This window comes from Chryseobacterium sp. FR048 (genome assembly GCF_056844665.1).
In genome coordinates, this window is record NZ_JBXDSE010000006.1 from 1 (window position 1) to 57,671 (window position 57,671).

The window sequence follows — 57,671 nt, forward strand, 5'->3', positions numbered from 1 at the left end:
ACTTTTATTGATTAAAAATTTAAAGTTTTTTTTCGTTCGTCTCTTCTTTAGAGTATATCGTTTCTGCTTATCTAAAAGCTCTTCTGCGCTTACTGATCCTCTTTCGTTTTTCAGTGGGGCAAAGATAACAACATTATACTAAGCAAAACAAGTTTATTTAACATAAAGTTTATATTCGGGTAATATTTTAGCGTAAACGTCTGAGAAGGAGTGGGAAAAATTTTAAACAAATGTTTGAGGGTTTGGGATAAGATATTGAAGAATCTGGAAATTGGAGGGAAATGAGAGTTTGAAAGGGATTTTTGGAGTGCATATATAGTGTATGCAGTGGATACATAATAAAAATTACACCTATTATATAGTATGTTTTTTGAATTTTCTATTCATATAGTAACCTGGAAAGCTTTGTTGAGATGCCTACGGCATGATAAAGACTGTGGAAATGGGTGCCTGGGGTAATGAATATTTCTAAGTTTTGGCTAAAGCCAATGGAAGATGATATTTTATGTGAACGGGCTAAACCCCGTTCCTAGTGAATGGATATTATAATACATTATAGTAATGGTTACCAACTGAGCTCCGGTGAAATTGCTTTTATTTGTGTTATGACGGCGGTTTTAGCATGGTTTTCATATCGCGTTATTAAAAACTATTTCAGAAAGAAAAGTACTCCTTTATTTTTCCGTTATATTGTTTCTGGATCTGCAGTATTGGCTGTTCTTACCCTGTTCCTTCCCAAAGTTACTGAAATAAATAAAATTCCAGAAGTATGTACTTCTAGACATTTGGTTTAAATTCTCATAATCAGAATAGAATTGAAGTTTTTGGAGATAAAAAAGCTGTAGATGGAAAAATACTGCTTATAGGGGACAGTCACGCCCTTTCTATTAAACCATTTTTAAATTACATTGGTCAAAAAAATCATTTTTCATTCCCCCCGTAACTACGGATGGTATTATCTCATTAAAAGGAATAAAAAGAAGCGAGATTGACTCTTACGGAATGAAGTTCTATGATGCTTCCCAGCTGCACGCAGATTTTACGGAACAGCATATCAAAGAAAATAAGATCATCATGATCAACTGTTCTTCTTTCATCAGTCCTAAATCGGTCTATCAATCTGTGGAAAGGATAGCCCATAGTTTGCAGCCGGATCAAAAACTAATTGTATTCGAAACTTATCCTACTATTGACCATGACCCTATAAAAATTAACAGAGATTATATCAAGAGACTTCAAGAAAATTCACCGCTCATTTTTAAGAAGAGAATACAGAAGCTTTGAAAAAACTGGAAGCTGACAATAAAAATGTATACTTCTATGATCTTTCTCAAAGTAAAGTTTTTAAAAATGTTCCTTTTTACAAAGATACCCTGATGTATTATAACAGTTCTCAACTTAATGTATAGGGTTCGGTGGCTTTAGCCAAAGACCTTGAGAAGAATTTCATGTCTTTCTTCCAGCCTTTAATCAGTAATAAAAACTGTAAAAAACCTCTCTAAAATGGGTATTTTTTTCTGATTTTCAATCACTATAATAGATGGAATAGTTATAAAAATAAGAAAAGATTTTTATGATTCCTTACATTTGTATCACATTCCGGATTTTTAAGGAATGAAATGAGTTTTATATATGACAGACACAAAATATAAAGAAACGGTTCACACTGATTCTAACGATTACGAATATACCACCATTACCCACGATGAAAATAAAGTCAGAACTTATACATTGAAAAACGGGCTTAAAGTTTTTCTTGCCCAAAATTTTGATGCACCAAGAATTCAGACCTTCATCCCGGTAAGAACAGGAAGCAATAATGATCCGGCAGATAACACCGGGCTGGCTCACTATCTTGAGCATATGATGTTCAAAGGAACTTCTAAAATCGGTACTCAAAACTGGGAAAAAGAAAAGGAACTTCTGGATCAGATCTCAGCATTATATGAAGAGCATAAAGCTGAACAGGATGTTGAAAAGAAAAAAGAGATTTACAAAAAAATCGACGAGATTTCTCAGGAAGCCAGCCAGTACGCTATTGCCAATGAATACGACAAAGCAATCTCTTCTCTGGGAGCTACCGGAACAAATGCCCATACCTGGTTTGACGAAACGGTTTACAAAAACAATATTCCGAACAATGAGCTTGAAAAATGGCTGAAAATAGAGAAAGAAAGGTTCTCTGAAATGGTACTCCGCCTTTTCCATACTGAGCTGGAATCTGTATATGAGGAATTCAACAGAGCGCAGGATAATGATACCAGACTGGTAAGCTATGAACTGATGGCTGCCCTTTTCCCAACACACCCTAATGGTCAGCAGACGACACTGGGAAATCCGGAGCACCTGAAGAATCCTTCTATGAAAGCGATCCATAAGTATTTTGATGAATACTATGTTCCTAATAATTATGCGATGGTTTTGGTAGGCGATCTTGATTTCGAAGAAACCATTCAATTGATCGATCAATATTTTGGAGCTTTACCTTATAAAGAGCTTCCTAAAAAGACCCCTATTATCGAAAAACCGATCACAGAAATCGTAGAGAGAACGGTAAAAAGCCCTACTACTCCACGGGTTCAGTTGGCCTGGAGAACAGACAGCTACGGAACAAGAGAGGCTATGCTGGCTGATGTGGTTGCCAATATTCTAAGCAACAGGGGTGAAGCCGGTCTATTGGACCTGCATATCAATCAAACTCAGAAGATGCTTTGGGCGCAGGCATTCTCTGTAGGTCTGAAACAATACGGTTATTTTTCTATTGTGGCTGTTCCTAAAGAAACCCAAACACTGGAGGAAGCCAAAAATATGGTACTGGAGGAAATTGAAATGATCAAGAAAGGTGATTTCCCGGACTGGATGCTTCCTGCGATCATCAACGACTTCAAACTTCAGAGAATGAAGGGGCTTGAAACGGCAGAAGGTCTTGCTACTACTCTTTATGATTCTTATATAAAAGGAATAACCTGGGAGCAGGAGCTGAATGAGATGGAGATCTACGCAGGATTTACCAAAGAAGATATTGTCAATTTTGCCAATACTTTTTTCAAAGACAATTATGTTATTGTCAATAAAGAGAAAGGAATTAATGATAGACTGTTAAGAGTTGAAAATCCTGGTATCACTCCGGTAAAGATCAACCGTGATACTCAGTCAGAGTTTTTAAAAGAGATTTTAGCTGATAAAACGGAAGATATAAAGCCTGAGTTTATCGATTATCAAAAAGAAATTACTACGGATGCTGTTAAAGGAAAGAAATTAAGCTTCGTTAAGAATAAATACAACGATATTGCTCAGCTGCATTTTATTTTTCCTTTCGGGAGTGATCATGACAGGGATTTGGGAATTTCAACCCAACTGCTTCAATATCTGGGAACAGATCAGCTTTCTCCTGAAGATTTAAAGCAGGAATTCTTTAAAATTGGAATCAGTAATGATTTTAAAACATCCAATGACCAGTTACTGATCTCTCTAAGCGGTCTGGAAGAAAATATTGAAAAAGGAATTGCCCTTCTTCAGCATTGGATGCATGATGTACAGCCGGATCAGAATGTATATAATCAGTTTGTAGGTACTGTATTGGAAAACCGCCAGGCCATCAAAAGAGATAAAAACCGGATCATGACTGCCTTAACCAATTATACCAAACTAGGCAGCACTTCCCGTTTTACGGATGTCATTTCAAAAGAAGAACTGGAAAGCAGCAAGCCAGAGGTATTTACCAACCGTATGAAAGAGCTTTTCAAATATCCGTATCAGCTGTTTTTCTACGGAAAGGATTTTGAAAATTTCAAAGGCTATATTGGAAAATATACGGAAACCGCAAGTCTTCAGATCCCGGAACCTAAGCAGTATCCGGAGCCGGCTACGGGTGGAAATGTATACTTTATCGATTATGATATGGTGCAGATGGAAATGAGCAAAATCGGAAAGGGTAATCCGGTGAATCCTCATTATTTTGGAAAGATCAACGTATTCAATGAATATTTTGGAAGAGGCTTGTCCTCTATTGTTTTTCAGGAAATCCGTGAAAGTAAAAGTCTTGCTTATTCTGCTTACGTTTCTTATGCTGCTAATTCGGAGCTGAAACACCCCGATTATGTCACCACTTATATCGGAACACAGCCGGATAAGCTAATGATTGCTGTAGATACTCTGAATGAACTGATGAATGAACTTCCTGAGGTAACGATCCAGTTTGAAAACGCCAGAAATGCAGCACTGAAGCAGATCGCCTCTACAAGAATCACCCGTAATAATATATTTTTCAATACACTAAGGTTGAAAAAACTGAATATTGAGCATGATTTCAGAAAAGATATTTATGAGCAGATCAAGAATCTAAGGTTTGAAGACATCCGACAGTTTTATCAGACGGAGATCAAATCTGTACATTTTAATACCGCCATTATCGGGAAAAAAGAAAATCTGGATATGGAAGCTGTTCATAAAATGGGAACTTTTACAGAAGTAGAGCTGAAAGATATTTTCGGACACTAAAAAAACGAACCGCCTGATATGTGTATCGGGCGGTTTATTTTTATCAATGATTATTGATGATCAGTTTACGTCATCATACAGTCTCCGTCTCCGTCCTGATAGTAGGGATCAAAGTTCGCAGGAAGCTCTTTCAGCAGTTGTTGATGAAAAAGGTACTCCCTTTTGAAATCACGTTCGTAGATTTTGGAGAAGGTCTTTGACCGTTGAATAGCTTCATTAAGCTTTGTTTGATAACTGGTAAAACCTTTCACTTTATTTTTGACAATGAAATAGTTTAAAAAGCCAACCACCTCATCCAGTTCGGTATCTGAAAAAAGGTAAGGTATTTTAAGGTATCCATCCCTAAGCTGCAACAGAAAACACGCCTTTAGCTTCTTGTTCCGATCATAAATTTTCACCCAAAAGAACCGAAAGACCTTTGCAAAGCTTGAAAACAGATATTTTTCTTCTTTTTTACCTTCCAATACCCAAGGGTTTTCTATCAATGTATTGATTTCTTCTGCATGACGCACACCGGAAAATTCGGCTACAAAATCGGTACTTCCCTTATCAATATGGTCAGTAATTTCGTAATGAAAGTCCGGTTTTCCTGTTTTTATATTTTTTATGGAAATTAAAGAATTGGCCATAGTATCCAAAGCATGGAAAATAGGCTTCAATGATTTTGTTCCCGGTTTTTTCTCAGGAATCATTTTTGCAGCATCTGTTCTGAAATAGTAGCGTTTTCCTTCTTTTGGAAAGACATATTCAAAAACACCCATAATGGTATAAAGTGCTTCTGCCTCCTTGGTAAATTCTGTAATGGCAATTCTTCCACCATATTCTTCAAATACTTTCTTCAGTAGTTTTTTTGCAGGTCTTTCTTTCCTGAATTCCGGATTTACATATAAGGTACTGAGCCAGGCGTAACGAATTTCTTTTCCATCAATATCAAATTTATCCGGGAAACATCCTACATATCCCACGAGTTTTTCTTCATAAAAAGCCAGAATAAGAAGCGTATCTTCATCTCTTGCTTTAGGATTCCTGATATGAGACAACGCGCGGTGTCTGGTAATGGGAAGAAAATCATATTGCTGAAAACTTCCGGACGATATAAAATCTTCCAGTTCTTTTCTGTTGAATGTTTTCAGTTGTATCATTTTCTCAGAATGGTGTTTTTATTCATCAGTTTTTTCAATCTGAAGTAGGCCGTTTCTTTTTTCAGGATCCTTTCTCCACTCTCCCCCATTTCCATGGGAATTCTCTGAAAGTTCCTTGCTACACTGTCAAGTTTTACTCCGGCACATCCAAAACTGCAATAGATCTCCTCATTTTTAAACAATTCATCGAAAAAATCCTTCTTTACCTGAAAGTCGGTGAATGGAAATGCAAAAGTTTCGTACAGAAAACCATTTTCTTTCATATAAGTAAAAGTCTGATCTGTAGTTTTCATCTGCTCTTTTAAGGAAAGGTCTCCGTATTTTGGATGATCCCAGCTATGTGAGGAGATTCCAAATCCTTTACTGGTAAGCGTTTTTAATTCTCCGGTACTTAAATAAGGATGAAATTCTTTTGAATACGCTTTGAAATCAAATTCAAGGCTCTCTGCAAGAAGCTCCAGTACATTCTTTTCCTGGTAACTGATCGCCAGCATCCGTTGTTGCAGAGCCTCTACTCCATTAGTATTCTGAAGGTTGAGTATCTTATATACCTCCGGGTCTATCTTCTTCATTTTCCCAACAACATCGATAAGCAGGCTGGCCTTGCATCTGAACATCATATCTTTATTATCAATAAAGGCCGGATTGACAAAATTACAGGCATAAATCCCTTTTCGTTCCAAAACAGGAGCTACGGTATCATAAAATTCTCTGAATCCGTCATCGAAAGTAAGCAAGGCTATTTTTTTCCCGGGTTTGAAGTTTCCGGACATGAAATCTTTAAACTCCTGCCAGTTCACAAACTGAAAATACCGGGACATATAATCCAGATCGTCCTCAAACTGTCTGGTATTTTTATAGCGGATCACATTCCTGATATGGGGAAGATCCTTATCAGAAACGGAATGATAAAGAGGCAGACAGTAATCCAGCGGAAAAGATTTTCCGATGTTATCTGTTTCAAGAGCAGCGAGCACATTGATGATCCTTTCTTTCATCCTGTTAAAAATAAAAAAGAATCTATTCAAAACTCAGTTCAAATAGATTCTTAAAGGTATAACTTTTAAAAATTATTTTATAATCTTCATTTCATCAACAAGCCACTTTGAATCAGCAAACTTCTCAACGATGAAAAGGATATATTTTGTATCTACCATGATGTTTCTGCTGAAACGCGGGTCATAGTTAATGTCACTCATAGTTCCTTCCCACTGTCTGTCGAAGTTAAGTCCTACCAGGTTTCCGTTGGCATCCAGTGCCGGGCTTCCTGAGTTTCCTCCTGTTGTATGGTTGGTTGCTGTGAATCCTACAGGAACATCCCCTGTTTTGTCTTTATAGATTCCGAAATCTTTTTTGTTGTAAAGGTCAATCAGCTTTTTAGGAACATCAAATTCATAATCACCAGGTACATATTTCTCCATCACTCCAGCCAGGTGCGTCTGGTACCCGTAAGAAACGGCATCTCTAGGAGTTGAGCCTTTCACTTTTCCATAGGTTACACGAAGGGTTGAGTTGGCATCCGGGAAGAATTTTCTTTCTTTATCAGTTTCCATCTGCTGTGCCATAAACTTCTTCTGTAAAGCGTCAATCTTCGCCTGAAGTGAAGTATATTGCGGATCAGCCGTTTTCATATATGTTTCTTTCATCGTAACATACAGCTGATAGATAGGGTCTTTTTTCAAAGTTTTAATCAGCTTGTCCTGATTAGAAAATGCTTTTTCAATATCTGTATTCAAAGCAGCCCCGTTTACCGCGGTTCTACCTGTAATAATAGAGTTTTTAGACATATCTTCTATAACAGGCATGTTTGGAGCTTCATCTTTATATTTACTGAAACCAGCCGGTAAAAATTGTGGAGCTGTTTTATTAACGTATAAAGCCAATAGTTTCGCCGTCACTTTTGCATCCAGTTCTGCACTGTAATCCTTATAGAAAGACGTTAGCTTGGTTTTTAATTTGGTAAGCTCTTTATCATCCATTCTTCCTGCTTCCACAGAAGCGATGAAATCATAATAGTCTCCCGCAAGTTTCAATGTCTCAGCATTTTTTACTACTTCTGTATAGTAAGCATTGTTTAATGCATAAGGCGCCTGGTCATTGTAAAATTTATTCAGCTGATCCAAAGTAGTCTTGATCTCAGGGTTCTTAGCCACCAAAGATCCTTCATACATTACTTTTTTCTCTACTGCATTTGATTTTTTCAACCCTTCTACCTCACCGATCCATTTTTTCCAATAGTTGGCTACTGAAGCATACTTAGAAGCATATTTGATACGTGTTTCATTATCTACACGCATTCTTTCATCTAATGTTTTCAATGCAACATCACGTACGGCAATTCTTGCAGGATCAATTTCTTTCATGATCTTCTCTACTGCAACTGCCGGAAGGTATTCTGTGGTTCTTCCCGGGAATCCGAATACAAAAGTAAAGTCGTTTTCGTTCTTATCTTTGATAGAAACCGGAAGGTAGTGCTTCGGAACGTAAGGAACATTGTCTTTTGAATATTCTGCAGGCTTATTGTTCTTGTCCGCATAGATTCTGAACATTGAGAAATCTCCGGTATGTCTTGGCCAAACCCAGTTGTCTGTATCGCTACCGAATTTCCCTATGCTTTGAGGCGGAGCTCCTACCAGACGAATATCTTTATAAGTCTCAATGGTGTAAGCATAGTACTTGTTTCCATAGTACATAGGCTTTACCATGATCGACTGATATGATTCAATTTTCTGAGAGTTTTTGTAAACCTCAATATTATTGTTGATCTTCTTAGTCAGTTCAGGTTCTGTAAGATTGTCTGTACTTTCTAAGATCTGATCTGTAACTTCTTTTATATCTACGATAAAATCTACTTTTACCCCTGGATTAGGAAGTTCTCCCTGTGTATTTTTAGCCCAGAAACCATTTGAAAGAAGGTCGTTCTGAACGGTAGAATGCGCCTGAATCTGACCATATCCACAGTGGTGATTGGTCAATAGCAATCCTTTAGGTGAGATGATCTCTGCAGTACAACCGCCATTAAACTGTACCACTGCATCTTTTATGCTTGGTTTCTGAGGGTTGAAAATATCTTTAGCAGAAATCTTCATTCCCAAATCCTTCATTTCCTTTTCATTCAGCTCTGTAGGAATCCACATTCCTCCATATTGTTGTGCAAATGCCATTGCAGCTGGCAAAAGAAATACAGATAAAAGTATCTTTTTTGTCATAATCAAAATTTTGCCCCAATTTACGAAGAAAAATAGGAATGGGCTCAATAAAAGGGGTGGAATGTTGCTGGAAGAGGCTTTTTTGTGGAATTGAGATGCTGATAATAGACATCAGACATCAGACATCAGACATCAGATATTAGATATTAGATATTAGATAATAGACGAAGAGATGAGAGACTTGAGATATTGTCTGTGTAATCCGCTACTCTTTACTCTTTACTCTTTACTCTACAACACTCCTACTCTCTAACTCTCTAACCCTACAACTCTAAAAATCCCTCCTCTGGCTCAGTTTTTGTTTACTACCAGGTACTTAATAAAACATTACTTAAATTAATTATTATGATGAAAAACAAAATGCTTATCCTGGGAATTGGAGCGGCTTTATTCCTTGCTTCGTGTGCAAAAGATAAAAAGGTAGGTGAACCTGCCGATGTTGTGGCTGATTCTACTGCTGTTGCAAAACCAACTGCTACAGACAGTACTTCTCATGTCGTAACGAGTGCACAGGAAGATACTTCTGAAAATGCACTGGACTGGAACGGTACTTATGAAGCTACAGTTCCTTGCGCTGACTGCCCCGGAATCAAGACTTCACTAACTCTGAATAACGATAAAACATTCAGCATTACTGAAGAGTATATCGACAGAAAGTCAAAGAATGAGGATAAGGGATCTTTTACATGGGATACTACAGGAAGTATCATCACTTTGAAAGGTAAAACTGCCAATTATAAATACAAGGTAGGTGAAGGCATGCTGATCCAGCTGGATATGGATGGTAAAGAAATTGACGGTCCGAACAAAGATCTGTATGTATTCAAGAAAAAATAGAAAATAAAGGCTTCGGCCTTTATTTTTTTGCTTTATAGCTAAGCTCAACAGGTTTTTGAGTCATCTCCCTTTTGAGAGTCAAGCTATATTAAAACTGATAAGCTGTAATTTTCGGATCATTCACCATACGTCTGATCATTTCTTCATGATGGGTATTGTTTCCTACAAGTCTCCAGACCACAGTTAGGCTTCCCTGCGAATAAAGTTGTTTAAGCATAAGATATTTTAAATGATGTTTTTTGAACAGATCTTCACAATATTTTATATCATCTGCAGTCGTAATGGTGATTCTGTATTCTCTTACTTTATTATAGTTATCAATAAAATTCTGAAGGTACGTTAAAGCGCTCAAAACAATAAGCACCAAAGCGGTTCCCAGAAGTGAAAAGTAAACGTATCCCGAACCTACTGCCATTCCTATTGAAGCAGTTGCCCAAATGGTGGTAGCTGTAGTAATTCCTTCAATTTTATTATCTCCTTTGAAAATCACACCTGCCCCCAAAAAGCCGATTCCGGTAATGATATTGGCCGCAAGACGGTCCGGATTGGCCACTCCTATTTTAATGGAAAGAATTGTAAACAGGCAGGCACCAAAACAAACAAGAATAAAAGTTCTTAAACCGGCAGATTTATTTCGGTACTCACGCTCAGCACCAATAAATAATCCCAGAATGACGGAAATAAGAATGAGCAGCAATTCGTTTTTGACAGCATAATGATCCTGAAGAAAATCCATTTTTTACAATTTAAACAGAGAATAAAATTACAATAAAAAATTTATCCGTAAATTGAATCATCCAACTTTGTTTGGGGATAACAAGATTTTATTTGACTGAAAAACTTTCGTAATATTACAGTCTCAATAGACATTGGTGCCTGGCATCAACAAATAAAAATTTAAACTTTTCAATATATTTTCCAATGGATAAAGAAATTTCACACTTCTGGTTAGGGTATTTTACAAATGAAGACGACTTTTATAGTTTTGTAGAAGAGGATGAAAATTATTATATAGACGAAGAAACAGAGGACCAATATGTTTCAAAATTCGCAGAATCACAAGGCATCAAGTGGTTTGATGATGATTTTATAGAATATGGTTTTGAAGATGAAAATCTGGGGCTTTATGAAAAATTTTCCGAGTACTCTTATGCCGACGAATGGCTTCCGATTCTTGAAAGCAGACTGAATGAGATGAATCTGGACACCCCGGTGAACGCTATTATTTTTGCAAGCAGATTTGCCATTCCTAATCCTGTTTCTGTAGACGGCGAAGAAAACAAGCTTTATTATATGGGTGAGATTGAATTCACCACTTAAAATATAACGGAAACTTTAGCTTCATTTCTCAACATGAATAAGAGGTTAGTTTATATCAATAGTATCTGTATTCTGCTGACAACAGCCGTTTATATCTTTGGATACTATATGATGAACTATCCTATGAGGTTTGATCTCCTTTATATCATTCAGGAATGTAGTTTAGAATACCTGGCTGTAATATTTGCGATTACGGCTTTGGTTTCTTATCTGATCAGCAGCTTAAATTTTAAAGAATCAGATTTCAAATCTAAATTTCTAAGGGTCTTTCCTATTATTAATATTCTTGTTACATTATTTCTCACTTATCAATCTACAGAGATCTTTCTGAACACACAAAAGGAAATTGCTAAAAGAGAAAATCATTACCTTCAACAGGCAGAAAAGGACATTAATAATGATAAGGTAACCATACAATATTCAGGCGGACTTTCATTACCTGTTTTTAATACTGAAACCATCCAGCTTATAGATCGTATTCGGGGAAAATATGGGGTAACTTATAAAAATACAGGTTGCATCATCGATCCTATTGACCAAAAAGCTCAAGAGAAGTATACCGAAGCAGTAAATCCTTATCTTGAAAAAAGAAATGGGAAAGGCTGGAAACTCAGAATGCAGAAAGAGATCGATCAGTTTATTTCGGATCAATAACACACACCATCAGTTTTTTCTAAAAATTTATGAAAATATATTCCTCATTACAAATCGGTGAGTATCATACTCTTCATTGTGAAGACGATCTGCTCATCAAAAAAATAAGTGCTGATAAAATCGTTTGTACTGTGATGGACGGCTGTTCTACTGCTATGGACAGTCATTTTGCCTCAACACTCGTTGGAAAGCTTTTACGTAAAATCATTGTTGAAGCCGGTTATAGAGAATTGTATGAAAAAGAGATTCAGCGTAATCCGGAAGAAGAGCTTAGAGATATTGTAAAAAGTTTATTTGAAGAGCTTTTATCCATTAAGAATCATCTGATGCTGGATGAAAAAGAATTACTAACAACTGTAATCATTTTAGTTTACGATTCCAAAACTGATAAAGGGGTTATCATAGCTATTGGCGACGGGGTGGTCTGTATCAATGGAAAAATCACAGAATTTGACCGTGATAATAAACCTGATTATCTTGCCTATCATCTGCATAAAAATTTTGATCACTGGTATGAATCTCTACAGCAGAAAATTTCTTTTGATCGTATGAGTGACGTCTCTATAGCAACTGACGGAATCCTTACTTTTTCAAAAATCAAAAAAGTTTCTTATGATGGTAATATAAATTTTGCAGAATATTTAATGCTTGATTCATCAAATGACGAGACTGAAGAAATGCTCAACAAAAAAATGAAAACCCTGGAACATCAATATGGAGTAAAACCTACGGATGATCTTGCGATGATACGGCTAATAAAATCATAAAGTGTTCAATATTTTATTGCCACTCATGCACGAATCCTTTTATTCGTGTATTAGTGGCTAAAGAAATCAGGCTGCCTCGTACGAGGCAGCCTGATTTTATTTTTGATAGCATGTTTATCATTAATGTGCTTCCAGCCAGTTATCCCCTACTCCTATTTCTACTAATAGAGGAACCTGTGTCTTTAGAGCACCTTCCATTTCGGTTTTAATCAGTTTTGAAGCGGCTTCCACCTCATCGGCAGGAGCCTCAAATACCAATTCGTCATGAACCTGAAGTAACATTTTAGTTTTTAGCTGCTGTTCTTCCAGTTCTCTGTCGATTTTGATCATTGCTATTTTTACAATATCCGCTGCACTTCCCTGAACCGGAGCATTTACAGCATTCCTTTCGGCGTGACCTCTTACAACAAAGTTGTTGGAATTAATATCTTTCAAATGACGCTTTCTTCCTAAAATAGTTTCTACATAGCCAACCTGACGTGCTTTGTTCACCTGTTCTGCCATATATTCTTTCAGCTTCGGATAGGTTTCAAAGTAGGCTTCGATCATTTGCTTGGCTTCGGTTCTGGATAAGCCGGTCTGCTCTGCCAAAGCAAAAGCACCTTGTCCGTAGATGATTCCGAAGTTTACGGTTTTGGCCTGGCTTCTCTGGGTTTTGGAAACTTCTTCCAAAGGAATTTTAAAGAGTTTTGCGGCTGTAGAAGCGTGAATATCTTCTCCATCCTGAAAGGCTTTGATCATATTTTCTTCTCCTGAGATCTCAGCAATAAGGCGAAGCTCAATCTGTGAGTAATCGGCGGAGATAATCTTCTTCCCTTCTCCTGAAACAAAGGCTCCACGGATCTGCTGTCCTCTTAATGTCCGGATCGGAATATTCTGCAGGTTCGGGTTTACACTCGCCAGACGCCCTGTAGCCGCCGTAGTCTGTGAGAAATTGGTATGTACCCTGTCATCTTTTTTCTCAATCTGTGAAGGCAATGCATCCACATAGGTTGATTTTAATTTCTGATAGGTTCTGTATTCCAGGATATATTTGATGATCTCGTGTTTTGAAACCAACTTTTGAAGTACATCTTCTGAGGTTGCGTATTGTCCGGTTTTGGTCTTTTTCGCTTTTGGATCAAGCTGCATTTTTTCAAACAGGATCTCACCCAACTGTTTAGGGGAATTCATGTTGAATTCTTCTCCTGAAAGTTCAAAAATGGTAGTTTCCAATTGCTTCAGATCATTTTCAAGATCTACACTTTCCTGTGCCAGCCATTTTTCATCCAGAGAAATTCCGGCCAGCTCCATTTTCGCCAAAACTTCCATCAGCGGCATTTCTATATTGAAGAAAAGTTCTTCCAGGTTTTCCTTTTTCAATTGTGGAGCAAACAATTCATACAGCTGGAAAGTTACATCTGCATCTTCTGCAGCATAATCTGTCTGTGTTCTAAGGTCTGCATCTCTGAAGGTACCCTGTTTTTTTCCTTTTTTCCCGATGATGGTTTCAATAGATACCGGTTTGTAGTTCAGGTATACCTCCGAAAGATAATCCATTCCGTGTCTTCCATCAGGATTCAACAGATAATGGGCAATCATCGTATCGAACATAGCCCCTTTTACAGTGATGTCGTACTGTCTTAATATTTTATAATCGAATTTCAGATTGTGAGCTATTTTCAGTAAATCCTCTTTTTCAAAAAAGGGTCTGAAAATCTCAAGGGTCTGCAAAACTTCATTTCTATCTTCAGACAAAGGGATATAATAAGCCAGTCCTTTTTTATAGGAGAAACTCATTCCTACAAGTTCTGCTTCCAGCTCGTTCAATGAGGTGGTTTCTGTATCAAAACAAACAGCTCTTTGTTGCATCAGGTTATCTACCAGTTTTTTCTGAGCTTTTGGATTGTCAATAAACTGATAAAGGTGATCGTTGTGCTCAATGGTTGATTTTGTAGAAGTAGCCTGATCCAGTTCTTCGAAATTGGCAAAAAGATCAAGCTGCATCACCTGCCCTTTTGTTTCTGTTCCTGCAGGAGCCTGTTTTACCTCAGCTTCATTAGCTACAACTGTTTCTGTAGCAGCCGGAGCAAATGCTCTGTAAAGGTTTTCATAAAGTCTTCTGAACTCTATTTCATCAAAGACCTCTTTTACTTTTTCAAAATCAGGGGTTTCAAGATCATATTGTTCCTGGTGGAATTCTACCGGAGCATCACAGATAATGGTCGCCAGTTTTTTGGACAAAATACCACGTTCTGCTGAAGCTTCCACTTTTTCTTTAAGCTTTCCTTTCAGTTTGTCTGTATTGGCAAGAAGTGTTTCAATGTTTCCGAATTCTTTAAGGAATTTCATTGCCGTTTTTTCTCCAACGCCTTCCAGTCCCGGAATATTATCTACCGCATCGCCCATCATCGCAAGGAAATCAATGACCTGTTTAGGATCTTCGATCTCATATTTTGCTTTTACTTCTTCTACGCCAAGGATTTCTATATCCCCTCCTTTTAAACCTGGTTTATAAATTTTGATTTTGTCTGTCACCAACTGTGCAAAGTCTTTATCCGGAGTCACCATGAAAGTGGTATATCCTTCTTTTTCTGCTTTACAGGCAATGGTTCCTATGACATCATCGGCTTCATATCCTTCTACACCAAGAATTGGAATATGCATAGCTTCCAGGATCTTGTGGATGTATGGCACCGCAATTTTGATCGCTTCAGGAGTTTCGCTTCTGTTGGCTTTATAATCTGAAAAATCATCAGTTCTTACACTGGCCTGTCCCACATCAAAAACTACTGCCAGATGGGTAGGTCTTTCTCTTCTGATCAATTCAATCAAAGAATTGGTAAAACCAAAGATGGCAGAAGTATCCAGTCCTTTGCTGGTTACTCTCGGATTCCTGATCAATGCGTAATATCCTCTGAAAATCATCGCATAAGCATCGATGAGAAACAGCCTTTTATCTTGTGTTGCGTCCATATTATCTATAATGAACAAATATAAGAAAATAGGAGGAAAAGTTGAAAGTTTTGGAGAATGGGGACGGAAGAAAAGTCTGTGGCAAATCGTCAATTTGATTTGTCGGTCTATTTTTGAAGATAGTGGGAATGTGGTATTGAGCTTTAGTGTAGGAAAGAGGTAGGAATTTTTATTTTAGTGGATGGTGGGAATGGTGTGGGTATTTAAACCACCCCGTCAAATCACAGATTTGACACCCCTCCGGAGGAGGGGAATGGAGTACGTCTTTCATCAATGATTGCCAATAAATTGCGCGCAACTTCTAACTTCTAACTTCTAACTTCTAACTTCTAACTTCTAACTTCTAACTTCTAACTTCTAACTAGCAATCATGGTTTTCATAGTTCAGCTTTTCCATCTTATCCTGGTAGCTTTCCATTTCTTTCTTGCTTACTGTTACTTTTTTCAGCTGTACAGGAATCTGCTTTTTACCATCCGGGCTTATCCAGGTTCCATTCATCATATCTCCTTCTTTTTTTAGAATCATCAGACCGGTAAAGCCTTCTTCTACCATGGCAAACTGTTGTTTCGCCCCTTCAGTTACACTAAGTTCGAGCCAATTGCTTACTTTATCATAACGGTACATAGCATTATAGAAAGGATCTCCGCCACAGCCATTTTCTACAGATTGTATAAACAGGGTTACAGGCATTTTCCCATTCACTGTTCCTTTATACAGGGTTGAAGTGTTTTGTGCGTGTAGGGAGATAAAAGACATTGCAAAAGCAATGATAAATAGAATTCTTCTGAACATTTTTTGTTAAATTGATGTATAAATAATGATAAAAACGAAACAGTATACTCTGTGAGCATACTGTTCCATTAGTTTTTTTAAGTGTGTAAACAGCTTATTTACCTGCTGAAGGCCATAAACCATCGAAACGAGAAGTTCCGTAGTCAATTCCTTCTGCACTGATAACGAAGCTGATCAGCATACTGTTGCTGTCGATAGCGTCGAAATCTACTTCGTGCTGGATCACATATCCGTTTTCCCACTTCAAAGTGATCAATGTTCCTTCTTCGTGAGATTTGTTGAAAACGATTTCTCCTACTGTTGGTTTATATTTTCCGTTTAGTAAGCTTTCAAGGATGTCTGATTTTTCAGTAGCTTCTACTGTAACTTTGATAAGTGCGTTAGAAGGATCTGATGCTACACGTCCTGAAACGTCTGTAGATCTTGATACGCTGTAGTTCAGCTTTAATAATTTTTGTCCTTCACCGTTGTTGAATTTTAAGATTCCTCTTGAGTTTCTTTCTGCCATGATTGTAAATTTTAATCGTTAATAATATTTTGTTGTTTCAATAATTATATGACAAATATAAAGCGGTTGTTTTTGAAAAAAAAGCTTTTAATCCTAAATCTGAAAAATTGTAGTAGTTCTACGATTTCTTGTCGTAATTCTACGACATTAGAGTTAAAACGAATTATAAACAACTCAAAATAAATACTTTAATTAAAATTAAAAAGCATGCAAAAAGCCTATATTATTACACCATAAGGAGAAATAAACACTTAAAAAACGGTCTTTTTTGTTAATGATTTTCTCACAGTTTGCTGCACAGGTTGGAACAAAAACTCAGCATTTAAAGTTGATCTTTAGAATACCAATAAATATTCTGATAATTATTCTTCTTTTCTTTTTTTGAAAACTGCAGTTCATTCTGGGCTTCTTTTAAAAACTTTTCCAATTCTGCCCCTTTCCCTTCATCATATTGGTTTTTATATTCCACATCATACAAATGGATACTTTTATTGTTTTTCAGACTAAATGTAAAATATATTTTTGAGCTCTGTAACTGCGGGGTTACTGTTTCATAATCATGAGCATAAAAGCCAACAATATCGGTCTTTGCATATTGTTCGGGATTTCGTTTTCCTTTTTTAATATAGAAATTATGGTCATCAAACCATAGGGTAACCTCTACAGAAACCGCTTTCAGCAGTACATAGCAGGTTCCAAAATAAAGCAATACAAAGAGAATCAGAAAGGAGAAATTGAAGGTACCCTGCAATAAGAAATAATACAAAGTGCCAAAAAGTGCCATGGACGGAATGATAATCAATATCGTCCAGATCATGTGGAAAGGTAAAACGTTTTTGAAGATGAACTCTTTTCTTTTTTTCATTTTATAATAAATATCCCCAAAAGTAAAGCTAATATTGCTTAGCTCCCAAAGTATATCCTATAATAAATGGTAAAACCATTCAATTTTCCCATCGGCTTTAGTGATAGACCTAAAGCCCATCGTTTCGTAATTTTCATTATTTTTCAGACATTACTTTAATAGAATTGGTAGCATCCTGATCATAAATCTGAGCTCCCAAACGTAAAGCTTCATTACCAAAATAGGAAGATATGAACTCATGATTTTACTTTTTTAAATAAGTTAATTTAACTGTTCCTAACGGAGATTGTTTTACAGTTCCATCTTTTTTCAAGCAATTTTTTTAAAAATATGGATCAATAATCCCCATGCAAATCCTAAAAACATGGCACAAAAGAAAATATAAAAAGGTATATGGGTTATACTTTCCAAATGATTAAAAGTGTAATAAAAGTAAATGGACACTGCCCATATAAAGATGAAACATATTCCGAATAAAAAACTGATTTTCCATTCAGTTTTCAAAGTAACCCCGGTTATTTCAAATTTCTTTTTGGTCATTTACCATGTATAATTATGAAGTCTTTTAAGGTGAAATTATTCTTGTATTCCTGAATATCTTTATCCGTAATTTTCCCTTCTCTCTTTATTTCCTGATACCCCGGAATAATAATTCTGAAAATTATTAGTAAAACAATGCTGATTGCGAATAAAATACGAAGTTTATTAAGCATAGTTATAAAGACCTGTCTTTATCTTTGATTACAGTAGATTCAGCAGCCTGCTTTTCAGCCCTTTCTTTTCGTATAGATAGTCCTGTGGTAATTGAAAAGCCAGCGATTGTTACAAATGTCCAAATCATTGTCAAATAATAAATAAAATCTTTTGAAGGAGGTGTATAGTTTCTATAAGTGAGATATTCTCTAACACTGTAATCATATTTCTCTTGTGGAACAAAATTATTTTCATCAGGATCTAACCCATATCTTAAAGCTATAATTGGTTCATTTAAAGTTCCCTGTTTACTTTTTAACTCTTCATTATTCACTTTCAACCAAAAATCTTTATGATTAGGATTAATTGTTATAATACTTTGCGAATGATATAATTCAATTTTAAAAATTTTACCTGTAGACAAATCTTTGATTAGTGCGATTCTCTTTCTTCCATTTTTTTTCACAAAAGGAGTTCCATCAAAATAAACTTCAGACCTTTTATCTTGCGGGAGTCTTTCATAATTAGGAATCTTTACAATTTTTGAATTATTCTTGTATTCCTGAACATCTTTATCTGTGATTTTCCCTTCTCTCTTTATTTCCTGATACCCTGGAATGATAATTTTGAAAATTATAAGTAATACGATGCTGATCGCAAATAAAATACGAAGTTTATTAAGCATAGTTATAAAGACCTATCTTTATCTTTGATTACTGTAGGTTCAGTAGCCTGCTTTTCAGCCCTTTCTTTTCGTACAGATAATCCTGTAGTAATTGAAAAGCCAGCAATGGTTATAAATACCCAAGCCATTATCAAATAATAGGTAAAATCTTTTGAAGGAGGTGTATAGTTTTTATAAGTAAGATATTCTTTAACATTATAATCATACTCTGCCTGAGGTACATAATTATTTTCATCAGTACCTAAACCATATCGCAATGCAATAATAGGCTCATTTAAAGTTCCTTTTTTACTTTTTAACTCTTCATTATTCACTTTAAGCCAAAGATTATCCCGATTAGGTCTAATTGTCATAAGACTTTGTGGATGATACAACTCAATTTTAAAAAATTTCCCTGTTGACACATCCTTAATTATTGTGAATTCTTTTCTTCCATTTTTTTTCACAAAAGGAGTTCCATCAAAATAAACTTCAGTCCTTTCATTCTGTGGGAGCCTTTCATATTTAAGAATTTTCACAATCGTTGAATTATTCTTGTATTCCTGAATATCTTTATCTGTAATTTTCCCTTCTCTCTTTATTTCCTGATACCCCGGAATAATAATTCTGAAAATTATTAGTAAAACAATGCTGATCGCAAATAAAATACGAAGTTTATTAAGTGTAATCATCTATATTAATTAATAATTTTGTGCTATAATTTTTTTTCCTGATTCACCTGTATCAGAATCAGAAATTCCTTTTACTATGGCAGCATTTTTACTTTCTAATGCACTTTCTAATTGATTTACAAAATAGTCAGCAACAGCACAAACTACTGTAACTCCAAATCCAGCAATAAATCCAGATTTTCCATAAAAAAAATCTTTGGCAAAAGCCGCCCCTACCAAATTTTTATTACTTGAAGCAATCAGTCCTATATATTTATCAGGACCATATAGTTTTAACCCACCAAGTGTCCATCCAAAAGGTGTATTCTTTTCTCCTACAGCATAAATTCCTGAGCCAGCTACAGCATTATAAATAGCTACCGGAGCATTTGCAGAAGTATATCCTGTTGCAAATCCATATACAGCCTGTGATAATAATTGTACAGCTAATTCTTGCCTTGCATTATATTTCATAGAATCAGAAACCTTTTGGGCAGCCCTCTCAGTTTCAGATGCAATTAATAATCCACCTTCTTTGCAGGTTAGAACTGAAAAATTATATAATAACGGTTTATTTTTTTTAATCCTAACTGAATCGTGAAGAGGTTTCCAAGTTCCGCCTTTCTGTTTATCTGAGCAATCATGGGTAATGACAGCAACAGTTGTTCCAATTGCTACCGCAGCAATAGCCCCCAGTGCAATCCAGCCCACCGGGCCGCTCAATACAAGAGCCGCTCCCACTGCTAGGCCACCAATAAAAGCCAGCATACCACCCCAAAATTTTGCAGGAGACTTACATTTGAAGCATTCTTTTGTATTTTTATCTAATTCTGTGAGCAAACGTTTTCCCACAGAATATTGTACTTTATTGTCTTCTTTATCTAAATGCCTTTGTAACTGCTGCGGAGTTCCGGCTAAATCGAAAGTACAGGATAGCCATGCTCCTTCCTCAACGTACCCTTTCATAACTCTACTTTTTTAAGTTCATACAATACCTGAGATTCCATATTATTCTTGATCCTCTCGCTTAAATTTACAGAAGCTTCATTAATTAAACCATCCACTTTAGATACAGAAAAATCTATTTCTATATTATAAATATAATCTGTAAACTTAAACTCTATCTGAGGCCTGTAAAATTTCTCATACAGTAATATCATCTTATCTATATCCACAAACCGGGGTTTTCCCTTTTTTGTGTAATTTATAACAGAATCGTCTTCACTTTTCTTTATCGTTTCAAAATCTACTTTAAATGAAATTTGCGGAAAAAAATGAGATTCGGTTTCGAAATGCTCCTGCTCAAAGTTTTCAAAAGACCTTGTTAAATACTGACTGAATATAATTTTATTAAAAAGGTTAGAATTGCTGTTTCTCAACAAAAGGCTTTTTGAATTATATTCGATATTCCCGGCATTGATAATCTGTTCCAATACTTCAGATGGAGTTTTCTGAAAAAATTTATTCATCGGAAGCTGTTTTTTAAACCGATGCCAATTCTGCTGAAGGCTTTCTTCATTCAGCAGGTCTCTAGTTACTCCTTGATCATCTAAAGCATACACCAATGTATTTTTTACGGTATCTGATGCTCTTATAAAGTCAGCCAATTCTTCTGATCCCTGTGTATAAAAATTATAGACACTATCATCCAGTTTTACCGTAGCTACTCTTCCTTCATTCGCTTTATTTTCTAATGAAAGGTAATAATCACATTGGATTGCAGAATGGGCATTAATAACATCATTCAGCTTAATAACATTAATTTGCTTGGTTCTGTATCGGGCTTCTCTGTTTGTAATTTTATCCAATACATGCTCTGTAAAATCGCGCCCACCATTAGTCTCAAAACTTATTTTTTTCTTTAAAAGAATAAATTTCAGATGTATAGGTAGTGTATTGGCAATAATAACGTTTGTAATACCACAATTTTCATTATGGAAATCAACCAATTCCTTTACACTGATTTCTTGCTCTTTAGCAATTGATTGTAACGTATCTCCACGTTGTATTTTATATTCTATAAACCCCATTATTAATTAATATCAACCTGTCCCCCTTTTATAGTCACATTTCCATCAACCACCATCCCTGTTGTACCTTTTGGTTTGCCCACTTCAGTAAGCGTATTTCCTATAATCTTGGTGGTGGTACCTTCTATTGTTACATTCACCCCTTTTATTGTAATATCTCCCGTGGAAGTCATTGTAATTGAGCTGCTCCCGGTTTCCAGAGTGATATTGGTATCACAGGTAACTTTTACATTTCCTCCGCTATCCATCGAAAATACTGCATTAGAGCCTCCTCCTTCTTTGCTTCCAACATTGACGGTATGGGTACTTCCTGTATTAATTGTGTGATCTACCCCTACTTTTTCTGTACTATTATTGCTAACGGTTGTCGTAATATCTCCTGATCCGCTCAGTACAACTGAATTTTTATTTTTATCCTTAATGGTTATTCCGCCTCCATCATTCAATTCTATAATATGTCCGCTTTTACTGCTCAGGCTCTTAATATTATTGCCGGCTCCGCCGCCGCCGCCAATACCACCATGGAACATGCCTCCCATTACAAACGGACGGTCAGGATGCTGGTGTACGAAGTTAACAATTACCTGATCACCTACTTCAGGAATGGACATGAAACCACGGTTTTTATTTACTTTATCACTGCTTCCTGCATCAGGTGACATCACACGGATAAATTCTGTAATATCCGGACCATTCTGCCAGTCGAATTGTACTTGAACTCTTCCCTGATTCTGTGGATCTGTATTGGCAATGACCTTTGCAAACTGGGCTTCTGCTCTTGGTGTTTCAAATTCAGGACGTGGGATAAACCCTGTATCTGCAGCAATCGCTTCAAATTTACCATCATAATAGCCTCTTGCATCTACTTCATGAGTAGCTTCGATAATCATCAGTTTGGTAAAATAAGCGGTATCATTACTGTCTGCTTTACGCATTTCAATATCAGCTGTACATCCAGGATACAGAAAAGGTACGGTTGTCGTTCCTGACGTGATAAAAACTTCTGATGCCTTACTTCCGGCAGTCCCTTTTTGTGAAGCATCTATATCCATAAAAGATGAAGCTTTGATGGGAGCTACTCTTAAAGAAGGTGTGGTAAAGGTTTTTTCTGAAATTTCATAAGCACGTCTGGCAATATCTGACGTATGATTGATCTTAGAACTTCCACCAGTCAGTTTTTCATTTTTACTGCTGTTGTAGCCATAGAAGCTTGGACTTACGTGCTGTGCTTTCATTCTGACTGCAATATCACTCACACTGCTTCCATAGGTAAGATTTACCGGTTTCTCCTGAGGGGGAAGCTTTCCAAAATGTAAAACTTCTCCATCATAATAAAACTGTTCACCATAGGCTTCAGCCATTCTGGCGAGATAGTTATAATGGGTTTCTTCGTATTGAGAACTGTAGGAAACATTTCCATGCTGGGCATCTACTCTGAAGTCAAATTTATTCTGCCCAAGGCCTTCCCGGATCACATGGTCTGCAATACTGTTCAGGCTCACCGGCTGGCTTCCTCCAAAACTCTGAATATGGGGAGCCGCATCCAAAAGTACGGTTGGACTGTAGCCTTTGAGAACGACATTTCCAAGGCTTCCTTTCTCCTGGCTGAACCCTACTTCGGTTACCACTCCCACAAAATTTCGCTCAGCCCCTTTCTCAATATCTTTATATTTGAAAACTACTGTAATTCTTTTTCCTAAAAAGTTCTGGGCACTTTCCAAATTGTGATTTTCTGCGCTTCCCAATGTATCATGGGCCAGTGTCAGGCAAAACTCATGATGTTTAGCGGCACTCTGTACCAGTTTAAAATGCATGAAGTGCTTTATCATCTGTCCTTCAATTACTATATCCAGCTTTACCACACGGTTGATACCGGCAATAATACTTTGAGGAATAGCTTCGGCATTATGTATTTTTGAGGTAGGCTGCTTGGCCCACACTTTATTTTCAACGATAGAAGGGTTGTTGGGTACAAAAGTCTGGTTCATAAACATGTCTGTTCCCTGTACAGCACTTATACCCTGTTGCCCTGTTTTCACAGCTTTGTTGACCTTATCACCCGCTTTATTTAATTTTGTTTCGGCTTTCTCGGTAATATTTTGCTTAGCAGCCTTCTTCAACTGTTCCTTGCCACCTTTTATATCATTCTTCGGGCTTTCTACTTTAATTGTTTTGTCATCCTGAAACATAATGTTTTGTGTTTAAGTTATCCAATAAATAAACGGCTGGTAATACAGCGCATATAGAATCAAAAAATATAAGGTTGAGATTTTCAACATTTCCATGGACTATTAGAAAAAATCCATGAAATTCAACACGTCTTACAATGGAAAAACAGAACAGCCTACTTTTTCAAGTCGCTGCTCTGTACCAATTTTATTTTTACTAAGATGATGAATAGGCTTATTTACCTGCCGAAGGCCATAAACCATCGAAACGAGAAGTTCCGTAGTCAATTCCTTCTGCACTGATGACGAAGCTGATCAGCATACTGTTGCTGTCAATTGCGTCGAAATCTACTTCGTGCTGGATTACATATCCGTTTTCCCACTTCAAAGTAATCAATGTTCCTTCTTCGTGAGATTTGTTGAAAGTGATTTCTCCTACTGTAGGCTTATATTTTCCGTTCAATAAGCTTTCAAGGATGTCTGATTTTTCAGTAGCTTCTACTGTAACTTTGATAAGTGCGTTAGAAGGATCTGATGCTACACGTCCTGAAACGTCTGTAGATCTTGATACGCTATAGTTAAGTTTTAATAGCTTCTGTCCTTCTCCGTTGTTGAATTTTAAGATTCCTCTTGAATTTCTTTCTGCCATGATTTGTAAATTTTAATCGTTAATAATATTTTGTGATTCGGTGATTGTGTAGCAAATATAGAGGCTCTTTTTTTCTAAAAAAAACTTTTCAGTACAAATCTGAGAAATTGTAGTAATTCTACGACTTTTTGTAGTAATTCTACGACTTTTGACTTAACAACAATCCACAAACAATTAATAACCAACAATATAAATACATAAACAAACCTTATTTAAAAATCATATTTTACACATAAAAGAGAAATATTAATATTTTTTAATAAATTTTAGTATGTCTTTAACGGTTCATTTATTCAAACAAACGGATGGAATAATCGAATAAAAAATTTAATATTCAGATATTGATCTTCATGTTCTGAATTTTTAAGTATAAATAAAGTCAGAAACGGAAAGTCAATTCAGGTTGAAATTTACCCACCAAAATAGTAAGCTATAAATTCTCTGAAAACGGAATAAAAATCTCTCATTTCAAAATATCGAGGGCTTGAGCTTTCAACAGAGTAAAACTGATGTTCTTTGAATAGTTTTTTAATTCTCGTCTGGTGATAGTACTGAGAAACGGAAATCACTTTTTTAAAATGTAGGCTATCACAAATCCGAATGGTATTTTTAACAGTCATTCCGGTAGTATTGCCATAATTATCTACGAGAATATCTTCCTGAAGAATATGGTGCTCTTTGAGATAGTCTTTCATCTTCGTTCCTTCCCAATATCCTTCTTTCCCCAGCCCTCCGCTTACCAGAATTTTCTTTACACGTCCCGAAGTATAGAGTTTAATACTTTGATTCAGTCTTGCTGCCAGCCTATCTGATACTGTTCCGTCTTCATTGATCTTATTTCCCAAAACCACAGCTATATCAGCCTTTCCTCCTTTGTCATTCATCCCGTCAGCCATCATGTAGGTACAATGAATAAAGAACCAGAGAAGTGGTATCAAGACAATATATTTCAGTTTATTTTTCATTTATTTGAATTGACCTGTGAGGGGAAAAAATTAAAATCTCCTTTTAAATAAAAGAAGATTTCAATTGTACAGTGGGGCTGATGTTGTTTTATTGTTGAACGGACGCTCCTTCTTTTATGGAACGCATCAGTATTTTGTTTTTTCTTAACAGGAAATCCGGCATCAGATCGGTAGGAAGATAAAAAGTACTTTCTCCTTTCTTCTGCAGTTCGTCTTCTATTCCCGGATTCCATGCAAGAATCTGGTCCACATCGATGTTCAGTTCGGCGGCCACAACTTTCAGACTGAATCCGGCGTTGATGTCTGTTTCAGAAAGGGTTTCATTCGATACTTTTCTGTTTCCGCCTTCAAAGAAAACTTTATTGAGTCTTGAAGAATTGTAATTACTCAATACGCTTTGAAGTTCTCCTGTAGCATAGCATGCATTCAGGTATTTCTTAACGTGATTGATGGTTTCTCCGGGAAGATATTTATAAAACTCATGGTATTGAGAAGAACCTGCCGCCTGCATTGCTTTGGCGATATTCCCTTCACCACAGTTATAAGCAGCCACTACCGTTACCCAGTTATTGTATTTCTTATAAAGATTACTTAAAGAAATAGCAGCCGTCTTGGTACTTTTATAAATATCCGTACGTCCCTGTTCCGTAAGCCCGTATTGGTTGGCATGTGAGGTCATAAACTGCCAGATTCCTACCGCTCCGGCTCCTGAGGTAATATTTTTGTCAAAATGGGATTCTATAAGCGCAAGATTCCTCAGATGCTTGGGCAGCCCCTTCTGAAGAAGCAGCTGCTCAATAAATTCCACAAGATCTTTGTTGTTATTAATGATCCCTTTATACTTTTTCACACTGCTTTCTGAGATATCTGAAGCAGTAAGAAACTGTCCGTTTACCATGATAACAGTTCCCAACAGCATTATCCCTGTAAAGATATTCCTGACAATCGTTTTCATCTTAAATGTATTAATAGTAAAAAAGTAAAAAGGCTAAAGTGCAAATTTGCGGATCAGCCTTATTACCCTATAATTTAATCTACTTTCCAGCTTAGTTTTTCTTCTTCTTTATTCCAGTCTACATGAATGGTCTGGCCGGATTTTACTTCTTCTCTCACAATCATTTTAGAGATTGGTCTGGCAAGCTGTGCACGGATTACTCCTGAGATCTGTCTCGCTCCATATTTGCTGCTGAATCCTCCCAATGCAAGGTTTCTTACGGCATCATCACTGATCTTCATGGCAATTCCTAATCTCGTCAGCGAAGTATGAAGTGATTTCAGCTGGATATTGAAAATTCTTTCTGCAATAGATTCGGTGATCGGTGCAAAAGGAATGATCTCTGTAATCCTTGCCAGGAATTCCGGTCTGAATCTGCCTGAATTTGACATAATCTGCATCAGGGATGATGACTCCGGAATTTTTCCTTCTTCAAACTGTTTTACAATTTCTTCACTTCCGATATTGGAGGTAAACAGGATCAGTGCATTACTGAAATCTCCTTCTTTTCCTAGTTTGTCGTGTACTTTTCCTTCGTCCATGATCTGAAGAAATACATCAAAAACGGAATGGTGGGCTTTTTCAATTTCGTCAAATAAAACAACGGTATAAGGCTGCTGTCTGATTTTGTTCACCAGCATCCCTCCTTCTTCGTATCCTACGTATCCCGGAGGCGCTCCGTATAATAATGCGGCTGAATGCTCTTCTTTAAATTCTGACATATCAAAGCGTACCATTGCCTTTTCATCATTGAAAAGCAATTCTGCCATTGATTTTGCCAGCTCTGTTTTACCTGTTCCTGTAGGCCCTAAAAGGAAGAATGATCCGATAGGCTGTCCAGGTTTATTCAATCCGCTTCGGTTTTCAACAATAGCATCGGAAAGGATTTTTAAAGCATGATCCTGCCCTACTACCCTGTTTAAAAGAAGGGATTCCATATTCAGGAGTTTTTCTTTTTCCTGAGCCTGAATTTTCCCGATCGGGATATTGGTTTTGGCAGCCATCACAGCAGCCAGTTCCAGTCGGTCTACTTTTTCTCTTTTCTTTGCAGCATGCTGCAAAAGTTCGGCATAAGTATCTTCAATAATCTTCTGAATCTGATCAACAGGCATCGAATTGTCTAATGCCGGCTGCTCGCTCAGAGATCCCCAAAGTATAGGGCTTATTTTGTCTCTTAATAAGTTGTAAGTCCAGATCAGTTCGTCTGCTTTGTCTTTGTTGTCTGCATATTCTTCTTTTAAAATAGCATCGTAGCTTTCTTTCCAGCTATCCAGCTCTTTTTCTGAAAGTTCATCAAGCATTTTGATCGCAGCCATTGTTCGGTCTAATAAATCGATCGCTGCATCCGGTAATTTTTTACCTTTCGCATATCTTTTTGCCAGACGTACACATTCCGGAAGGGCTGTTTTCTCCACTTCAATCCCGTGGTGTTTTTTGTAGCCTTCAAGAAGTACATCGATCATTTTCACACAGGTCTTTTCATCCGGTTCATTAACGGTTAAAACTTCAAAACGACGGTTGAAAGCCTGTTCCGGCTCTATAATTTTTCTGTATTCCTCCTGGGTAGTTGCCCCGATTACGGTAATTTCACCTCTGGCTAGTTCCGGTTTCAGAAGGTTAGCAACGTTTCCAATACTTCCTTTCGGATCCAGAAGGGTATGAATTTCATCAATGAAAAGGATTGCTTTTTCAATCTTTTTACATTCATTGATTACTTTTTTCAAGCGGTCTTCAATTTCTCCTTTATAGGAAGTCCCGGCTAATAATGCTCCGGTATCCAGTTCAAGCAAAGTTCCGTTTTTAAGCATTTCCGGAACGTTTCCTTTTGTAATTTCAATGGCAAAACCTTCTACTAAAGCTGTTTTTCCTACTCCCGGTTCTCCGATGATAATTACATTAGGTTTACTTCTTCGGCAAAGAATCTCAACGAGCATTCTCAGCTCTTTGTCTCTACCGATGATGTTTTCCAGATCTCCTTTTCTTGCCTGCGCTGTGCGGTCTACACAATAGCTTTTAATGGAAGGAAATGATGAATCTGTATAATCTGCACCGTTTGAAAAAAGAGATGAAAAATCGCCATCTTCTGAAACGGTGAACGGGGTATCTTTTCTATATAAGTTGAAAATGTCATGTTCTCTCAGCGGAAGAGATTTCAGCTGCTGAAGTGAAAATACGACCTGTGGTTTTACAATGGCAGTAAGGATACAGATTGGGGTGATCTCGTCTAATCCTAATTTTAAACGAATATCATCCGCCTCTTCTATCAGGGTATCTACTGCATCATCCTGCCCTACTTCATCAGGAAGGTGTGCTGTTTTGGGATATTCTTCAATACGGACGTCTGCCCATTCATAGAAATACCCGGGATCTTTATCTATACTTTTCAGGAATTCATTAAGTCCTATATCTTTATGCATTAAAGCCTGCAGAATATGCGGACCGCCATAAGTTCCATTATAATTTTCCTTCGCTATCGACTGAGCAATATGAAATAGTTGCTTTACTGTTTCGTTGGTTACTAGTACTCCCATTTATAATTTTTCTTATATTAATATATTTGCGTTCTGTTTTTGATCTTATCTCCGGGGCATTTGGTCCTGACCCGGATTTTTTTAGTGTCTTTAAAATTAAATATTTTATTCTAAATGAGATAAAGATAATTAATTCTTCTATGAGAGAAGTAACAATCGGCTTTTTTGTTCTTTAAAGTGATATTGATCTCCCTCAGGATTTCCCGATTTTCTGCTCCATATTCTTTTTTTATGTGAATCTTAAATATTCAAAAAGTACATCAGAGCCAAACTGATCCACTGAAGGCCTATGTAAATATAGAACAGCATTGCCGAAGGCTCTGCCAATTCATGTAATTTTTCGATCAGAGTGGTTTTAATAATGTCATAAAAATTCACATTCTCATCGCCCAGATTCAGTTCATCAAATTTTATTTTGTTTAAAGCATAACTCAGAATACGTTTGAGAATTTTATTTTCTGAACTGTTTCTGAATTCATTCAGAAGTTTCACTTTGGCCAGGGCATAGTCTGCACTGGTACGAACGACTGTGGGCTGATTGGTTTTGAATTTATCCAGAACTTTATCAATAAAAGGAACCAGAATTGTTTTCGCATGATCTTTGAGCAGCCTGCTGATGATTCTTGCCATAGCGTATTTGGTGGCGAAAATGGCAATTACAAACGGCGCTATGATGATCAATAAATAGAAAAGTCCTGCTGATACAGGTTTAGCCATAACTGTAGCTACTATAAACGCCAAACCACCGCTATGTCCCAGTGATGCCCCTAAACTGTCTGCCAGAATATAAATTCCCAGCACAAGGGTAGCAATGGTGGAGACAATTCCTATAGCATAAATTTTAAACAGGCTGAAAATGAATACAGCGGATAGCTTCGAGAAATATTTCAGGTGATCGGTGATTCTGTTCATTACGGTTATTGAAGTTTAATCAGGTTATGTTTTTTTAATATTTTTTTCAAGATAAGAAAAATAAAAGAAAGTCTGTTTTAAAAGTAAAAAGGTGATCATTATAATACTCTCAACAATGCTTGTAAAAAAGATTTTATTTATTCCACAGCCATCTTATCTGATAAAAGGGTATAAAATTGATACAAAATAAAAAAACAAAACTATTTTTATATAATCAAGTTAGAATCCTTTCTCATAATATCCCACTGGAACTTCCATAAAGAGATTTTATTTGTGATTAAATTTACATTATTAGAAGGATCTTTATCATTCATATTCTTACAATTCAGCGTCATGGTTTCCGGTGATGTAATATTGATATTGCTTCCTGTTGTATCCAAATGAATTTCACTAACGCTTTTATCCGTCATAATGATGCTTTCATCTTCTGTAAAGACGACTCTATGGCCGCTTCTGGTCTGGATAGACTTCACACAGTTGTCCATTCCACCTCCTAAGCCTACTCCATCGTGGCACATTCGCTCATGACGAAAGGTCGGTCGGGGTGGCTATGGACGATATTCACCATCATCTGATGCCCTACTTCCGGAATCATTAAATACTTGATTCTGGGTAATCGGCCAATTTGAATTTATTTAGAAAAAGCCACAATAAAATAGCACTGATTATTGTATATAAGTACGATGATGAAATGACACCCATTATTTCGCTTTCAAAAGAAAAAGAGCTCCATGCTGAAACTCTGTCAACGAAAATATTATAGTTATTGACAAGAACAGCTATCAAAAAAATAATCGCGACTACAATGGAAGTAAATAACTTTCTTTTTATCAGCTTTTTAAACAAAAAAAATAGTAGTATAAGTATTGTTGAAGAAAAAAAAGAAAAAATTGAAACATCTCTTAAATATGAACAATCTAGACATGATGCAGATACATCATTTGAATAATCTTTCATTGAAAAATATGTTGTAAGAAAAAACAAAACATAAACAACAATAAAAAACATTATATTTTTAATTTTAATATATCTCATTATTTTTATTTATCTTTTCGTTGCTTTTTTATCTTTTTCAAATACAAACATTCCACCTTACAATAATCCTGCAGGAGAATGATTGACTAACTGAATGAGCAATATGCTTTAAAGTTGTTCAATTGGATTATAACGATCAGATTAAGTATTGATTAATTCAAATTAATCAAGATATTCCAGTTCTTTTTAATAAAAATAATTCACTGTTTCTACAGGTTTCTTGTTTTTATTATAAACTTCTTTTTGGATTATTCTTCCCATATTGTCTAGCTTGTATTTAATAATTTCAGAATCTAAAAGTTCTTTATTTCCTTCTATCTTGCCATTATTCATTTTGTTTGAAAAACTGAATTTATTAATTGTTACTTCTATCTGGTCAGATTGATAAGTGTATTTTTTCTCAATTACAGAAAAAGGTATTTCAGATTTACTTCTAAACTGTTGCCAGCTTAATTTCTTTTGTTCTTCAATAGTTATAGGCTTCCATTTTTTATCGATAAGAACTGAAGAGTTTACAATATCATATTCAAATTGCATTTCTTCAATGATCTTGTCATTATTATATATATAATTTTTTTTGATAAAATGATTAATTATTTTTTGTGAATCATTTTTGTCAGGCATTCCTGAATATTCTATAATCTCAATAAGTCTTCCAGAAGAATCATACTTATATTCTGTAATTAAATTCTGATCACCACTAAACTTTTTGTCTAGATTGTTTTTAGAATTATAAGTATAATGAAGAATATATTTTTTATCTTTTTTATTCCCTTCTTCCCTTATAACCTGATTGTCTTTATCATAAAAGTATTTTATACTTTTTTCAGCTGTTTCAGACTCTAACAAATTAGCACCCTCATCGTATTTATATTCAGCAATTATCTTTCCTCCATCATCAACCTTTAAAAGCTCTGCAAATCTATTATAATGATAAACTACATTGCTCATTTTTAACTCTCCTGACTGATCCGGAATGTTCATTTTTGAAGTACCGATCAACCCTAATTCATTTACTGTATTTTCAGTAGAAAAAATACCTGAAGAAGTTTCTGAATCTCCAGTTGAAAATTTATAATTCTGTTGTACTTTTTTAGGGAGGAAATATAAAAATTCATTTACTTTGAGTAAATAATTTACATAATTTAAATCTGGTTTATATACTGTATACATGGATCTTTTTAAATCTATATATAAAAGTTTTTCACCTAAAGGATTATATATTATAACCTGATCATTTATTTTCTCAAAAGCTGTTTTGTGATTGGGAAACTGGTCTTTCATTTTTAGTTGATTAGCAGTAGTATTAGTTTCTTTACTATATTTAGATTGACAGGAAATCATGGCTGATCCTGTCAAAAATAGTAAGCAAGATATTTGAAAATAAGCTCTCATAGTTTTATTTTTTTACTAATTCTATCAAGTTAGGATCCTTTCTCATAATATCCCACTGGAACTTCCATAAAGAGATTTTATTTGTGATTAAATTTACATCATTAGAAGGATCTTTATCATTATTCTTAAAATTATAATCATAATCCATAATATTATCTGTTGTTCCTTGTTCTAATGTAATACCTTCAGTGAACCAACTACCTCCTCTTTTTAAAAAAGTATGAGGAAGATTAAATGTATGACCTGCTTCATGAATAAATGTGGAAGCATCAGCCTGAGGAGTTAGCATCGCACTATCAGCCTTGTATGACACATCTTCTGCTTTTCCTAATAAAATAGTATTGTTTTCACTTTTAATTCCAAAAGGTAATAAAAATATTATAAGCTCTTTTTTATCTTTTGTTTCATTTGATTTAAATGCGTCATTGATTTTATCTCTAATCCTTCCTGAATTGAACTCTTTATCATTATCATTTACTATATAATGACTACTTCGCCCTTTTTTCAACTTAAGATCATGAAAAAAGGAATCTATGTTTTCAACATCAATTTCAAGTTGTTCATAATTAGTACTGTTCTTTTCCTTATATCTTATCAATGGTTGAGACATCATATCAATAAGTGATTGCTTATTGTTACTTATAAAACTTGTATACCGATTGATGGCTTGCATTTGTTCATTATATAAATCAGTAGAAATTTTTTGTCTTTTGACGACCAAAGCTTTTACATCTTGAAGTTCTTTTTCCTGTTTCAGAATAATATCTTCAATTTCTTTCACTCGTGTTGAATTTCCAACGTTCTGTAATGAACTTTGTAAACTTCTTAAATTAGCAATTCCTCTAGTCAAATTCTTTTCTCTTTCTGCTAACTTTCGATTTTCCTGGTAACCAACTGAAGCTCCTGATAAATATACTTTATCTTCAAAATTTTCAATATATATCCAACCTTTAAAAAATACTTTAACATACCTGAAAACTACCTCATATTCCACTGAATTGTTATAAACATTCAATATTCCCAATAGCTCTCCTGCACTTACATATACTGTTTGAGGCCCTGTAGGAGTTTTTCCACTTGCAATTTCGTCTTGTCTTTTCTTTTCCTCTGCTTTTTCTTCTTCACTTTTTTTATGAAATGTTAGAATGATTGAGCTGTGATCTGAAATATAGTCTAAAAAAGAGATTCTTATTGTTTTAGAAAATAATTTAGGATGGCTCTCATTTATATTAAAAAAAGTATCTCCACTATCAATAAAAGCAACTTCAATTTCATCACTTTTACTGCTGATTTTGATATGTCCTTCCACCGGCTCCTCAATATTGAAAAAAACATCCAGTTCATAGCTTTTAGAATTTCCAGAGTCATCTTTTGCAAATGCAGAGAACCATGGAACAAAATAAATTTTGCCATTGAGATTTATTATTGAGCCACCAGAATTTTTACCAGCCTCCATATACCCTAACTCCCTAATCGGGATATATTTTATAATAGAAGTGTATTCTTTCTGTAACTTGTTTCGCCCACTCAATAACGTTTTGTTGTCTTCAAAATCATAAGGTTCATTATATGTAGTTCCGTATTTATTTCCGGCATACCAATCAAATCCAAAATCCGGTTTATTACTATAATCTGATTTTCTTCGAAAAATAGCCACCCCTTTTATAGAGTTCTTTAATTCTTTTTTATTAGCAGGAGGAATATTATATGTAACTCCTTTTTGATCTCCTTTTTGTCTAACAAAATTTGAAGCCAAATTACTTATGAAACTTCCTGCATTATTTTCAATATCCTGACTTGATCTTTCAGAAATTTTTCCACCAGCTATTTCTGTAATATTTCCCATGATAACAATTTAAAAGTTACTACCTTTTTCCCCACTATTGTTTTTCACTTCTTTCTGCGCATTATGGTGAATGGTTCCTTCTGATGAAATCACTTCAATATCCTTACTGGCATTTCTTTTCACATTTGTTGACTCTGAAGAAATATCTCCTTTTGCAACTTTCATAATATTAGCAGCCATTAAAGAATAATCCAATATGGCATTCTGCCAGATATTTGCACCTGCAGTTTCTGTAATATTCATTCCCACAGAATTACTCTTATTCATCCCCACTGTTGTAGTCATATTCTCCCCCACATTGATATTCATATTCTTACAATTCAGCGTCATGGTTTCCGGTGCTGTAATATTGATATTGCTTCCTGTTGTGTCCAAATGAATTTCATTACCGCTTTTATCGGTGATAATGATGCTTTCATCTTCTGTAAAGACGACTCTATGGCCGCTTCTGGTCTGGATAGACTTCACTCTGTTATCCATTCCTCCGCCGAGGCCAATTCCCCCATGGAACATTCCACCCATTACGAAGGGGCGGTCAGGATGATTATGTACGAAATTGACCATTACCTGATCCCCTACTTCAGGAATAGCCACATACCCACGGTTCTGGGTAATTCTGTCTGTTCCTCCTGCATCAGGGCTCATGACTCTTACAAAGTGCGTTGTATCATTCAGCTGCCAGTCAAATTTCACCTGAACTCTCCCTTGTCCTTCGGGGTCTGCATTAGCAACAACAGTTGCGATCTGAGGCTGGGCTATAGGAACTGTAAATTCTGGTTTGGGTAAAAATCCGGTATCGGCTGCAATCGATTCAAAACTCCCGGTATAATGTCCAATGACATCTATTTCATGAACGGTTTCTGTAATCATCACTTTTGTAAAGTAAGAAGTTTCGTTGCTGTCCGGTTTTCTCATATAAACATCTGCAACGCAACCGGGATGCAGGAACGGAACTGTTGTAGAACCGGATATTGAAAATACGCTTACGGCCTCACTTCCTGAAGTACTTCTCTGAGAGTGCTCTACATCCAGATGGGTAGATGCCTTGATAGGTGCTACCTGAAGTGCCGGGGTTTTATATATTTTATCATTATGGCCATATGCTGTCTTAGCAAGATCCCCTAAATGCTTTACCGGGGTTTCTCCTGAAGTCAGTTTTTCGTTTTTACTGCTGTTATAGCCATAATACTGTGGTTTTGTATGAACAGCTTTCAATTCTACTTTGATATCATTGGCATTACTTCCATACACCAATTTGATAGGTTTATTCTGAGGCGGGAGCTTTCCGAAGTGTAATACTTCACCGTCATAATAAAACTGTTCACCATAAGCTTCTGCCATCCTTGCAAGGTAATTGTAATGTGTTTCATTATATTGGCAGCTGTAGATGATCTGAGAATAGTCATTTGTATCGACTCTTATATCAAAACGTTCTTTATCAATTCCCTGCTTGATCACTTCTTCTGCTATAATCCCCATATTGACAGGCTGTACACCACCAAAACTCTGTATATGTGGAGCGCCATCCAGCAATATGGTGGGGCTGTATCCGGAAAGTACAATATTTCCCAGACTCATTTTCTCCTGGTTAAAGCCCACTTTGGTAATGATTCCTACAAAATTTCTTTCAGGGCTGTTTTCAATATCTTTATAGGCAATAACTGCTGTGAGCCGTTTTCCAAGAAATTTATTAGCTTCTTCAAGCGTATGACTTTGCTTGTCTCCCAATGCATCGTGAGCCAGGGTAAGACTGAATTCATGATGATGATTTGTTTTTTGCTTAAGCGTAAAATGCTTATAGTATTTAATAATTTTTCCTTCTACAACCAATGACAGTTTTACCAGCCGATTGATTCCTTTATGGTGATTTTCAGATATACCATCGGCGTTCTGTGAAGGCCGGAAAGACGGACCTTTTGTTTGTAATTCGGTTTTCATATGCTTTGTGTTTGGGTGAGTACTAAAGATAATAATATTTTACGAAACTGCCATCGGATAAGTTTCAGTATAAAAACTTTCTCTAAGGCAAAAAAAGACTGCCTTTAGTGAGGACAGTCTTCTTTTATGAATGTTGATAATGTGTATTAATTTTAAGTCGCTTAGGTTTATTTACCTACTGAAGGCCATAAACCATCGAAACGAGAAGTTCCGTAGTCAATTCCTTCTGCACTGATGACGAAGCTGATCAGCATACTGTTGCTGTCGATAGCGTCGAAATCTACTTCGTGCTGGATTACATATCCGTTTTCCCATTTCAAAGTGATCAATGTTCCTTCTTCGTGAGATTTGTTGAAAACGATTTCTCCTACTGTCGGCTTATATTTTCCGTTCAGTAAGCTTTCAAGAATGTCTGATTTTTCAGTAGCTTCTACTGTAACTTTGATAAGTGCGTTGGAAGGATCTGATGCTACACGTCCAGATACATCTGTAGATCTTGATACGCTGTAGTTCATTTTTAGTAATTTCTGTCCTTCTCCGTTGTTGAATTTTAAGATTCCTCTTGAGTTTCTTTCCGCCATGATGTGTAAATTTTAATCGTTAATAATATTTTGTGATTCGGTGATTGGTGTAGCAAATATAGAGGGTCTTTTTTTCTAAAAAAAACTTTTCGGCATAAATCTGAAAATTTGTAGTAGTTCTACGATTTCTTGTCGTAATTCTACGACATTAGATTTATAAGCCTACACACAACTACCATGAATACAGTATTTTAAATTATTTCCCAAATTCTAGATAAAACCATTTTTTACACTTAAAAGAGAAATACAGGCGGTTTAAAGTGTAAAATTCACCCTTAAAACTTAATGATTACCCTCAATAAATTTCTTATTTTTCGGCTCAAACCTCTAACCTTTCATCTTCATATTTTGGTATAATGAACTTCAAAAGTTCTCCGGGATGAAATTTTAAAACAAACTTATACCCTATGGCTCTTATCTTTCCAAAATAACTCATTTATTCACAAAAAAAAACAGAAGTTCTCACTCCTGCTTTTGATATTATAAAAACTAAAATTAATGTTTAGTATATTCCGGCTGTTCTGTTGGAATTCTTGTTGGGGTAAAGTATTCGTTAAGCCAGTAGAAGGTTTGCCCGTTCTGCTGGATCTTCACAGCAGGATTGTTTCTGTTGGCAAGCATTCTGTCTGCCAGATCCTTATAATGGTGGAAGTAATTTCTTACCGTTTCACTAGGAACAACTTTTGATTTTTTCCATCCTTTCAGTTTATACTTAGCCATCAGTTCTTCTTCTGAAAGATCGAACCCTGTACTGATTCCTATAGCATAAGACATCGGAAGCTCATAAAGCGCCCCTTTATCCAGGAACCTGATTGTTGGATTGTATTTTTTCAGCAATTTCACATATTCTTTTATGGCTTTTGCCTGGCTGAAATTCGGACGATCAGCTTCAGTATTCTTATACACTTCGGTATAGAATGCTTTCAGATTATCATATTCTGTTTCTGAAATAAGAATTCCTTTTTCAATGGCCGGTGTATATTCTTTCAGGTCTTTTGGAATATATCCTTTCACCAGGAATGGGCTGCTATAGTTGATCAGCTGCGCTGCAATTCCTGCAGAAACAGGGTTTGTAAGCCCCGGATACAGGTATTTATATTTTAAATCAACATCTGTTTTACCCGCTCCTACGGAAGAATGGAAATAATCATTAAGCGATTTATCTATATTCTGATTATCCAGGGTAACCTGTGCAATAAGACTGTCTACAGACTTCTTAAGGAATCCCGGAGTGGCAACATCTCCTTTTTTAGGGAAGATAACAAATCCCTGAGACATACTCTGCTTAGGATATGCCAATGAGAAGAATCCTTCGTCTCCTTCCACAAGGCTGAAGTTATTCTTGGTAAGAACATCATTTTGATTAATGATCTTTTGTTTTTTAAGCTCTGCAATATTTTTTGCAGTATTGGTCACCACATTCTCCGCCATCAATACGAAGTCATTGTAGTTATCTGATGATCTTGCATTGGTCTGGAACATAATCAGCCTTGCCTGCGCCTGTGTAAGGGAGCTTATCACACTGTACATATTTCCGCTCTGGCTGGCAGAAGTCCCCACCGTCACTACAATATTGGTTTCATCAGGAACATTTGAAAGAAGGTTTCCGGCTGCAGAAAGAGCTTCTCCTACCGGCTGGTATCCGTTGTTGCTCGGACAGTTCATTTCATTGGTCTTCTGATTAATGAATGCCGTGATCTTACTATAGTCTGTACTCAGGTTGGAAACTGCAACATTATTTCCACATGAATTGTTTTTATATAAAACAACTCCATACTTTACGGTACTGAAGTAAGAAGGTTTTTCGAATCTCAGCTGCAGATCCTGTAATAATGATTTTACAATAGGAGCATAAGGAGCATTGGCAGCACTTATATCTAATGCAAAAACGATATTGATATTTTTATCTCTCTCCGTAATTTCTTTATAACGGTCAAAATAAATTTCTTCTCCTAAAACGTTGAATACATAGTTTTTACTATAGTCTAAAATATTCGTAAAGTATTTTGTTTTGGTATCCAGAGTAGGAGTTCCTTCTAAGGCAAGGTTTACAGGGAAAATATTCTCCAATGGAGGTCTCTTGTTGACATCCGTAAGAAGAATGGCCGTTTTATTATCAGCATCTGATCCTGATCCACCTGGATATCCTTCATGGATTCCTAAGGTCGTTTCATTGATCCCTGTTGTATTTTTTAGTTTTATAGCAGAACGTTCTCCCCATGCTGAGATCACGTTGGAACTCACCCATCCGTAAAGGCTGGTACCGATGCTGTCTATATCAATAGAAGGTTTTTTCCCTACTAAAAATCTTTTGTTATTTTCAGCCTGTTTGTACACATATACCATCTGCCCGTTAGGGATTTTCACATTGGCTGTTTCAATAAGGCTCGGTGAGTTGAACACCATGATCGAGTCATTTTTGTAGTACCTTTCAGCGCTTTTGATCACTTCACTATTGTTAGGCACTACCGCTACTCTTACAGGATACCCTGTTTTTTCATTTTTTAAGGAGTTGCTCCAAAGAAGCAGATCAGATTCAGGGATCCAGCCATAAGTCTTGATAGACTTTGATGAAACTTTTTTCATTAAAGCATCAGGAACGTATTCTGCAACCTTCACCATTCCGTCTCTGTGTTTTAAAACCATTAAAGGTTCTAAGAATTTCACTTCTTTATATGACTTCTCGTCATCTTTATCCAGATAAGCTGTATTTCTTGAGCGGTCTGAAACAACGATCCATGGCACGGATTTTTTAGGGTATCCGTTGACTACAGGAGAATTATCTACCTGGCCATATTGAGAAGGCTCCGGGGTTTTCTTAGACGGAAGCTTTACCTGGCAACTCGTCAGTAATACTGATAACCCTATATAATATGCTGCTAGAGGAAATTTATTTTTCATCCTATTTTATCTTTTTATGATTGGCGCATCCGGAAGACCGGACGGTATTATTTGCTTTGATTAATATCTACTTTGGTTACACAGTTCTGTGTATCATCGAAATTCACCTTTACAGTCTGAATCACTGTATTTTTGTCAAACTGAAGACCTGCACAATACATATAGAAATTGTTTACCTTACTGTCATTTACTTTTACCACTGTATTTTCATTGTTACACAGATAAGTCTTCAGCAGGTAATTGTAATGCATATTGAAGCTGTTTCCGTTAGCAATCTGCTGCAGGTGATATTTGAAATCATTATCTATTTTGGCATAAGAATCTTCTACAGATACTTCCTCTTCAGCAATAGGATCATATGCACGAATAATTTTGATACGGTGGTAAATAGGATTCTCATTTTCTTCTGTAAGCAAGGTTACCAGATAGTCTCCCGGCTGTTTATAAGAATAGATAGCAAATTTTTCTTTGGAATCTGTACCTCCGGTTTCTCCGAATTTCCATGCAAACTTCTTGGCTTCTGAAACGGCACGGAAAGTTACGTTTTCATTTTGCATAGCCTGCGCCGGCGCTTCAATCGTTGTTTTGATCTGTGCTGTATCTTTTCCTCTCTGGATGCTTCTTGCATTTACCATTACCGGGAAGGATTTCGTATACTTGTTGTCTATGATCAAACTTACCTGGTAATATCCCGGTTTGTTGTAAAAGTGTATTCCTCTGTTTTTATCAGAAGTTGTACCGTCTCCGAAATTCCATCTTTTGGTCTTTGCAAATTGGGTTTTATCTTCAAATAAAAGCGTATCTCCTACCGCCAATGAAGACGGGTAAACTACCCCAACAATATCATCGGCAGAGTGAATCACCTTTTTCTGCAGCCACAGAGCAACCAGTGCTGCAATGAGCAATGTTGCTATAACACCAATAATAATGTTCTTTTTGTTCTTTTGAAAATAATTCATAGTTAATAATTGTGATGTGTTTTATTTATAGTTCCTAGTATTTCCATTCTTTACCTACTGCGTTCTTGATTTGAGATCTTTTTCGCGTTCGTAGATTTTATTCTGCTTGTCTTTATATCCGATTCTGCAATCATCCACCTGCTTCTCAAAGATTTTAATATCTTCTGTGGTGGTTGCAATTACCTTTTTGTCATCAAAATACATTTTGTAAAATTTGGCAATCTGAGGATAAGCGTCTTTTCGGATGTCAATAATCTCATTATTGCTGAAATAACTGTTCAGATCATTGACTCCCAGCTGGATATTATTTTCGGCAAAAGGCTGTGGACCGTCACTCGTAAGTTTGGTGATCATCGTATAAGTACTGTCCATGATAGGTAAAACAACCTTTTGGTGCTTTTCAAATTCAGCTTTCTGTTCCAGATTCTGAATTCCTCTTACATCTTCATCAGAAAAAGGGGATACAAATCCTTTCAGAAAAATAATGCCTAAAAACAGCATAGCAGCCACCAGCATAAGGATCAGGTAAAAAAACTGATAATGCCTTTCTTTTTTAGATAATGTGATTTGTCCTTGCATATCTTTTCTTTTTATCTTCTTCTTTTAGTTCCTGTAAAATTTCTTGTAGGGTCTTTTCTAAGTTCAGTATTGGCTCTGTTTACTTTATTCATACAGTCTTCAAGATCCCTTTTGGCTATTTTTTTTCTAGATTCCACCACCATGATGTCAGCTTTTAGCTTCAACATAGGTTCTATTTGTTTCATCAGCACAGCGTAATGCTTAAAATTCTGGGTACTGTCTTTCCCCATAATATTTTTAGCATCTCTTACGTTATCCATAATACTGGTTCTGAGAAAAACCTCATTCTCCACCTTATTAAGACTAAGCTGGGCCATTTTTTCGTAGATTTCGTCAACATGATTTTTCAGCACGTCGCTTCGGAGCATCAATTCTTTATAGGCTTCAGACTCTTTACTGATCCCTTCCCGTTGTATATCATAACTCTTAAAGAAGAGAAATAGACATGCGAATGATACTACCGACAAAACGGCAAAAGACAGAATAAACTTCCAAATGCCTATTCTTACGTCAGATTTGTTTAATTTTTTTTCCCTGTTCGAAGACATAATTTGCGATTTGTTTGGCCTGTGAAAATATAAAAAAAAAATTTTATGCACAATACGTAATTTCCCCAGAGCGGTTTCGGAAAAACCCTGATTAAATTAATATTAATTTCCCCTTTCATAAGTTTTTCATAAATTAGGCCTCTAAATTTTAAATATCATTCGCCAAATCGATATTGAAAATGAGTAAAATATTATCTAATACCGTGCGTTTCTCGATTGCTGACAGTGATTTTTATTTTAAAAAAATAATGATCAAAACGCTGATGGAGAACCCTTTTTATATGCTTCTGAATGATTGCAACAACGGGCACGAGCTTGTAAACAGAATCTACAGAAGGCAGGAGGATGTGTTCATCATCGAATTGTTTATGCCGGTATTGAGCGGGATTGAAGCCATCAAATACATCAGAAAAAACAATACGGAAACCCCTATTGTGACCTACTCCGGCACCTATCAGGAGGATATGGCAGAAATCTTATCCAGGATTCCTAATATCTATTATTGCGAGAAGAAAAGCAACATCATCAAGGACATCATTAAAGGAAGTATTGCCTCTGAAGAATTTGATTATCAAGCCTATTCTAAAGAATGGGAACAGCAGCCCCTAGCCGTACAGGAGTATATGGACCGGCAAAAGAAGGGACAGGAAGAATTGTCTCCTGCAGAAATTCAGCTGATGCGGTTCTGCTATGAAGGTTTCAGCAATAAAGAGATTGCAGAAAAGCTTAACCTGAGTGCAAGAACTATTGACACTTATATTAACCGTCTTACAGAAAAACTCGGATTGAAAACCAAGCTCCATCTGATCCGTTTTTGTGTGGAAAACGGATATTATAATTCCAGTATGTAGAAATTAATTGATTCCGGATTTTAAATTCAGAATTAAAAAAATGACTGAAGACAAATAAAGGTTTCGGAATATAGAATTCCAGAGATAAAATCTTCTGTATTGCTTTATATCACAGGTATTTTTCAAATTTCGATCCTATAGGAATTCCCTTGGGCACAGGGCCAGATTATTAAATTGTTAAATTCTTCTGAGGCATCCTTAATATAGTGTATACATTAAAACCTCAAGTATCTGAATAAAAATATTTTGCCACTAATTTGCTAGTATTCAATTTTTTTAACTAAATTTGCACACCTAAAATTTAAAATTAAAATAAGGAAATGACAAAGGCAGAATTGGTAAACACCATCTCAAATAAGTTGGGAACAGAAAAGAATGAAACACAGAAAGTTGTAGAAGCTTTTATGCAGGAGATCAGAACTTCTATGTATAATGGGGATAACGTTTATCTGAGAGGTTTTGGATCTTTTATCATTAAAACAAGAGCTGCTAAAACAGGAAGAAATATTTCTAAGAATACTGCAATTGAAATTCCTGCTCATAACATTCCTGCTTTCAAACCTTCAAAATCATTTGTAGAGAAAGTAAAAACTAAAGTTGCAGTAAAATAAGAACATTAACTGAATATTAACTAGTTACTAAAAAATTAAAATTATGCCAAGCGGAAAGAAAAGAAAAAGACACAAGGTTGCGACTCACAAAAGAAAGAAAAGAAGAAGAGCGAACAGACATAAGAAAAAATAATCTCTTCTTCTCGAGATTTACAATATAATAATATAGTTGGTGGTTTTAAATTTTTAAAGTTCACCGACTATATTTTTGTTTGCAACTATAAGATTCCGCGGAAAACGGATGGTTTCAAATATTATTTTAATAAAAATATAATGGTTTTCGTTCAAAATCCTTATATTTAATAGATGAATTAATCAAGAACAATATCCATTTCCTATAATCTTAACAATTTTATCTTATAACAAAATGAAGAAAGAACTAATAGTTTCGCATGAAGATGATCTTACAAAGATTGCACTGCTGGAAGACGGAAGACTATGTGAACTTCATGAGCAAGAAGACAAAAGCGATTTTATAGTTGGAGATCTGTTTATAGGAAAAGTAAAAAAACTGGCTCCCAATCTGAATGCAGCCTTCGTCAACATCGGATATGACAAAGATGCATTCCTGCATTATCAGGATCTGGGTCCCCAATATCTTACATACAGAAAGTTTTTAAAAGATACTATTTCTAAAAAACAAAGCACTTCGAGCTTAAAGAATTTCGAGATACAACCCGAAATAGACAAAAACGGAACCGTAGATAAGGTTATTGCAAAGGACGATCTTGTTCTTTTGCAGATCACCAAAGAACCTATTTCTACAAAAGGCCCTAGAATTTCAACTCAAATCTCTCTGACAGGACGTTTTCTGGTACTGATTCCTTTCGACAATAAGGTTTCAATTTCTAAAAAGATCAGAAGTTCTGAGGAGAAAGAAAGACTGAGAACCCTGATTGACAGTATCAAACCGGAAGGCTTCGGTGTCATCATCAGAACAGTGGCCGAGGGGAAAAAAGTGGCAGACCTTCACAATGATATGAACCAGCTGGTTCAGAAATGGGAAAGCACTTTTAAAAATATCCAGAAAAATAAGGTTCCATCTAAAGTTTTAAGCGAAGAAGACAAAGCTTCAGCTATTTTAAGAGACAATTTTAATCAGGATTTCGTTAATATTATCTGTGATGATGAGCAGATGGTGAGCGAGATGAAAAATTACATTGAAGTAATTGCTCCTGAAAAGAAAAATATTGTCCAGTTTTATGATTCTCATATTCCACTTCTGGAATATTACAATGTTGAAAAACAGCTTAAACAGAGCTTCGGAAAGCACGTAAACATTCCAAGTTCCAAAGGCGCTTATCTTGTTATTGAACACACAGAAGCACTTCACGTGGTAGACGTCAACTCCGGAAATAATATCACTACCGGAACCGCCGTCAACAAAGAACACGCACTGAAAGTGAACAAAATGGCAGCTACCGAAATCGCAAGACAGCTTCGTCTCCGTGATATGGGAGGGATCATTGTGATCGACTTCATCGATATGCCGAATTCTGAACATAGAAGAGATCTCTATGAACACCTTAAAGAGGAAATGAAGCGCGACAAAGCCCGCCACAAAATACTTCCTCCAAGTAAATTTGGACTGATCCAGATTACCAGACAAAGAAACCGTCCGGAAAAACAGATCGAAACCAAAGAAGAAAACCCGAATAAAGACGGAGAAATTGTAGCTCCGATCGTAATCGTGGAAAGAATGGGTGAAACCTTAAGAAATATCCTGCAGAAAGAAAAAGGAAAAATCTACCTGCATGTACACCCGTTTGTAGAAGCCTATTTAACTAAAGGCATCAAAAGTATCCAGATGAAATGGTTTATCAAATACAAAAAGTGGGTAACCATCGTACCAAGGGATTCTTTTAAATATTTAGAATATAAAATCTACAATGCAAAAAAAGAAGAATTGATAGAATTCTCTAATTAAGACAAAATTTAAACCTTCAGTTTTTACTGAAGGTTTTTTATTATATTTGCAACAACACAAAAATCAAATAAATGAAAAAAAATTCGCTTATAACGATTCCGCATACTCGGAATCTTCTACTCTATTACTTAATGATCCCCCAATAATCACTTTCATTCTATAACCAGAACGAAAAGGACATTAGACTATTTTCAAAAAGCTTCTGTTTTTCGGGTATTCTGCTGAAGCAAAATGCCTGATAAAGACCTGCTCTGAAAAACGGTATACCATTAAAACTTTTAAATTAAATACAATGATCAAAAACTTATTATTACCATGCATTTTGATGATTCAAAGTGTGTCTGCACAGATTGTTTCCTATGACAACAGTTTTGCTTCAAACGGAAAATATGCTATCACGGGCAGCGATAACAATTACAAAACTAAAATAATTAAGAACTCTGATAATAGTGTCTATTTCACTTATGCCAGAGAGAACTCCTCTCCAGGCACCCCTGAATGTGTTATTTCAAAACTTAACTCTAATGGAACTGTAGACTCTTCTTTCGGCAATAACGGAGAAATAGTAATCAGCAATTATTTTACTCCCGTAGACAGCCAACTCACCAAGCAGCCAGACGGTAAGCTTTTGGTGATGGGGTTCAATACTGATGGTGCTGCCATTGCCAGAATTACCTCCAATGGACAGCTTGATACTACATTTGGAATGAATGGTATTTCAGAGGTTTCAAATGTCTTAACAGATTTCAATAGTGTTGGCTATGGCCTGTATCTTCAAAATAATAAGATCATTATCTATGGTATGTCCATTAATGGTCCTTCTAATTTTTATAAGAGTGTTTACAGGCTCAACAATGACGGGAGTATTGACAGCACATTTGGAAATAATGGATCTATAAAGACTATGGGAAACTTTATATTTTTAGATAATCAATCAAATATTGTAAGTCTTATCACCAATTACAGTAATACTAACGCCAATATAACCTATCCTAATGGAGGAATGGAAAAATATAACAGTAACGGGCAACCTCTGACAAGCTTTGGAAACAATGGAGTTCTGGTTTTCACTAATAGCCCCGGAATGGTAGGAACAGTTTTTATGGATAGTGATAACAATATTCTTTGCAGTAATATCAATAATGAAATATTTAGAATTACTCCCAATGGAATCTATGACAATTCTTTTGTATTTAACCCGGATAATTCATATCCTTTTACAATCACAAACATGTCTTCGGTAATGGAAAATAATGGCAGTTATTTTATAGCCGGCCAGACTGGTTCAAACGGAGAAACATTTTTCATTTCCAAGCTCACTCCCACAGGGTCTGTAGACCCCTTATTCAATTATTATTCAGAAACCACTTCAAGTTCGGATGGTATTGGCGATATGGTCATAGATAATAGTACGATCATTGCAGGAAGAGGAACTCATATTTTAAAGTTTTTATTGAATACGCCAACGTTGGCAACCTCTGACATTGCAAAAACCCATATTAATCTTTCATTGGAAAATCCGATTCATCAAAATCTTGTTTACCAGTCAAAAGAAAAAGTAAATAAGATTGAGATTTATTCTCTCACCGGAAAAATGGTAAAAACCCTACAGGGTAATGTTACAAGCATTTCAGAATTATTAAAAGGGATTTATATCGCAAAATTCATCTTTGAAAATGGAAATAGCGTCACAAAGAAATTTATTAAGAATTAATCATTGAAAACTCTGGTTTTACCGGAGTTTTTTTGTTATTCTCTTCCGTAAGAATCAACAGTGTAAGGATTTGGGAATAAGTTTTGGCTGAAGCCAATGGAGTTTTTTATTTTTTTATGGTGGGCTAAAGCCCACCCCTATTGATCCAGCCAAGCAAATATTGAACTTTAGCGGCAAGATCTTTTATCTTTTATCTTTTATCTTTTATCTTTTATCTTTTATCTTTTATCTTTTATCTTTTATCTTTTATCTTTTATCTTTATAGTATGAAAAACCACCATTACAAAACCATGATTCAATGGACCGGCAATAAAGGAACCGGAACCAGCAGTTATAGAGATTACGAAAGAAGTCATACCATTTCTGTAGAAAATAAAATGAGTATTGAGGGTTCGTCAGATCCTTCTTTCAGAGGGGATAAAACGAAATATAATCCTGAAGAGATGTTTCTTTCTTCACTGTCGTCATGTCATATGCTTTGGTATCTTCATTTTTGCTCCGAAGCTGAAATTATTGTCACAGAGTATACCGATGAAGCGACTGGAATAATGGAAGAAACAACTAATGGAAGTGGACATTTTACAGAAGTAACTTTACATCCTATGGTGAAAGTAGCAGAAGAATCAATGGTTGAAAAGGCAAAAGAGCTTCATCACAAAGCCAACAAATATTGCTTCATTGCCAATTCTATTAATTTCCAGGTGAAACATATCCCTACTGTGTTAGTTAAATAATTTTACAATGAAAAATATATTTAAAAACACACTGAAAAACAATCATTTAATAACAATAACTCTAATTTTCTAGATCAAAAATCAACAGAAAGAGATTTATTTAATAAAAAATCAACAAAAATAACTTTTTATTATTAATAAATATATTAAAAATTAAAAATACATACTTATTTTCTTCTAAATATAAAGTTTTTTTTATATTTTTATATAAACAAAACAAACCATGATGAAGCCAAGATTAACCATTTTTGACGAGCACATGCTTTACACTGAGGGGTTATCAAAACTCCTTACTCAGAGCAGAATCTTCAATACAATTGATATTTGTAATTCTTTAGAAGCTCTCTCCAGGCATTTAAAAGATGAACCTCCTGAAATCCTTGTCATGAGTTCAAATATGCTGATGCTTACAGAATTATACAAATCTGTAGAAAGCATCACCTCCGAGAATAAACACATCAAAATCATTATTATCGGTAACTGTTATGATGTGATAGACATCCGGAAACTCTTCAATAAAGGAATCAAAAGTTATCTTGATAAAAACTGTACATATGATGAATTTCTGAAATCCATTAGCGTTCTGCTATCCAACGAAATTTATATCTGTGATCATGCAAAGGAAAGAATGATCAGTTTCATCAGTAATGAACATGGAAAAAAGGGTCATCACATCAAGGATTCTCTCACCCGCCGTGAAATGGAAATCCTAAAACTCATCTGCGACGGCTTCAGCAGCAAAGACATCTCAGAAAAACTCTTCATCAGTATCAACACTGTGGAAACCCACCGAAAAAGGATTCTCTTAAAACTTAATGCCAAAAACTCTGTAGGTATCGTAAAATATGCTATTGAAAATCATATTATCGACTAAATATAATCAGTTCGTTTGTACAGAAAATTCCGGACCTGCGGTCCGGAATTTTCTGTACAAACGAACATTTTCTAAATAAACTATCGTTACATCATAATCAAAAATGAGATGACCGGAAGTCAGAAACTGCAGATCAGTATATTCCGACCAGAAAGGTTTGACTTAAAGCCTGGAACTTTAAACCTTTGTTCCGGTCTCTCATCACTAAAATTGACTATAAACTGTTTTATTCGTAATCAGGCATTTCTCCGTTACTGAAAAGCTGAGTTCTTGAAAGATCTGTCATATTGCTATTCAGATCAATTACCATTACATTTCTCTGAGAAATATTGTCATTGGAAGTATTCATAAAAACCACCTGTGCATTATTCGGTGAAAATCGTGGGTCAAGATCATTGGTTCCCATTGGTTTTTCGCTTTCAGCAGAAATATCACTAATGACATTATTTGTCAGGTTATAGATAAAAATATGGGAGTCCAGCTGACGATAATTTCCACTTCCATCCATATACCCTGAAATATCCCGGGTAAACAGAAGCAGCTGCCCGTCCACAGAAAAATTCAATCCACCACTGGCCCCGGAAGTTCCGGACAATACTGTTTTTATTATATTCCCAGTGGTATCAATAATATAGATCTTCGTATTATAACCACTATAATCATTGGTTTTCAGTGCTATTTTACTTCCGTCATAGCTCCAGTCACATTCAGAAATCATGCTTCCATCCGGAGTTGTATAGATCAGATTCAGGCCGCTTCCATCTTTATTGATCCTGTACAGTTTATTGAAATTGGAATAAATAATTTCCTGACCATTTGTACTCCATGAGAAATCAATTTCATAATTATTGAAACCTGCTGCGGCCACGGTAGTCACCTTAAAAGCATTAGAACCGTCAGGATTGGCTGTATAAAGATGGGTACTACCACCTTCTGTTCTTAGAAATGCTATCAGCCCTGCATTGTTATTTTTCCGTGGCCTCCAACTGTTGTAAGAGGAATTGGTAAACTGAAAGCTGTTGCCCTGCCCGTCACTTGATATGATCACGAAATTACCGTTCTGCTTCTGTACGTAATGATATCTGTTGACAGGAACTGAGTTGGTGGTAAACTTACTGATCTGGCTTAAAACTGGCTGGTGAATGCCGTCCGAAACAGACACCTGCCAGAAGTAACTTACCCCAAACTTCAAATTGGAGAGTGTATAGTGATTGACCTTGAGATCATTGACCTGAATAACATTCGTGTCAAGATTATTTTTAATGGTCAGGCTATACCTTAGAACATCCGCTGTATCCGGATCTGTCGCATTCCAGGTCAGTTCAACACTTAAAGGCTGATTTACCGCATTATCTACCGGACTTAGCAGCTGCGGTGTAGAAGGAGGTGAGTTCAGTGAGGTATCATCACTCATTTCGAAGACCACCGTAACCACCTGATTTTGACTTTGTACATTGACTGCCTGAAAATTTGTAATATATCCGGAAAGTTCCGCTTTTACGGAATAATTACCTACCGGCATTGCTGCAATCTCAAAAGATCCATCGGTTCCACTGAAAACGGTCTGTGTCGTTGGATTGGTAAAAATTTTCACATTAGGGATAGGTACATTGCTGCCCCTTTTCACTACTTTTCCTTTTAATACCCCCGTCTGGGCCTGCTCTACAAGATCTTCACTACATGAAAACAGACAAAACGTAAGGATACATATACTGAGTATTTTTATTAGAGTTTTCATAATTCATGTTTTTATTTGTTTCCAAGGTAAAAATTGACTCCTATTGCGAAGCGCAAAGCCTGGTCTTTTCTTTTTCCGTTGACAAATCCTTCCCAATTATCTTTGAAACCAAGATCATATTGAGCAGAAGCCCTTAGAGAAACCGTTTGATCAATCATATATTCAAATCCTCCCCCAAACTGTCCTTTATACTGAGGTTTATATTTGGAATACATGGCTCCCGCTCCCCCATAGACATAAGGACTAAATCTATACTTGGGAAAAAGTAAATATTCAAGATTGATTTCGGGGCCGAAATAGCTTCTTTTTACAATATTCTCATTCTCCAGTGTGAAATAATTACCATTGATCTCCACATTAAAGTTGGGGGTAAGGAAATATTTCATGCCTACTTTTCCTCCAATATTCATCTTAGGATTTACATAATCATCACGAACTTTCTGCCCTTCAACATTCGCAAATACAGACATCTTTTTTCTGTAATTATCCGGAAATCTGTTCCCAATTACCCTTCCGTTATTCTGTTCCTGCTCCCGGTTATATTCATTGATCAAAGCGTGGTACCCTGTAGTACCATCAATAGCTTTTCCCCATATTTGATCTCTGACCCCTTCTATAATCAGGGATTTTACAGCTTTCTCAATTGCTTCAGTCACTGCAAGCTGTACCGGCTCGTTTTGAGTAAGTCCTACTTCAGCTTCCAGAAGTCTCTCCGTATCGATATATCTGAAAAAGCTTCCGTTTACACTTGTTGAGAGAATAGTTTTGGAAGTATATACCGTTTTAAGGATTTCCCCATTGAGAGTTGAAACTGCTCTCAGGTAAATGGTGATTCTATCCTGGCGGTATTGGGTAGATGCCCCAATACCAAAGTATCTGGCACCAAGCCCTCCTGTTAAAATATTGCTGTCATAAGAGATGACACCACCTTCCAGAAGAATTCCGGCATAAAGAAGAGGTGGCAATGCCTGGCTGTTCTTATCGGCATCTTTGATATATTCCTGCCGGGTAGAACGGATGATTTGTCTTTCATTAAGAAGATTCGCAATATTTTCTCTTTCGATCGGAATAAACCAATGACTGTCTTCCAGTGCCTTAATGAGAATTGTTGTAGTGCCCTGGGGTACAGCCGTACTCCAGTTGTTTCCGTTCTCAGAAGGTTTATACTGCCCTGTCTGATCTCTGAATTTATAAACTCCTATGACGATTTTCTCTTTAGGTAAAGGAAGGTTTCTCAATTCTGTGGTAGAAGAAGTAACCTCTCCCAGCGTTGGCTTTTCGGGATCCGAAGGTAGGCCAAAGATAGAACTACAGGCCTGCAAAATACATAGCAGGAAGCTACAGAAAAAAATTCTGGTGTAAATGTAAGTTCTCATGGTAAGTCATTTTTAAATTATTTTTATTTTGGAATTACGATCTCGGACTGATCGCCAGTACTGGTATCCAAAATATTGATCAAAAGTCCCTGATTGGTAGCTGTAACCTGTAAGTAAAGGGATCCGAAAAGATAATTTCCGGGTTTTATACTTCCTTCACCAAACTGGTCTTCAAACAATTTCCTTGAAAGTTCACTGAGAACCTGTCTGTTGAGGCTTTGGGTAAAACTGTCAAGAGAATTCACACGGTCGAGCAGGTTGCTGTAATCATTTTTTTCATCAAACTGATTTTGTGCATTTGCTGAACTCAAAAGCCATTGGTAATTAAAAGTATCTCCACCAAATGCCGGATTGATCGGTTTATAAACGAGCTGCTGAGATTTTCCGTAAAAAATACCGGCAACAAAAATCAAAATAATGGTTAAAGTTTTCATAACGGACTTTTTTAATAGATAAATTCATTTTTAATAAGATTTTTCTTTGCGTTAAACTCTTTGATATATTTTAAACTAAAAGCAAGTTGTTCCTTTAAATAATCTTCTGAAGGATTGATCATAAAGCTATAGATCACTTTATCATCTATCTGAACATTGATCTGACTGCTCGTTCCACGAAGGGGAAGCTCTGCAATGGTAATAATACTGCCGCTTTTATCGGGCTGTTGATTGTATTGCATGTAAAACAGGTCATAAAAGTCTTTCCCTACCTTAGTTTTGGTCTCATCAATTGCAAGACCTTTTAGCTCAAAAACAGCCTCTTCTTCTACTTTGGCTGATTTTTTTCTAAAAAGATCCCCATTAAGTTCCACACTGTCTTTTGCTATTAGTTTCTGGGTTTCCTCATCCCTGATATAAAGAAAAGCTTTCAAAGCATCCTGAGGGTCAAGATTGAGATTGATTTCAGACAATACTTTTGCTTCATTCGGATTGATGGAAAATTTACCACTTTGCTGATTTTTGGAAAGGTTTCCACTGCCCCCTTTCTTGATCGATACCAGAAGGTAATTCAGCTCTTTGTAAACCGCAGTGTTGTTCACAGCCACCGCTTTAAGCTTCATCTGATTTTCAAGAAAGCTCTGCTCCAGCCGGGCATTTACTTTTCTATCCTCCTGCCCGTATACGAATACCGACAGGAAGATAAAAAAAGTGTACAAACTTGTGGAATATAAAAGTCTCATCATCTATGCTTTTAATAGTTTCTCATGAAAATTGTCCGGTTGTCTCCTTTCACATTGACCTGCATTCCTTCTGAAATACTGTTACTTCCGGTAATATCAACAATGTTATTATTTCCCTGAGTGGTAACACTGGTCTTTGTCTCTTTGTCTGTAAATGAATTGATAAAATAGAGTGTATTATAATCTCCCAACTGCCTTATATCAACATTGGATTTAGCATTCAGAAACAGCTCTGCATTGTTGTAATCACCTATCTGGATAACACTGGAATGATAGAGATCCCTTCCTGCATTCTGCTCCGTAATGATATTGAAGACTGTATTGCTGTTGACTTTATTCCAATCAATCTCCTGTGCAGACAAGGGAAGCAGAATAAAGAAAAACAATACACTCCATACTAAGCTAGACATGATATTAATTTTTATAATTTAAAGGTACATCAATCGGAAATCGGGAAAAACACACCCAACAGGTACTTTAAAAATTCACGGTTTCCGGGTATATTTCAGTTGGATAAAAAAAGGAGAAACCTGTAGTTTCTCCTTCAATTTTTAAGATATACAGTAGATGGAGAAAGGTCTAGTTAGACTGATTCACTACCAGAGAATTTCCGTTACCTATCTGAGTACCCAAGTGAACATGAGCATCCCCTGTCTGAGTCACCCAGGTAAAGTTACCGTTACCCAACTGTAAATCAACTGCTGTATTGGAGTCTCCCATCTGTACCTGATACAGTTGATTGCTGTTACCAACCTGCAAGCCCATAGCAGTATTATCATCACCAAGCTGAACAACTCCGGCTATGTTGCCATTTCCAAGCTGAGCATGACTTGTCATATTATCATTACCATCCTGATATTGTACAAGCAAGTTATTGGCTCCCACCTGAAGGCCACTAGCTTCGTTTCTTCTTCCCAGCTGATATTGATAAGCCGTATTACCATTTCCAAGCTGAACAGAAGAGGCATCATTTCTTCTTCCATCCTGGTACTGAACGGCGGTATTACCTATTCCAACCTGTACTGATGAAGCTTCGTTTCTTCTTCCGATCTGAGTCTGATCCGTAGAGTTAAGCCATCCGATCTGTAGTGTAGATGCTGAGTTTCTGTTTCCCTGCTGCAACACATTATTGGAGTTTCCTATTCCTATCTGGTCTACATCTACAGAGTTTCTGTTTCCTATACTCTGAGCTGTATTAACGTTGAAAGCTCCAACCTGATCAATATCTGCCGTATTCCGGTTTCCATTCTGCGTCAGGAAGTTCATGTTTAAAAGCCCTGTCTGGTCTACAGTAGCTACATTTAAGTTTCCGATTTGGCTTGTTACATCAATATTAGATTGAGCAAAACCAAAACTCATGGCCAATAGTGTAAATACACCTGTAAGTAAATTTTTCATTTTGATAAAATTAATTGGTTAATAGTATGACAAAGGTATAGGCTATCCCAAAGTGAAAAACCACCATGAAAGTGTAAATTTTAAAAATCACGGTTTACCGTTCTTAATGTCACCATTTATGGTATTCTGTATGTCACCGATTTCGGCCAGGGAAAAACACGGTATGAAAGCAGATTATCCGTCCCGAACGCTAAACGCGTTTTGTTTATCCATTTTAAAATTCAAAGTTCGCTGTTTCTTCGCTATTCATCCATATATCAAAATTTAGTATGCACTATATGAGTTCTCTTATCCATCTTTTGTACTTCATGGTATTTCGTTCCTAAATCCTGTTCACCATCATAGGTTAATTAATGTTAAGGCCCTTATTTCTTCAAGATATATTGTTAAATTTGAGCTATGGAAAATTTTGGAAAAGATTTATTACGAAAAATAAAAAGCATAGCGCTTCCCGGCGAACATGCCCATGGAATATTCTCCCCTCCCTATCGTCCCGTTTTCACCTACGATGAAGTCTTGGCAAAAAATCCCAAATTTGCAGCCGTAAATATTGTTTTGTATCTGAAAGACAACGAATGGTATTTTCCATTGATCCAAAGAACCATCAATGAACATGACAGACATAGCGGACAGATTTCATTACCCGGCGGAAAACGTGAGGAAATGGATAGAGATTTTGCAGAAACAGCTGTACGGGAAACATCGGAAGAAATAGGCATAGATAAACATTATGTACGAATCATAAGAGATCTATCTCCTATTTATATTCCTCCAAGCAATTTTTACGTATACACTTATATTTCATATACTAAAAAGAATCCTGCTTTTGTTCTCCAGCAAAGCGAAGCAGTAGAAGTTATTGAATTCCCCATCACTTCTTTTTTAAGCCTTTCTGATACCCCGGAAATCATGGCACTTCCGAGTGCAGGCGGAAAGGAAGTTCCTGTCATCAACTTCAACGGATACATTATCTGGGGAGCCACAGCAATGATATTAAGCGAATTCAGCCAGTTGCTGAAAAAAATGTAACTTTGCACTACCGTGTTTAATTGAAAAATGGCGAAGAAAAATATTTTCACCGATGCATTCGGAACCCCTTATTTTTTGAAAAGGTTTATTATTTTTATTTTAGGAATTGTATCCTACAGGAGGTTCAATGGCTTTAATAAACTAAAAATTACCGGCACAGAACATCTTGTGGATCTTCCGGATTCCAATGTATTGTTTGTGTCTAACCATCAGACGTATTTTGCTGATGTAGCTGCCATGTATCACGCTTTTTGTGCCGTAAACAACGGGTATTTAAATACCATTAAAAATCCGATCTACCTGCTGAATCCTAAGATCGATTTTTACTATGTAGCCGCCGAAGAAACCATGAATAAAGGTATTCTTCCTAAAATTTTCAAAATTGCAGGTGCTGTGACAGTAAAAAGAACCTGGAGAGCAGAAGGTAAAACGGTCAACAGAATGGTGGATATGAGTGAGGTAGACAATATCATGAAAGCACTGGACAATGGCTGGGTGGCAACTTTCCCACAGGGAACTACATCTGCTTTTGCACAGGGACGAAGAGGAACGGCCAAACTGGTAAAGAATCAGCGTCCTATTGTTATTCCGATCAAAATAAACGGATTCAGAAGAGCATTTGATAAAAAAGGACTTCGGGTAAAGGTTACCGGTGTAAAACCTACCATGGAGTTTAAGGCCCCTCTGGATATTGACTATGATAATGAAAAAGCACCGGAAATCCTGTTGAAGATTATGACTGCCATTGAGCAGACGGAAGACTTCAACCTCTTACACAGTTATGATGAAGAACTTAAAGCTAAAAAATTAGAACAAAAGGACTCAAATAATTAAAGTAAATAAGAAAATTATGAACAGAATACTTGGAATCTTATTCGCAATAATAGTATTAGTTTCATGCAACAGCCAAAAGGTATATTCGGATTTTGACATCAGCTATTCGAAAAGCGGAGGCTTTGCTCCTGTATATGAAAACCTCCTTATAAAAGAGAACAACGTACATTATTCTTTCGAAGGCCAGGGCAAAAAATACAAACAGGATTTTAAAATTTCCAATGAAGATCTAAAGAAGCTGGATCAGGTTCTTTCTCAGAATAATTTCAGAAGAATACAGGAAGACCGTAAAAAATTGTACGACAATGTTTCGACTTCCATCAACATCAAGAAAGGACCAAATGAAGGCAGCAAGACAGATGCCAGCATGATCATTCCAAACTATCAGACCAATTGGAATAATATTCTTGAAGCTTTCCAGCAGATCATTAATACTAATGTAAAAAAACAGTAAATACAATTGAAAACCCACTTCATTGCTATCGGCGGAAGCGCCATGCATAATCTTGCCATCGCATTAAAAGATAAAGGCTATCAGGTTACAGGTTCGGATGACGCTATTTTTGAACCTTCAAAATCGAGACTGGAGAAAAAAGGAATACTGCCTCAGGAAATGGGCTGGTTCCCGGAAAAAATTACTCCGGATATTGATGCTGTCATCCTTGGTATGCATGCCCATCAGGACAATCCTGAGCTGGCAAAGGCAAAAGAGCTGGGTCTGAAGATCTATTCTTACCCTGAATTCCTGTACGAACAGTCTAAAAATAAGACCAGAGTGGTTATTGCAGGCTCCCATGGTAAAACAACCATCACCTCCATGATCCTTCACGTTCTGAATTTCCATCAGAAAGACGTAGATTTTATGGTGGGAGCTCAATTGGAAGGTTTCGACTGTATGGTAAAACTGACTCAGGATAATGATTTCATGGTATTGGAAGGAGACGAATACCTTTCCTCTCCTATTGACCTACGCTCTAAATTTTTATTATACCAACCGAATATCGCTTTAATGAGCGGAATTGCATGGGATCATATCAATGTTTTCAAAACATTTGATGACTATATTGAGCAATTCAGAAAGTTCGTGGCAAGCATTACGGCAGGTGGTGTTTTAGTGTATAATGAAGAAGATCCGGAAGTCGTTAAGGTAGTGGAAAATGCTGAAAATTATTTCAGAAAAATTCCTTACAAAACCCCTGAATACGAAATAAACAACGGTAAAGTATACCTGAAAACCGAAATGGGCGATGTTCCTCTTTCTGTTTTTGGTGCACACAACCTGTTGAATCTGGAAGGAGCCAGACATATCTGCCAGCAGCTGGGAATCATGGATGAAGATTTCTATGAAGCGATCATGAGCTTTAAAGGGGCTTCCAAGCGTCTTGAAAAAGTAGAAAGAGAAGATAAAGGAACCCTTTACAAAGATTTTGCCCATGCTCCAAGTAAGGTAAAAGCAGCAGTAAAAGCATTCAAAGAACAGTTTAAGAATGACAAGAAATACGGATTCCTGGAACTCCATACTTACTCAAGCTTAAATCCTGCTTTTTTAGAGCAGTATGATCATGCCATGGACGGTTTGGAAGAAGCAATCGTTTTCTATTCTGAAGATGCTTTAAAGATCAAGAGAATGGAACCTATTTCTCCTGAATTCATCAAAGAAAAATTCAAAAACGAAAATTTAAGAGTTTTCACGAATGCTGAAGATCTTCATGCATACTGGAATACATTAGATAAAACCGACGGGGTGTATTTAATGATGAGTTCCGGAAACTTCGGCGGACTGGACCTTACAAAATAAT

Annotated in this window: 52 protein-coding genes; 19 read left to right on the forward strand and 33 right to left on the reverse strand. The window is 36.2% G+C overall.

Annotated features, from left to right (window positions below; all coding sequences use genetic code 11):
* The first annotated feature begins 536 nt into the window (after positions 1-536).
* The 4 genes from AC106K_RS16680 to AC106K_RS16695 all read left to right on the forward strand — a co-directional run bounded on the left by AC106K_RS16680 (position 537) and on the right by AC106K_RS16695 (position 4,500).
* On the forward strand, positions 537-794 hold the full coding sequence (locus AC106K_RS16680) for a hypothetical protein (protein ID WP_482446598.1): 258 nt from the start codon (positions 537-539) through the stop codon (positions 792-794).
* A gap of 208 nt (positions 795-1,002) precedes the next feature.
* Entirely contained in the window at positions 1,003-1,284 is a 282-nt protein-coding gene (locus tag AC106K_RS16685) for a hypothetical protein (RefSeq protein ID WP_482446599.1), read from the forward strand.
* Complete coding sequence (locus AC106K_RS16690) at positions 1,281-1,409, forward strand: hypothetical protein (protein WP_482446600.1); 129 nt, start codon at positions 1,281-1,283, stop codon at positions 1,407-1,409. The genes AC106K_RS16685 and AC106K_RS16690 overlap by 4 nt, the downstream gene beginning before the upstream one ends.
* Before the next feature lie 223 nt (positions 1,410-1,632).
* Positions 1,633-4,500, forward strand: coding sequence for a M16 family metallopeptidase (locus AC106K_RS16695; protein WP_482446601.1), 2,868 nt, complete (start codon positions 1,633-1,635; stop codon positions 4,498-4,500).
* A gap of 65 nt (positions 4,501-4,565) precedes the next feature.
* On the opposite strand, the gene AC106K_RS16700 is transcribed toward AC106K_RS16695, so the two are convergent.
* From AC106K_RS16700 to AC106K_RS16710, 3 genes are all read right to left on the reverse strand, one after another.
* A complete protein-coding gene (locus AC106K_RS16700; protein WP_482446602.1) occupies positions 4,566-5,642 on the reverse strand; it encodes a GNAT family N-acetyltransferase in 1,077 nt (358 codons plus the stop codon).
* Complete coding sequence (locus tag AC106K_RS16705; protein ID WP_482446603.1) at positions 5,639-6,640, reverse strand: polysaccharide deacetylase family protein; 1,002 nt, start codon at positions 6,638-6,640, stop codon at positions 5,639-5,641. The genes AC106K_RS16700 and AC106K_RS16705 overlap by 4 nt, the downstream gene beginning before the upstream one ends.
* Before the next feature lie 72 nt (positions 6,641-6,712).
* Positions 6,713-8,851, reverse strand: a complete 2,139-nt coding sequence (locus AC106K_RS16710; RefSeq protein ID WP_482446604.1) for a S46 family peptidase — start codon at positions 8,849-8,851, stop codon at positions 6,713-6,715.
* Between the two features lie 345 nt (positions 8,852-9,196).
* Here AC106K_RS16710 and AC106K_RS16715 point away from each other — a divergent pair, with 345 nt between their 5' ends.
* Positions 9,197-9,688 (forward strand): copper resistance protein NlpE, encoded by a 492-nt coding sequence (locus AC106K_RS16715; protein ID WP_482446605.1) that lies wholly within the window; start codon positions 9,197-9,199, stop codon positions 9,686-9,688.
* Between the two features lie 88 nt (positions 9,689-9,776).
* Here AC106K_RS16715 and AC106K_RS16720 read toward each other — a convergent pair whose 3' ends face one another.
* Entirely contained in the window at positions 9,777-10,424 is a 648-nt protein-coding gene (locus AC106K_RS16720) for an MgtC/SapB family protein (RefSeq protein ID WP_482446606.1), read from the reverse strand.
* Between the two features lie 185 nt (positions 10,425-10,609).
* On the opposite strand from AC106K_RS16720, the gene AC106K_RS16725 reads away from it, so the two are divergent.
* The 3 genes from AC106K_RS16725 to AC106K_RS16735 are packed head-to-tail and all read left to right on the forward strand — an operon-like array spanning position 10,610 to position 12,429.
* Positions 10,610-11,008 carry an immunity 22 family protein gene (locus AC106K_RS16725; protein WP_482446607.1) on the forward strand — a complete coding sequence of 133 codons (399 nt, stop codon included), beginning with the start codon at positions 10,610-10,612 and terminating at the stop codon, positions 11,006-11,008.
* 33 nt (positions 11,009-11,041) lie between these two features.
* Positions 11,042-11,662, forward strand: coding sequence for an FEKKY domain-containing protein (locus AC106K_RS16730; RefSeq protein WP_482446608.1), 621 nt, complete (start codon positions 11,042-11,044; stop codon positions 11,660-11,662).
* A 29-nt stretch (positions 11,663-11,691) separates the two neighbouring features.
* Positions 11,692-12,429 (forward strand): protein phosphatase 2C domain-containing protein, encoded by a 738-nt coding sequence (locus tag AC106K_RS16735; protein ID WP_482446609.1) that lies wholly within the window; start codon positions 11,692-11,694, stop codon positions 12,427-12,429.
* Between the two features lie 120 nt (positions 12,430-12,549).
* On the opposite strand, the gene polA is transcribed toward AC106K_RS16735, so the two are convergent.
* From polA to AC106K_RS16810, 15 genes are all read right to left on the reverse strand, one after another.
* Positions 12,550-15,384 carry a DNA polymerase I gene (gene polA, locus AC106K_RS16740; protein WP_482446610.1) on the reverse strand — a complete coding sequence of 945 codons (2,835 nt, stop codon included), beginning with the start codon at positions 15,382-15,384 and terminating at the stop codon, positions 12,550-12,552.
* Between the two features lie 361 nt (positions 15,385-15,745).
* A complete protein-coding gene (locus AC106K_RS16745; protein ID WP_482446611.1) occupies positions 15,746-16,177 on the reverse strand; it encodes a hypothetical protein in 432 nt (143 codons plus the stop codon).
* A 94-nt stretch (positions 16,178-16,271) separates the two neighbouring features.
* Complete coding sequence (gene tssD, locus AC106K_RS16750) at positions 16,272-16,685, reverse strand: type VI secretion system tube protein TssD (RefSeq protein ID WP_482446612.1); 414 nt, start codon at positions 16,683-16,685, stop codon at positions 16,272-16,274.
* Between the two features lie 322 nt (positions 16,686-17,007).
* Entirely contained in the window at positions 17,008-17,550 is a 543-nt protein-coding gene (locus AC106K_RS16755; protein WP_482446613.1) for a hypothetical protein, read from the reverse strand.
* A 715-nt stretch (positions 17,551-18,265) separates the two neighbouring features.
* Entirely contained in the window at positions 18,266-18,928 is a 663-nt protein-coding gene (locus tag AC106K_RS16760) for a hypothetical protein (RefSeq protein ID WP_482446614.1), read from the reverse strand.
* Positions 18,929-18,930: 2 nt separating this feature from the next.
* On the reverse strand, positions 18,931-19,599 hold the full coding sequence (locus AC106K_RS16765) for a hypothetical protein (protein ID WP_482446615.1): 669 nt from the start codon (positions 19,597-19,599) through the stop codon (positions 18,931-18,933).
* 9 nt (positions 19,600-19,608) lie between these two features.
* Positions 19,609-20,544, reverse strand: coding sequence for a hypothetical protein (locus tag AC106K_RS16770; RefSeq protein ID WP_482446616.1), 936 nt, complete (start codon positions 20,542-20,544; stop codon positions 19,609-19,611).
* The gene (locus tag AC106K_RS16775) at positions 20,541-21,608 is read right to left on the reverse strand and encodes a LysM peptidoglycan-binding domain-containing protein (RefSeq protein ID WP_482446617.1); all 1,068 of its coding nucleotides are present in this window, start codon (positions 21,606-21,608) and stop codon (positions 20,541-20,543) included. Before AC106K_RS16775 ends, AC106K_RS16770 begins: the two co-directional genes overlap by 4 nt.
* A 2-nt stretch (positions 21,609-21,610) precedes the next feature.
* On the reverse strand, positions 21,611-23,797 hold the full coding sequence (locus tag AC106K_RS16780; protein WP_482446618.1) for a type VI secretion system Vgr family protein: 2,187 nt from the start codon (positions 23,795-23,797) through the stop codon (positions 21,611-21,613).
* A gap of 214 nt (positions 23,798-24,011) precedes the next feature.
* On the reverse strand, positions 24,012-24,425 hold the full coding sequence (gene tssD / locus AC106K_RS16785) for a type VI secretion system tube protein TssD (RefSeq protein ID WP_185289339.1): 414 nt from the start codon (positions 24,423-24,425) through the stop codon (positions 24,012-24,014).
* A gap of 410 nt (positions 24,426-24,835) precedes the next feature.
* A complete protein-coding gene (locus tag AC106K_RS16790; protein WP_482446619.1) occupies positions 24,836-25,390 on the reverse strand; it encodes a YdcF family protein in 555 nt (184 codons plus the stop codon).
* Between the two features lie 88 nt (positions 25,391-25,478).
* Entirely contained in the window at positions 25,479-26,345 is an 867-nt protein-coding gene (locus tag AC106K_RS16795) for a lytic transglycosylase domain-containing protein (RefSeq protein ID WP_482446620.1), read from the reverse strand.
* Positions 26,346-26,419: 74 nt separating this feature from the next.
* Complete coding sequence (locus AC106K_RS16800) at positions 26,420-28,915, reverse strand: ATP-dependent Clp protease ATP-binding subunit (RefSeq protein ID WP_482446621.1); 2,496 nt, start codon at positions 28,913-28,915, stop codon at positions 26,420-26,422.
* A 240-nt stretch (positions 28,916-29,155) separates the two neighbouring features.
* A complete protein-coding gene (locus tag AC106K_RS16805) occupies positions 29,156-29,827 on the reverse strand; it encodes a hypothetical protein (protein ID WP_482446622.1) in 672 nt (223 codons plus the stop codon).
* Positions 29,828-30,033: 206 nt separating this feature from the next.
* Positions 30,034-30,345, reverse strand: coding sequence for a hypothetical protein (locus tag AC106K_RS16810; protein WP_482446623.1), 312 nt, complete (start codon positions 30,343-30,345; stop codon positions 30,034-30,036).
* Between the two features lie 287 nt (positions 30,346-30,632).
* On the opposite strand from AC106K_RS16810, the gene AC106K_RS16815 reads away from it, so the two are divergent.
* Entirely contained in the window at positions 30,633-30,776 is a 144-nt protein-coding gene (locus AC106K_RS16815) for a hypothetical protein (protein WP_482446624.1), read from the forward strand.
* Between the two features lie 272 nt (positions 30,777-31,048).
* Here the strand turns inward: AC106K_RS16815 and AC106K_RS16820 are convergent, their stop codons facing one another.
* The 8 genes from AC106K_RS16820 to tssO all read right to left on the reverse strand — a co-directional run bounded on the left by AC106K_RS16820 (position 31,049) and on the right by tssO (position 41,609).
* Positions 31,049-32,257, reverse strand: coding sequence for a hypothetical protein (locus AC106K_RS16820; protein WP_482446625.1), 1,209 nt, complete (start codon positions 32,255-32,257; stop codon positions 31,049-31,051).
* A 4-nt stretch (positions 32,258-32,261) separates the two neighbouring features.
* Positions 32,262-34,103, reverse strand: coding sequence for a hypothetical protein (locus AC106K_RS16825; protein WP_482446626.1), 1,842 nt, complete (start codon positions 34,101-34,103; stop codon positions 32,262-32,264).
* A 9-nt stretch (positions 34,104-34,112) separates the two neighbouring features.
* Complete coding sequence (locus tag AC106K_RS16830; protein ID WP_482446627.1) at positions 34,113-36,041, reverse strand: type VI secretion system Vgr family protein; 1,929 nt, start codon at positions 36,039-36,041, stop codon at positions 34,113-34,115.
* Between the two features lie 167 nt (positions 36,042-36,208).
* Positions 36,209-36,622 (reverse strand): type VI secretion system tube protein TssD, encoded by a 414-nt coding sequence (tssD, locus tag AC106K_RS16835; RefSeq protein WP_047098544.1) that lies wholly within the window; start codon positions 36,620-36,622, stop codon positions 36,209-36,211.
* 495 nt (positions 36,623-37,117) lie between these two features.
* Positions 37,118-39,523, reverse strand: coding sequence for a type VI secretion system protein TssR domain-containing protein (gene tssR / locus AC106K_RS16840; RefSeq protein ID WP_482446628.1), 2,406 nt, complete (start codon positions 39,521-39,523; stop codon positions 37,118-37,120).
* A 47-nt stretch (positions 39,524-39,570) separates the two neighbouring features.
* Positions 39,571-40,482 carry a PKD domain-containing protein gene (locus tag AC106K_RS16845; RefSeq protein WP_047098542.1) on the reverse strand — a complete coding sequence of 304 codons (912 nt, stop codon included), beginning with the start codon at positions 40,480-40,482 and terminating at the stop codon, positions 39,571-39,573.
* 54 nt (positions 40,483-40,536) lie between these two features.
* On the reverse strand, positions 40,537-41,061 hold the full coding sequence (locus AC106K_RS16850) for a type VI secretion system transmembrane protein TssO (RefSeq protein WP_047098541.1): 525 nt from the start codon (positions 41,059-41,061) through the stop codon (positions 40,537-40,539).
* A gap of 11 nt (positions 41,062-41,072) precedes the next feature.
* The gene (tssO, locus tag AC106K_RS16855; protein WP_482446629.1) at positions 41,073-41,609 is read right to left on the reverse strand and encodes a type VI secretion system TssO; all 537 of its coding nucleotides are present in this window, start codon (positions 41,607-41,609) and stop codon (positions 41,073-41,075) included.
* Between the two features lie 179 nt (positions 41,610-41,788).
* Here tssO and AC106K_RS16860 point away from each other — a divergent pair, with 179 nt between their 5' ends.
* The 6 genes from AC106K_RS16860 to AC106K_RS16885 all read left to right on the forward strand — a co-directional run bounded on the left by AC106K_RS16860 (position 41,789) and on the right by AC106K_RS16885 (position 48,320).
* Positions 41,789-42,460, forward strand: coding sequence for a LuxR C-terminal-related transcriptional regulator (locus AC106K_RS16860; protein ID WP_482446630.1), 672 nt, complete (start codon positions 41,789-41,791; stop codon positions 42,458-42,460).
* A gap of 320 nt (positions 42,461-42,780) precedes the next feature.
* The gene (locus AC106K_RS16865; RefSeq protein WP_002984212.1) at positions 42,781-43,071 is read left to right on the forward strand and encodes an HU family DNA-binding protein; all 291 of its coding nucleotides are present in this window, start codon (positions 42,781-42,783) and stop codon (positions 43,069-43,071) included.
* Between the two features lie 367 nt (positions 43,072-43,438).
* Positions 43,439-44,998, forward strand: a complete 1,560-nt coding sequence (locus AC106K_RS16870; RefSeq protein ID WP_482446631.1) for an Rne/Rng family ribonuclease — start codon at positions 43,439-43,441, stop codon at positions 44,996-44,998.
* 292 nt (positions 44,999-45,290) lie between these two features.
* Entirely contained in the window at positions 45,291-46,712 is a 1,422-nt protein-coding gene (locus AC106K_RS16875) for a T9SS type A sorting domain-containing protein (protein ID WP_482446632.1), read from the forward strand.
* 266 nt (positions 46,713-46,978) lie between these two features.
* A complete protein-coding gene (locus AC106K_RS16880) occupies positions 46,979-47,446 on the forward strand; it encodes an OsmC family protein (protein WP_482446633.1) in 468 nt (155 codons plus the stop codon).
* Positions 47,447-47,669: 223 nt separating this feature from the next.
* Positions 47,670-48,320, forward strand: a complete 651-nt coding sequence (locus tag AC106K_RS16885; protein WP_482446634.1) for a response regulator transcription factor — start codon at positions 47,670-47,672, stop codon at positions 48,318-48,320.
* A gap of 226 nt (positions 48,321-48,546) precedes the next feature.
* On the opposite strand, the gene AC106K_RS16890 is transcribed toward AC106K_RS16885, so the two are convergent.
* The 6 genes from AC106K_RS16890 to AC106K_RS16915 form a co-directional block, all read right to left on the reverse strand.
* On the reverse strand, positions 48,547-50,058 hold the full coding sequence (locus tag AC106K_RS16890; protein ID WP_482446635.1) for a carboxypeptidase-like regulatory domain-containing protein: 1,512 nt from the start codon (positions 50,056-50,058) through the stop codon (positions 48,547-48,549).
* Positions 50,059-50,069: 11 nt separating this feature from the next.
* Positions 50,070-51,434, reverse strand: a complete 1,365-nt coding sequence (locus tag AC106K_RS16895) for a CsgG/HfaB family protein (RefSeq protein WP_482446636.1) — start codon at positions 51,432-51,434, stop codon at positions 50,070-50,072.
* Positions 51,435-51,457: 23 nt separating this feature from the next.
* Positions 51,458-51,868 (reverse strand): curli production assembly/transport component CsgF, encoded by a 411-nt coding sequence (locus tag AC106K_RS16900; protein ID WP_482446637.1) that lies wholly within the window; start codon positions 51,866-51,868, stop codon positions 51,458-51,460.
* Between the two features lie 11 nt (positions 51,869-51,879).
* The gene (locus AC106K_RS16905) at positions 51,880-52,614 is read right to left on the reverse strand and encodes a CsgE family curli-type amyloid fiber assembly protein (RefSeq protein WP_482446638.1); all 735 of its coding nucleotides are present in this window, start codon (positions 52,612-52,614) and stop codon (positions 51,880-51,882) included.
* Positions 52,615-52,622: 8 nt separating this feature from the next.
* Positions 52,623-53,021: a hypothetical protein gene (locus AC106K_RS16910; protein ID WP_482446639.1), complete on the reverse strand. Its 399-nt coding sequence runs from the start codon at positions 53,019-53,021 to the stop codon at positions 52,623-52,625.
* A gap of 169 nt (positions 53,022-53,190) precedes the next feature.
* Positions 53,191-54,009 carry a hypothetical protein gene (locus tag AC106K_RS16915; RefSeq protein WP_482446640.1) on the reverse strand — a complete coding sequence of 273 codons (819 nt, stop codon included), beginning with the start codon at positions 54,007-54,009 and terminating at the stop codon, positions 53,191-53,193.
* A gap of 399 nt (positions 54,010-54,408) precedes the next feature.
* Here AC106K_RS16915 and AC106K_RS16920 point away from each other — a divergent pair, with 399 nt between their 5' ends.
* Genes AC106K_RS16920 through AC106K_RS16935 form a run of 4 tightly spaced genes read left to right on the forward strand, consistent with a single transcriptional unit; the run spans position 54,409 to position 57,670 of the window.
* Positions 54,409-55,038 (forward strand): NUDIX hydrolase, encoded by a 630-nt coding sequence (locus AC106K_RS16920; RefSeq protein ID WP_482446641.1) that lies wholly within the window; start codon positions 54,409-54,411, stop codon positions 55,036-55,038.
* 27 nt (positions 55,039-55,065) lie between these two features.
* On the forward strand, positions 55,066-55,872 hold the full coding sequence (locus AC106K_RS16925; RefSeq protein WP_482446642.1) for a lysophospholipid acyltransferase family protein: 807 nt from the start codon (positions 55,066-55,068) through the stop codon (positions 55,870-55,872).
* 16 nt (positions 55,873-55,888) lie between these two features.
* Positions 55,889-56,326, forward strand: coding sequence for a hypothetical protein (locus AC106K_RS16930; protein ID WP_482446643.1), 438 nt, complete (start codon positions 55,889-55,891; stop codon positions 56,324-56,326).
* Between the two features lie 6 nt (positions 56,327-56,332).
* Positions 56,333-57,670 carry a UDP-N-acetylmuramate--L-alanine ligase gene (locus AC106K_RS16935; RefSeq protein ID WP_482446644.1) on the forward strand — a complete coding sequence of 446 codons (1,338 nt, stop codon included), beginning with the start codon at positions 56,333-56,335 and terminating at the stop codon, positions 57,668-57,670.
* The last annotated feature ends 1 nt before the right edge of the window (position 57,671 follow it).

What these genes read in the sequence shown, in the direction of transcription:
- AC106K_RS16745 (WP_482446611.1), bottom strand. Translation starts at nt 16,177, where the DNA reads ATGTTCAGAAGAATTCTATTTATCATTGCTTTTGCAATGTCTTTTATC.
- AC106K_RS16890 (WP_482446635.1), bottom strand. Translation starts at nt 50,058, where the DNA reads ATGAAAACTCTAATAAAAATACTCAGTATATGTATCCTTACGTTTTGT.
- AC106K_RS16680 (WP_482446598.1), top strand. Translation starts at nt 537, where the DNA reads ATGGATATTATAATACATTATAGTAATGGTTACCAACTGAGCTCCGGT.
- AC106K_RS16815 (WP_482446624.1), top strand. Translation starts at nt 30,633, where the DNA reads ATGGAAGTAAATAACTTTCTTTTTATCAGCTTTTTAAACAAAAAAAAT.
- AC106K_RS16725 (WP_482446607.1), top strand. Translation starts at nt 10,610, where the DNA reads ATGGATAAAGAAATTTCACACTTCTGGTTAGGGTATTTTACAAATGAA.
- tssD (WP_185289339.1), bottom strand. Translation starts at nt 24,425, where the DNA reads ATGGCAGAAAGAAATTCAAGAGGAATCTTAAAATTCAACAACGGAGAA.
- AC106K_RS16880 (WP_482446633.1), top strand. Translation starts at nt 46,979, where the DNA reads ATGAAAAACCACCATTACAAAACCATGATTCAATGGACCGGCAATAAA.
- AC106K_RS16760 (WP_482446614.1), bottom strand. Translation starts at nt 18,928, where the DNA reads ATGCTTAATAAACTTCGTATTTTATTTGCGATCAGCATCGTATTACTT.
- AC106K_RS16805 (WP_482446622.1), bottom strand. Translation starts at nt 29,827, where the DNA reads ATGAACAGAATCACCGATCACCTGAAATATTTCTCGAAGCTATCCGCT.
- AC106K_RS16720 (WP_482446606.1), bottom strand. Translation starts at nt 10,424, where the DNA reads ATGGATTTTCTTCAGGATCATTATGCTGTCAAAAACGAATTGCTGCTC.
- AC106K_RS16700 (WP_482446602.1), bottom strand. Translation starts at nt 5,642, where the DNA reads ATGATACAACTGAAAACATTCAACAGAAAAGAACTGGAAGATTTTATA.
- AC106K_RS16765 (WP_482446615.1), bottom strand. Translation starts at nt 19,599, where the DNA reads ATGATTACACTTAATAAACTTCGTATTTTATTTGCGATCAGCATTGTT.
- AC106K_RS16715 (WP_482446605.1), top strand. Translation starts at nt 9,197, where the DNA reads ATGATGAAAAACAAAATGCTTATCCTGGGAATTGGAGCGGCTTTATTC.
- AC106K_RS16885 (WP_482446634.1), top strand. Translation starts at nt 47,670, where the DNA reads ATGATGAAGCCAAGATTAACCATTTTTGACGAGCACATGCTTTACACT.
- AC106K_RS16795 (WP_482446620.1), bottom strand. Translation starts at nt 26,345, where the DNA reads ATGAAAACGATTGTCAGGAATATCTTTACAGGGATAATGCTGTTGGGA.
- AC106K_RS16915 (WP_482446640.1), bottom strand. Translation starts at nt 54,009, where the DNA reads ATGAAAAATTTACTTACAGGTGTATTTACACTATTGGCCATGAGTTTT.
- AC106K_RS16685 (WP_482446599.1), top strand. Translation starts at nt 1,003, where the DNA reads ATGAAGTTCTATGATGCTTCCCAGCTGCACGCAGATTTTACGGAACAG.
- AC106K_RS16825 (WP_482446626.1), bottom strand. Translation starts at nt 34,103, where the DNA reads ATGGGAAATATTACAGAAATAGCTGGTGGAAAAATTTCTGAAAGATCA.
- AC106K_RS16930 (WP_482446643.1), top strand. Translation starts at nt 55,889, where the DNA reads ATGAACAGAATACTTGGAATCTTATTCGCAATAATAGTATTAGTTTCA.
- AC106K_RS16705 (WP_482446603.1), bottom strand. Translation starts at nt 6,640, where the DNA reads ATGAAAGAAAGGATCATCAATGTGCTCGCTGCTCTTGAAACAGATAAC.
- AC106K_RS16770 (WP_482446616.1), bottom strand. Translation starts at nt 20,544, where the DNA reads ATGAAAGGGTACGTTGAGGAAGGAGCATGGCTATCCTGTACTTTCGAT.
- AC106K_RS16895 (WP_482446636.1), bottom strand. Translation starts at nt 51,434, where the DNA reads ATGAGAACTTACATTTACACCAGAATTTTTTTCTGTAGCTTCCTGCTA.
- AC106K_RS16775 (WP_482446617.1), bottom strand. Translation starts at nt 21,608, where the DNA reads ATGGGGTTTATAGAATATAAAATACAACGTGGAGATACGTTACAATCA.
- AC106K_RS16900 (WP_482446637.1), bottom strand. Translation starts at nt 51,868, where the DNA reads ATGAAAACTTTAACCATTATTTTGATTTTTGTTGCCGGTATTTTTTAC.
- AC106K_RS16865 (WP_002984212.1), top strand. Translation starts at nt 42,781, where the DNA reads ATGACAAAGGCAGAATTGGTAAACACCATCTCAAATAAGTTGGGAACA.
- tssD (WP_482446612.1), bottom strand. Translation starts at nt 16,685, where the DNA reads ATGGCAGAAAGAAACTCAAGAGGAATCTTAAAATTCAACAACGGTGAA.
- AC106K_RS16860 (WP_482446630.1), top strand. Translation starts at nt 41,789, where the DNA reads ATGAGTAAAATATTATCTAATACCGTGCGTTTCTCGATTGCTGACAGT.
- tssO (WP_482446629.1), bottom strand. Translation starts at nt 41,609, where the DNA reads ATGTCTTCGAACAGGGAAAAAAAATTAAACAAATCTGACGTAAGAATA.
- AC106K_RS16755 (WP_482446613.1), bottom strand. Translation starts at nt 17,550, where the DNA reads ATGAAAAAAAGAAAAGAGTTCATCTTCAAAAACGTTTTACCTTTCCAC.
- AC106K_RS16800 (WP_482446621.1), bottom strand. Translation starts at nt 28,915, where the DNA reads ATGGGAGTACTAGTAACCAACGAAACAGTAAAGCAACTATTTCATATT.
- AC106K_RS16905 (WP_482446638.1), bottom strand. Translation starts at nt 52,614, where the DNA reads ATGATGAGACTTTTATATTCCACAAGTTTGTACACTTTTTTTATCTTC.
- AC106K_RS16850 (WP_047098541.1), bottom strand. Translation starts at nt 41,061, where the DNA reads ATGCAAGGACAAATCACATTATCTAAAAAAGAAAGGCATTATCAGTTT.
- AC106K_RS16830 (WP_482446627.1), bottom strand. Translation starts at nt 36,041, where the DNA reads ATGAAAACCGAATTACAAACAAAAGGTCCGTCTTTCCGGCCTTCACAG.
- AC106K_RS16920 (WP_482446641.1), top strand. Translation starts at nt 54,409, where the DNA reads ATGGAAAATTTTGGAAAAGATTTATTACGAAAAATAAAAAGCATAGCG.
- tssR (WP_482446628.1), bottom strand. Translation starts at nt 39,523, where the DNA reads ATGAAAAATAAATTTCCTCTAGCAGCATATTATATAGGGTTATCAGTA.
- AC106K_RS16790 (WP_482446619.1), bottom strand. Translation starts at nt 25,390, where the DNA reads ATGAAAAATAAACTGAAATATATTGTCTTGATACCACTTCTCTGGTTC.
- AC106K_RS16780 (WP_482446618.1), bottom strand. Translation starts at nt 23,797, where the DNA reads ATGTTTCAGGATGACAAAACAATTAAAGTAGAAAGCCCGAAGAATGAT.
- AC106K_RS16875 (WP_482446632.1), top strand. Translation starts at nt 45,291, where the DNA reads ATGATCAAAAACTTATTATTACCATGCATTTTGATGATTCAAAGTGTG.
- tssD (WP_047098544.1), bottom strand. Translation starts at nt 36,622, where the DNA reads ATGGCGGAAAGAAACTCAAGAGGAATCTTAAAATTCAACAACGGAGAA.
- AC106K_RS16730 (WP_482446608.1), top strand. Translation starts at nt 11,042, where the DNA reads ATGAATAAGAGGTTAGTTTATATCAATAGTATCTGTATTCTGCTGACA.
- AC106K_RS16870 (WP_482446631.1), top strand. Translation starts at nt 43,439, where the DNA reads ATGAAGAAAGAACTAATAGTTTCGCATGAAGATGATCTTACAAAGATT.
- polA (WP_482446610.1), bottom strand. Translation starts at nt 15,384, where the DNA reads ATGGACGCAACACAAGATAAAAGGCTGTTTCTCATCGATGCTTATGCG.
- AC106K_RS16810 (WP_482446623.1), bottom strand. Translation starts at nt 30,345, where the DNA reads ATGTGCCACGATGGAGTAGGCTTAGGAGGTGGAATGGACAACTGTGTG.
- AC106K_RS16845 (WP_047098542.1), bottom strand. Translation starts at nt 40,482, where the DNA reads ATGAATTATTTTCAAAAGAACAAAAAGAACATTATTATTGGTGTTATA.
- AC106K_RS16710 (WP_482446604.1), bottom strand. Translation starts at nt 8,851, where the DNA reads ATGACAAAAAAGATACTTTTATCTGTATTTCTTTTGCCAGCTGCAATG.
- AC106K_RS16735 (WP_482446609.1), top strand. Translation starts at nt 11,692, where the DNA reads ATGAAAATATATTCCTCATTACAAATCGGTGAGTATCATACTCTTCAT.
- AC106K_RS16925 (WP_482446642.1), top strand. Translation starts at nt 55,066, where the DNA reads ATGGCGAAGAAAAATATTTTCACCGATGCATTCGGAACCCCTTATTTT.
- AC106K_RS16910 (WP_482446639.1), bottom strand. Translation starts at nt 53,021, where the DNA reads ATGTCTAGCTTAGTATGGAGTGTATTGTTTTTCTTTATTCTGCTTCCC.
- AC106K_RS16820 (WP_482446625.1), bottom strand. Translation starts at nt 32,257, where the DNA reads ATGAGAGCTTATTTTCAAATATCTTGCTTACTATTTTTGACAGGATCA.
- AC106K_RS16695 (WP_482446601.1), top strand. Translation starts at nt 1,633, where the DNA reads ATGACAGACACAAAATATAAAGAAACGGTTCACACTGATTCTAACGAT.